Source organism: Brevibacillus sp. SAFN-007a, from assembly GCF_051967035.1.
GTDB lineage: Bacteria > Bacillota > Bacilli > Brevibacillales > Brevibacillaceae > Brevibacillus.
Map to the genome: position 1 here is coordinate 115344 of NZ_JBQCKK010000006.1, position 55704 is coordinate 171047.

62 protein-coding genes and 1 riboswitch (1 of these 63 cut by a window edge) are annotated in these 55704 nt (G+C 54.7%); of the genes, 13 read left to right on the plus strand and 49 right to left on the minus strand.

Annotated elements, in window-relative coordinates; translation table 11 throughout:
* The 34 genes from ACTHO6_RS09725 to ACTHO6_RS09890 all read right to left on the minus strand — a co-directional run.
* Window positions 1-648 carry the start of a dipeptidase gene (locus ACTHO6_RS09725; RefSeq protein ID WP_440241335.1) on the minus strand. Its footprint begins 726 nt before the window's first position, so the window shows 648 of its 1374 coding nt (coding positions 1-648); the start codon lies at window positions 646-648; the stop codon falls past the left edge of the window.
* A 465-nt stretch (window positions 649-1113) separates the two neighbouring features.
* On the minus strand, window positions 1114-1305 hold the full coding sequence (locus ACTHO6_RS09730; protein ID WP_440241336.1) for a hypothetical protein: 192 nt from the start codon (window positions 1303-1305) through the stop codon (window positions 1114-1116).
* 163 nt (window positions 1306-1468) lie between these two features.
* Window positions 1469-2821, minus strand: a complete 1353-nt coding sequence (locus ACTHO6_RS09735) for an Ig-like domain-containing protein (protein ID WP_440241337.1) — start codon at window positions 2819-2821, stop codon at window positions 1469-1471.
* 283 nt (window positions 2822-3104) lie between these two features.
* The gene (locus ACTHO6_RS09740) at window positions 3105-3482 is read right to left on the minus strand and encodes a YraN family protein (protein ID WP_440241338.1); all 378 of its coding nucleotides are present in this window, start codon (window positions 3480-3482) and stop codon (window positions 3105-3107) included.
* Window positions 3479-3769, minus strand: coding sequence for an EscU/YscU/HrcU family type III secretion system export apparatus switch protein (locus ACTHO6_RS09745; protein ID WP_440241339.1), 291 nt, complete (start codon window positions 3767-3769; stop codon window positions 3479-3481). Before ACTHO6_RS09745 ends, ACTHO6_RS09740 begins: the two co-directional genes overlap by 4 nt.
* Window positions 3766-5685 carry a hypothetical protein gene (locus tag ACTHO6_RS09750; protein ID WP_440241340.1) on the minus strand — a complete coding sequence of 640 codons (1920 nt, stop codon included), beginning with the start codon at window positions 5683-5685 and terminating at the stop codon, window positions 3766-3768. The genes ACTHO6_RS09745 and ACTHO6_RS09750 overlap by 4 nt, the downstream gene beginning before the upstream one ends.
* 34 nt (window positions 5686-5719) lie before the next feature.
* Window positions 5720-6496 (minus strand): ribonuclease HII, encoded by a 777-nt coding sequence (locus ACTHO6_RS09755; RefSeq protein ID WP_440241341.1) that lies wholly within the window; start codon window positions 6494-6496, stop codon window positions 5720-5722.
* A gap of 87 nt (window positions 6497-6583) precedes the next feature.
* Complete coding sequence (gene ylqF, locus ACTHO6_RS09760) at window positions 6584-7477, minus strand: ribosome biogenesis GTPase YlqF (RefSeq protein ID WP_440241342.1); 894 nt, start codon at window positions 7475-7477, stop codon at window positions 6584-6586.
* 30 nt (window positions 7478-7507) lie between these two features.
* A complete protein-coding gene (gene lepB, locus ACTHO6_RS09765) occupies window positions 7508-8071 on the minus strand; it encodes a signal peptidase I (RefSeq protein WP_440241343.1) in 564 nt (187 codons plus the stop codon).
* Window positions 8072-8162: 91 nt separating this feature from the next.
* On the minus strand, window positions 8163-8510 hold the full coding sequence (gene rplS, locus ACTHO6_RS09770) for a 50S ribosomal protein L19 (protein ID WP_429778485.1): 348 nt from the start codon (window positions 8508-8510) through the stop codon (window positions 8163-8165).
* 162 nt (window positions 8511-8672) lie between these two features.
* On the minus strand, window positions 8673-9416 hold the full coding sequence (gene trmD, locus ACTHO6_RS09775; RefSeq protein WP_440241344.1) for a tRNA (guanosine(37)-N1)-methyltransferase TrmD: 744 nt from the start codon (window positions 9414-9416) through the stop codon (window positions 8673-8675).
* Between the two features lie 12 nt (window positions 9417-9428).
* A complete protein-coding gene (rimM, locus tag ACTHO6_RS09780; RefSeq protein ID WP_440241345.1) occupies window positions 9429-9947 on the minus strand; it encodes a ribosome maturation factor RimM in 519 nt (172 codons plus the stop codon).
* Window positions 9948-9962: 15 nt separating this feature from the next.
* Entirely contained in the window at window positions 9963-10391 is a 429-nt protein-coding gene (locus ACTHO6_RS09785) for a YlqD family protein (protein WP_440241346.1), read from the minus strand.
* Window positions 10392-10463: 72 nt separating this feature from the next.
* Window positions 10464-10691: a KH domain-containing protein gene (locus ACTHO6_RS09790; RefSeq protein WP_440241416.1), complete on the minus strand. Its 228-nt coding sequence runs from the start codon at window positions 10689-10691 to the stop codon at window positions 10464-10466.
* A gap of 23 nt (window positions 10692-10714) precedes the next feature.
* Window positions 10715-10987 carry a 30S ribosomal protein S16 gene (gene rpsP, locus ACTHO6_RS09795; protein WP_005834322.1) on the minus strand — a complete coding sequence of 91 codons (273 nt, stop codon included), beginning with the start codon at window positions 10985-10987 and terminating at the stop codon, window positions 10715-10717.
* Window positions 10988-11099: 112 nt separating this feature from the next.
* The gene (gene ffh / locus ACTHO6_RS09800; RefSeq protein WP_440241347.1) at window positions 11100-12515 is read right to left on the minus strand and encodes a signal recognition particle protein; all 1416 of its coding nucleotides are present in this window, start codon (window positions 12513-12515) and stop codon (window positions 11100-11102) included.
* A 10-nt stretch (window positions 12516-12525) separates the two neighbouring features.
* The gene (locus tag ACTHO6_RS09805) at window positions 12526-12864 is read right to left on the minus strand and encodes a putative DNA-binding protein (protein ID WP_005834326.1); all 339 of its coding nucleotides are present in this window, start codon (window positions 12862-12864) and stop codon (window positions 12526-12528) included.
* A 143-nt stretch (window positions 12865-13007) separates the two neighbouring features.
* Window positions 13008-14015: a signal recognition particle-docking protein FtsY gene (gene ftsY, locus ACTHO6_RS09810; protein WP_440241348.1), complete on the minus strand. Its 1008-nt coding sequence runs from the start codon at window positions 14013-14015 to the stop codon at window positions 13008-13010.
* A gap of 135 nt (window positions 14016-14150) precedes the next feature.
* A complete protein-coding gene (gene smc / locus ACTHO6_RS09815) occupies window positions 14151-17723 on the minus strand; it encodes a chromosome segregation protein SMC (protein WP_440241349.1) in 3573 nt (1190 codons plus the stop codon).
* A gap of 245 nt (window positions 17724-17968) precedes the next feature.
* Window positions 17969-18670 (minus strand): ribonuclease III, encoded by a 702-nt coding sequence (gene rnc / locus ACTHO6_RS09820; protein WP_440241350.1) that lies wholly within the window; start codon window positions 18668-18670, stop codon window positions 17969-17971.
* Between the two features lie 39 nt (window positions 18671-18709).
* Window positions 18710-19951 (minus strand): beta-ketoacyl-ACP synthase II, encoded by a 1242-nt coding sequence (gene fabF, locus ACTHO6_RS09825; RefSeq protein WP_440241351.1) that lies wholly within the window; start codon window positions 19949-19951, stop codon window positions 18710-18712.
* 133 nt (window positions 19952-20084) lie between these two features.
* A complete protein-coding gene (gene acpP / locus ACTHO6_RS09830) occupies window positions 20085-20318 on the minus strand; it encodes an acyl carrier protein (RefSeq protein WP_005834336.1) in 234 nt (77 codons plus the stop codon).
* 53 nt (window positions 20319-20371) lie between these two features.
* Window positions 20372-21112: a 3-oxoacyl-[acyl-carrier-protein] reductase gene (fabG, locus tag ACTHO6_RS09835; RefSeq protein WP_440241352.1), complete on the minus strand. Its 741-nt coding sequence runs from the start codon at window positions 21110-21112 to the stop codon at window positions 20372-20374.
* Window positions 21106-22056, minus strand: a complete 951-nt coding sequence (fabD, locus tag ACTHO6_RS09840; protein WP_440241353.1) for an ACP S-malonyltransferase — start codon at window positions 22054-22056, stop codon at window positions 21106-21108. The genes fabG and fabD overlap by 7 nt, the downstream gene beginning before the upstream one ends.
* Window positions 22056-23075, minus strand: a complete 1020-nt coding sequence (locus ACTHO6_RS09845) for a beta-ketoacyl-ACP synthase III (RefSeq protein WP_440241354.1) — start codon at window positions 23073-23075, stop codon at window positions 22056-22058. The genes fabD and ACTHO6_RS09845 overlap by 1 nt, the downstream gene beginning before the upstream one ends.
* Before the next feature lie 5 nt (window positions 23076-23080).
* Complete coding sequence (plsX, locus tag ACTHO6_RS09850) at window positions 23081-24088, minus strand: phosphate acyltransferase PlsX (RefSeq protein ID WP_440241355.1); 1008 nt, start codon at window positions 24086-24088, stop codon at window positions 23081-23083.
* Window positions 24089-24108: 20 nt separating this feature from the next.
* Complete coding sequence (gene fapR, locus ACTHO6_RS09855; RefSeq protein WP_440241356.1) at window positions 24109-24693, minus strand: transcription factor FapR; 585 nt, start codon at window positions 24691-24693, stop codon at window positions 24109-24111.
* 126 nt (window positions 24694-24819) lie between these two features.
* The gene (locus ACTHO6_RS09860) at window positions 24820-25788 is read right to left on the minus strand and encodes an ABC transporter ATP-binding protein (protein WP_440241357.1); all 969 of its coding nucleotides are present in this window, start codon (window positions 25786-25788) and stop codon (window positions 24820-24822) included.
* 13 nt (window positions 25789-25801) lie between these two features.
* Window positions 25802-26590: an ABC transporter permease gene (locus ACTHO6_RS09865; protein WP_440241358.1), complete on the minus strand. Its 789-nt coding sequence runs from the start codon at window positions 26588-26590 to the stop codon at window positions 25802-25804.
* Between the two features lie 4 nt (window positions 26591-26594).
* Window positions 26595-27374, minus strand: a complete 780-nt coding sequence (locus tag ACTHO6_RS09870) for an ABC transporter permease (RefSeq protein ID WP_440241359.1) — start codon at window positions 27372-27374, stop codon at window positions 26595-26597.
* 198 nt (window positions 27375-27572) lie between these two features.
* The gene (gene rpmF, locus ACTHO6_RS09875; RefSeq protein WP_005834357.1) at window positions 27573-27743 is read right to left on the minus strand and encodes a 50S ribosomal protein L32; all 171 of its coding nucleotides are present in this window, start codon (window positions 27741-27743) and stop codon (window positions 27573-27575) included.
* Window positions 27744-27881: 138 nt separating this feature from the next.
* Complete coding sequence (locus tag ACTHO6_RS09880; RefSeq protein WP_440241360.1) at window positions 27882-28400, minus strand: YceD family protein; 519 nt, start codon at window positions 28398-28400, stop codon at window positions 27882-27884.
* A gap of 84 nt (window positions 28401-28484) precedes the next feature.
* Complete coding sequence (locus ACTHO6_RS09885) at window positions 28485-29552, minus strand: SepM family pheromone-processing serine protease (RefSeq protein ID WP_440241361.1); 1068 nt, start codon at window positions 29550-29552, stop codon at window positions 28485-28487.
* A complete protein-coding gene (locus ACTHO6_RS09890) occupies window positions 29549-30343 on the minus strand; it encodes a patatin-like phospholipase family protein (RefSeq protein WP_440241362.1) in 795 nt (264 codons plus the stop codon). Before ACTHO6_RS09890 ends, ACTHO6_RS09885 begins: the two co-directional genes overlap by 4 nt.
* A 136-nt stretch (window positions 30344-30479) precedes the next feature.
* Here ACTHO6_RS09890 and ylbJ point away from each other — a divergent pair, with 136 nt between their 5' ends.
* On the plus strand, window positions 30480-31712 hold the full coding sequence (ylbJ, locus tag ACTHO6_RS09895) for a sporulation integral membrane protein YlbJ (protein WP_440241363.1): 1233 nt from the start codon (window positions 30480-30482) through the stop codon (window positions 31710-31712).
* A 16-nt stretch (window positions 31713-31728) separates the two neighbouring features.
* Here ylbJ and coaD read toward each other — a convergent pair whose 3' ends face one another.
* Together coaD and rsmD are read right to left on the minus strand one after the other, a co-directional pair.
* On the minus strand, window positions 31729-32211 hold the full coding sequence (gene coaD, locus ACTHO6_RS09900; RefSeq protein WP_440241364.1) for a pantetheine-phosphate adenylyltransferase: 483 nt from the start codon (window positions 32209-32211) through the stop codon (window positions 31729-31731).
* 43 nt (window positions 32212-32254) lie between these two features.
* Complete coding sequence (gene rsmD, locus ACTHO6_RS09905) at window positions 32255-32821, minus strand: 16S rRNA (guanine(966)-N(2))-methyltransferase RsmD (protein ID WP_440241365.1); 567 nt, start codon at window positions 32819-32821, stop codon at window positions 32255-32257.
* Between the two features lie 400 nt (window positions 32822-33221).
* On the opposite strand from rsmD, the gene ACTHO6_RS09910 reads away from it, so the two are divergent.
* Window positions 33222-33365 carry a hypothetical protein gene (locus ACTHO6_RS09910; RefSeq protein WP_440241366.1) on the plus strand — a complete coding sequence of 48 codons (144 nt, stop codon included), beginning with the start codon at window positions 33222-33224 and terminating at the stop codon, window positions 33363-33365.
* Between the two features lie 184 nt (window positions 33366-33549).
* A complete protein-coding gene (gene ku, locus ACTHO6_RS09915) occupies window positions 33550-34521 on the plus strand; it encodes a non-homologous end joining protein Ku (RefSeq protein ID WP_440241367.1) in 972 nt (323 codons plus the stop codon).
* An 84-nt stretch (window positions 34522-34605) separates the two neighbouring features.
* Here the strand turns inward: ku and ACTHO6_RS09920 are convergent, their stop codons facing one another.
* Window positions 34606-35487, minus strand: coding sequence for a cation diffusion facilitator family transporter (locus tag ACTHO6_RS09920; RefSeq protein WP_440241368.1), 882 nt, complete (start codon window positions 35485-35487; stop codon window positions 34606-34608).
* 249 nt (window positions 35488-35736) lie between these two features.
* Window positions 35737-35847, plus strand: a riboswitch (TPP riboswitch).
* A 152-nt stretch (window positions 35848-35999) separates the two neighbouring features.
* Between ACTHO6_RS09920 and thiC the strand changes: the two genes are divergently transcribed.
* Window positions 36000-37751 (plus strand): phosphomethylpyrimidine synthase ThiC, encoded by a 1752-nt coding sequence (gene thiC, locus ACTHO6_RS09925; protein WP_440241369.1) that lies wholly within the window; start codon window positions 36000-36002, stop codon window positions 37749-37751.
* Window positions 37752-37772: 21 nt separating this feature from the next.
* On the plus strand, window positions 37773-37943 hold the full coding sequence (locus tag ACTHO6_RS09930) for a hypothetical protein (protein WP_440241370.1): 171 nt from the start codon (window positions 37773-37775) through the stop codon (window positions 37941-37943).
* 82 nt (window positions 37944-38025) lie between these two features.
* On the opposite strand, the gene ACTHO6_RS09935 is transcribed toward ACTHO6_RS09930, so the two are convergent.
* Window positions 38026-38355 (minus strand): DUF1904 family protein, encoded by a 330-nt coding sequence (locus ACTHO6_RS09935; protein ID WP_440241371.1) that lies wholly within the window; start codon window positions 38353-38355, stop codon window positions 38026-38028.
* 402 nt (window positions 38356-38757) lie between these two features.
* Between ACTHO6_RS09935 and ACTHO6_RS09940 the strand changes: the two genes are divergently transcribed.
* Entirely contained in the window at window positions 38758-39702 is a 945-nt protein-coding gene (locus tag ACTHO6_RS09940; protein ID WP_440241372.1) for an ATP-dependent DNA ligase, read from the plus strand.
* Between the two features lie 48 nt (window positions 39703-39750).
* On the opposite strand, the gene ACTHO6_RS09945 is transcribed toward ACTHO6_RS09940, so the two are convergent.
* From ACTHO6_RS09945 to ACTHO6_RS09960, 4 genes are read right to left on the minus strand one after another with little or no spacing between them, the layout of a single operon-like run.
* Window positions 39751-41109 (minus strand): GerAB/ArcD/ProY family transporter, encoded by a 1359-nt coding sequence (locus ACTHO6_RS09945; protein WP_440241373.1) that lies wholly within the window; start codon window positions 41107-41109, stop codon window positions 39751-39753.
* A gap of 12 nt (window positions 41110-41121) precedes the next feature.
* Window positions 41122-41358 carry a hypothetical protein gene (locus tag ACTHO6_RS09950; protein ID WP_440241374.1) on the minus strand — a complete coding sequence of 79 codons (237 nt, stop codon included), beginning with the start codon at window positions 41356-41358 and terminating at the stop codon, window positions 41122-41124.
* Window positions 41351-42517 carry a Ger(x)C family spore germination protein gene (locus ACTHO6_RS09955; RefSeq protein ID WP_440241375.1) on the minus strand — a complete coding sequence of 389 codons (1167 nt, stop codon included), beginning with the start codon at window positions 42515-42517 and terminating at the stop codon, window positions 41351-41353. The genes ACTHO6_RS09950 and ACTHO6_RS09955 overlap by 8 nt, the downstream gene beginning before the upstream one ends.
* Window positions 42514-44118: a spore germination protein gene (locus tag ACTHO6_RS09960; RefSeq protein WP_440241417.1), complete on the minus strand. Its 1605-nt coding sequence runs from the start codon at window positions 44116-44118 to the stop codon at window positions 42514-42516. The genes ACTHO6_RS09955 and ACTHO6_RS09960 overlap by 4 nt, the downstream gene beginning before the upstream one ends.
* A gap of 139 nt (window positions 44119-44257) precedes the next feature.
* Here ACTHO6_RS09960 and ligD point away from each other — a divergent pair, with 139 nt between their 5' ends.
* The 3 genes from ligD to ACTHO6_RS09975 all read left to right on the plus strand — a co-directional run bounded on the left by ligD (window position 44258) and on the right by ACTHO6_RS09975 (window position 46399).
* A complete protein-coding gene (gene ligD, locus ACTHO6_RS09965; protein WP_440241376.1) occupies window positions 44258-45160 on the plus strand; it encodes a non-homologous end-joining DNA ligase in 903 nt (300 codons plus the stop codon).
* 76 nt (window positions 45161-45236) lie between these two features.
* Entirely contained in the window at window positions 45237-46034 is a 798-nt protein-coding gene (gene lgt, locus ACTHO6_RS09970; protein ID WP_440241377.1) for a prolipoprotein diacylglyceryl transferase, read from the plus strand.
* Window positions 46035-46159: 125 nt separating this feature from the next.
* Window positions 46160-46399, plus strand: a complete 240-nt coding sequence (locus ACTHO6_RS09975; RefSeq protein WP_440241378.1) for a hypothetical protein — start codon at window positions 46160-46162, stop codon at window positions 46397-46399.
* A gap of 60 nt (window positions 46400-46459) precedes the next feature.
* Here the strand turns inward: ACTHO6_RS09975 and ACTHO6_RS09980 are convergent, their stop codons facing one another.
* The 3 genes from ACTHO6_RS09980 to ACTHO6_RS09990 all read right to left on the minus strand — a co-directional run bounded on the left by ACTHO6_RS09980 (window position 46460) and on the right by ACTHO6_RS09990 (window position 48932).
* Window positions 46460-47479, minus strand: coding sequence for an anion permease (locus ACTHO6_RS09980; RefSeq protein ID WP_440241379.1), 1020 nt, complete (start codon window positions 47477-47479; stop codon window positions 46460-46462).
* A complete protein-coding gene (locus ACTHO6_RS09985; RefSeq protein ID WP_440241380.1) occupies window positions 47472-48089 on the minus strand; it encodes a DUF47 domain-containing protein in 618 nt (205 codons plus the stop codon). The genes ACTHO6_RS09980 and ACTHO6_RS09985 overlap by 8 nt, the downstream gene beginning before the upstream one ends.
* A 186-nt stretch (window positions 48090-48275) precedes the next feature.
* The gene (locus ACTHO6_RS09990) at window positions 48276-48932 is read right to left on the minus strand and encodes a GGDEF domain-containing protein (protein ID WP_440241381.1); all 657 of its coding nucleotides are present in this window, start codon (window positions 48930-48932) and stop codon (window positions 48276-48278) included.
* A gap of 297 nt (window positions 48933-49229) precedes the next feature.
* Here ACTHO6_RS09990 and ACTHO6_RS09995 point away from each other — a divergent pair, with 297 nt between their 5' ends.
* From ACTHO6_RS09995 to ACTHO6_RS10010, 4 genes are all read left to right on the plus strand, one after another.
* Window positions 49230-50465, plus strand: coding sequence for an MDR family MFS transporter (locus ACTHO6_RS09995; protein ID WP_440241382.1), 1236 nt, complete (start codon window positions 49230-49232; stop codon window positions 50463-50465).
* Window positions 50466-50619: 154 nt separating this feature from the next.
* Window positions 50620-51690, plus strand: a complete 1071-nt coding sequence (locus ACTHO6_RS10000; protein WP_440241383.1) for a type III polyketide synthase — start codon at window positions 50620-50622, stop codon at window positions 51688-51690.
* A 6-nt stretch (window positions 51691-51696) separates the two neighbouring features.
* Window positions 51697-52221: an isoprenylcysteine carboxyl methyltransferase family protein gene (locus tag ACTHO6_RS10005; protein WP_440241384.1), complete on the plus strand. Its 525-nt coding sequence runs from the start codon at window positions 51697-51699 to the stop codon at window positions 52219-52221.
* A 114-nt stretch (window positions 52222-52335) separates the two neighbouring features.
* A complete protein-coding gene (locus ACTHO6_RS10010) occupies window positions 52336-52656 on the plus strand; it encodes a hypothetical protein (RefSeq protein WP_440241385.1) in 321 nt (106 codons plus the stop codon).
* 15 nt (window positions 52657-52671) lie between these two features.
* Here ACTHO6_RS10010 and ACTHO6_RS10015 read toward each other — a convergent pair whose 3' ends face one another.
* From ACTHO6_RS10015 to ACTHO6_RS10030, 4 genes are all read right to left on the minus strand, one after another.
* Window positions 52672-53784 carry an aminopeptidase gene (locus ACTHO6_RS10015; RefSeq protein WP_440241386.1) on the minus strand — a complete coding sequence of 371 codons (1113 nt, stop codon included), beginning with the start codon at window positions 53782-53784 and terminating at the stop codon, window positions 52672-52674.
* Window positions 53785-53945: 161 nt separating this feature from the next.
* Window positions 53946-54113, minus strand: a complete 168-nt coding sequence (locus ACTHO6_RS10020) for a DUF4025 domain-containing protein (RefSeq protein ID WP_440241387.1) — start codon at window positions 54111-54113, stop codon at window positions 53946-53948.
* A 194-nt stretch (window positions 54114-54307) separates the two neighbouring features.
* Window positions 54308-54943, minus strand: coding sequence for a hypothetical protein (locus ACTHO6_RS10025; protein ID WP_440241388.1), 636 nt, complete (start codon window positions 54941-54943; stop codon window positions 54308-54310).
* 63 nt (window positions 54944-55006) lie between these two features.
* Entirely contained in the window at window positions 55007-55435 is a 429-nt protein-coding gene (locus ACTHO6_RS10030; RefSeq protein WP_440241389.1) for a MarR family winged helix-turn-helix transcriptional regulator, read from the minus strand.
* Window positions 55436-55704 lie beyond the last annotated feature (269 nt).

Here is a 55704-nt window from a genome sequence, read left to right on the forward strand (position 1 = left end):
ACCGGAGGGAAGATCTTTAGTGGCACCAGTTACCTTTAATTCAAACGTAATGAGACCTCGTAGACCATAACAAATGGATGGCTTATTTTCTCCCAACATCGCTGTATCCGAGATGACAATAAGATCCGAAGTAAATTTTTCCCGCTTCTTCTCTAAAAGAAGAGGAAGATGCGGACTTCCAATCTCCTCCTCACCTTCGATGCAAAATTTAATGTTAACTGGCAAACTTCCCTTCGTTTTCAAATAGGCTTCCACTGCTTTGATGTGCAAGAACATTTGTCCTTTATTATCGCTTGCTCCTCTCGCATAAAGTTTTCCTTCGCGGATATCGGGTTCAAAGGGAGGGGTAACCCACAATTCCAATGGGTCAACGGGCTGAACATCATAATGTCCATAAATCAATACGGTTGGTTTGCCTTGTGCATGTAGCCAATCTCCATAAACAACAGGATTTCCTTTGGTTTCAATAAGTGCTACGTTCTCCACACCACTGTTTTTTAATAATGCCATGACATGCTTTGCACAAGCCACTATTTCTTTTTTATGATCGGGTGACGCACTTATACTTGGCTGTTTGAGGAATTCCTGCAGCTCATGCAAATGCTCTTCTCTTTTCGCTTTTACATACGCCTCCATTTGTTCGATCATGTCGTAGTTCCTTTCTTTGAAAATGGTACAGACGAAACCTCAACCGCATAGGGATTGCAGCCATACTGAGCCAGTTGCCATTTTGCTTCATTTATTCGATATTCAATGTAAAACCTTACCAACCATTTCCCTAACAGTCAACTATTTTCGGAAAACTCCCCCAAATGTTCCCGCTTCTTGATATCTTCCCCATCCCCTCGACAAAGAGCAATCCAAACGACGGCGTGCACCGGATACCATTTTGGCACGATGCAGGAGGGACAAGAAACCAGCAGCATCTTGCCACAGCCGGGCGGGCCAACAAAAATGACGCTGTGAAAACAGTCTCCCGCATAACGGCAAAAAAAGACTCGCATCACAGTGCGCGAGTCTTTCTTGCTGCTAGGCCATGGGCTGTTCTCTTGCTTTTGTCCCTGCCGCTGCTGCGGCGTGACGGCAATAGTCAGGTGCCTCTTCTAGCTCTCTTCAGGAAAGCTCCTTTTTCACGTTGGCAATGAGCTTGTCCGCATTGTTTTCATCGTTATCAAACATGACAAGATCGTGCAAAACGATGCCCTCTACGGTTTGAATGGCGTCCGACATCGCGTCTGCCAGCTTTTGCATGTCGATTTTGTCCGCCTTTTCCACATCTAATACGAGTACCAGCTTTTTCTTCATGATGAAAATCCTCACTTTGCGCGAAAAAATAATGGTGGGAACAACAGCGTATCTGCCAACGGCATTATACCAGATAATTAGCGAGCATGCTCCTCCCCTGTCCCACCCAAAAAGATCCGCTCCACGAGCTTGTCCGCTTTCAGCGAGCGTTTTCGCGGCGGCGTTAGTTTACCGTGACTTTGATCGTTACTTCTTCCCCTTTGTATTTGGCTGTAATCGTCGCCGTTCCTTTTGCTTTCGCTTTTACTTTTCCGCTCATGGAAACGGTGGCGACCGAAGACTTGGAAGTGCTCCAGCTCGCTTGGGAACCGCTGAGCTTCGTCCCTGCATAGGTCAAGGCAATGGTTTTCTCCTCGCCTTTTGCGAGACGCAGGCTGCGATTGCCCGCTTCCAGCTGGTTCTTGCCCTTGTCGTCTACTGTCACCTCGATTTCGACTTTTTGGCCTTTGTACGTAGCCGTAATCGTTGCGGTTCCTTTCTTTTTCGCAGTGACAACGCCAGTGTCGTCGACGGTAGCAACAGATGATTGGGAGGTTTTCCACTCTGCTTTGGAGCCTTTGAGCTTTTCGCCGTTATACTTGAGGGAAATCGTCTCCTCCTGGCCTTTTTTCAGCTTCCATTTGGTCTCGTTTGCTTCCAGCAGCGCCGAGCTGCCGTTGTCGACGCTGACTTCGATCTCTACCTTGTACCCTTTGTATTCTGCCGTGATGGTTGCCGTCCCTTTCGCTTTCGCCGTAACGACCCCATCCGATATGGTGGCTACGGAAGATTTGGATGTTTTCCAGGTCGCTTTCGAGCCAGCGAGCTTTTCAGCGTCGTAGGTGAGCTTGATGGTTTTCGTCTCGCCTTTTTTCAACGAAAGGTTGCTTTCATTCGCTTCGAGCCTGCCGGATGGATTGCCGGATACTTTCACGTCGATTTTGACGGCTTTTCCTTTGTACGTAACCGTAATAACTGCGGTCCCGTTTGCTTTCGCCGTAATTTCGCCTCTTTTCACGGTCGCCACTGCTTCATTGGAAGAGGACCAGTTCGCGTCGAGGCTGGATAGCGTTTTGTTGCCGTATGTCAAGGAAATCGGTGTCGTCTCGCCCTTTTTCAGGCTCACCGACGTACTGGAGGCTTCCAATACCGGGTCCTGGATGACGGAAGCGCGGATGCGGATCGAATCGCCTTTGTATGTCCCTGTCAGGATGACCATTCCCGTCTTATATCCGGTTACAACCCCATTCCGAACGGTTGCGATTGCACTGTTGGACGTCGTCCAGCTTACAAGCGAACCATCCAGCGCGCGACCATTGTATGTCACCTTCAAGGTCAGCGGTTGCCCGATGGTTGCCTCCGCATAGTACGAGCTAGCCTCCAAACCGCTTGCAGCTGCTTTTGCTACATGGCTGCTTGCCGCTTGAGGTGTGGCCCCCTGCGCCGGCGCGACGCCCGTTACGGAAAACCCCATCGCGCAGATGGCTGCCAGAGCAAGTGAGACTTTTTTCATTCCGTTTCTTTTTGTCAGCTTCATGCTTTCCCTCCACATCGTGTCCTTCAATAAAGAGGACGAATGATCCAGAAAAATGTCACCTCGCTGAGACGAGGTCGCAACCGCTTCGTTCGTTGCGCCACACAGGCTTGTCCGCCTATCCTTCTGCCGTCTACAGAAAAAAGACCTTCCAGCCTATGCCTGGAAGGCGAATGATGATGCTTGGAGGAGTTTCATCGCGTCGAGTACAGTACAGTGTACGCAGGCGGAGCGACCGTTGCTGTAGACATATCCCCATTATCCCGATGGTCTGAAGCCCGTTTTTTTAAAAGGCCGCTACAAAATGTTCGATGGTCGGCTCTGCCGGTTCCCCTGGAAGTGTCAAGGCGGGCTGGAAAATCGCGACGACATCGAAGCGAAAAGACGGGATTTGCTGCGGCTGTGCCTGTAAATAGGCCACAGCCAGTTCGCGCAGCTTCTGCTTTTTCCGCCATGTCACGGATTCGGCTGCCGTGCCGCAGGCCAGACTGCTCCTGGTACGAACCTCTACAAAGACCAGCGTCCGCCCATCCTGGGCAATCAAGTCAATCTCGCCCTGCCTCGTACGAACATTTTGCCCGATGATCCTGTAACCTTTTTGCGCCAGATAATGCTTCGCCAACTGCTCGCCTTGTTGTCCGAGAAGCCTGCGGCGGTTCGTCATCTTTTCGCGCCCCCTTTGTCCAGCCGATACACGAACGCAAGAACTTCCGCCACTACCTGATACAGCTCAGGCGGGATTTGCTGGTCCAGATCCAGCTTCCCCAGCACTTCTACGAGCGAAGGGTCTTCCTGCACGGGGATATGGTGCTCCTTGGCCGTTTTCAGTATGTTCTCGGCCACGAAGCCTTTCCCCTTTGCCACCACTTTGGGCGCTTCCATGGCACCTGCCTGGTATTTGAGCGCTACTGCCTGCTTGCGCTTGTTTTCAGAAGAGGGGGACGGGTTCATACGCGCACATCCACCCCTTCGTAATCAGCCAGGATGGCGCCTTTGGACTGACTGGCCCCCGGTTTGCTCTGCATGTCCGGTACGGGCTGAATGCGCATGGCGGACAAATGATAGCCCACGTCGCGCAGTTGCTTCGCAAACTGCTCCTTCGTTCCTTGCACCAACGCCTCCAGCCAGGGAGAATCATTGAAGATTTGCAGGTTCACGATCCGATTCACAATCCCGACGTCGATCATCGTCGTCCCCATGCCGCTCAACTCCAGATGGAAAAACAAGCGACAGTTTTCCGGATCCAGCTTGCCGCTTCCCTGCTTTTTCGATTCAATCTGCACAAAAGCCGTATCCTCGCCATCTGCCTGGCGAATCGGGATTTGCAGCACGATTTGCGACAGCGTATGGCTGCCCGGCTGAACCATCATCAGCTGCTGTCCCGTGACTTGCTGCAGCAACTGATCGGCAGCCTCGCGAAGCGCGGTGGGCACCGATTGCGCGGGCGACTGACTGATTTGCAAAAGCAGCGATTTAACCGTTTCGATCTGCTGCTGCGTCCCGGAAGCCCCTTGCTGCTGTCCAAACGCCTGTCCCATCAATGCCCGTTCATGGTTGATGCCCAGGTGTCGGAACAGGTCAAGGATCGGATTGGCGGAGGACGAGCCTGATACGGATACCGTCCCCGTCACGTGTGATTGCATCGCCCCATTCGCCTGCTGCTCGCCGGGAGTCGCGATTGGCTTCGCTGTAGCGGGCAGCGCGATATTCGCTCCCTGATTTGGCTGAGAGGGAAGTCCAGACGGCTGCTGGCTGTTTTTCGTCCCTTGCAAAGCTGTTCCCGCTGTGAAAACGGAGCTTGTCTGCTCAGACACATTTCCTGCTTGGCGCATGGCATTTGCCGAAGCTGCGCTGGAAGGCGCTTCCCCCGCCCCTGTGAGCGGCGCAGCACTTGGCAGGCCGGTCGCTGCTTTTCCCGTACCGTCCAACGGCTGACTGGCTGGCACTTGCGCTCCCGTCGCCTGTAGTCCTGTTGATCCGGGAGCTACAGAAGCGTTGGGCGCCGTCCCTTGAACGTTTGAAGAAAGTGTTTGGCGCGTGGACTGGCTGGCGTTGCCTGCGGCCGCTTGCGCTGTGCCTTGACTGATGGCATTGGCTTGCGCGACTGGTTTGTTGGAGACAGCTACATCTTCCGCGCTTTCCGCTGTCGGCAAAAGCAGAGGCAGCGCCGCCAGCTTTTCCTTCAACTGGCCGACTACTTGGCGAACATCCGCGCCCATCGTGCCAGCCGATGCTTCTGTACCCGCAACGACCGGTTGCCCTGGCGGCTTGGCGGCACTCTCTTCCTGGTTCAAAAAGAGCGTCGCTTCCTGCAAAAACTGCTGAATCGCCTGGCCCAGCGGTTTGCCGGACACAAACGCCTTCAATCCGGCAACGGAATCGGGCGTCAGCGGCAAATTCCGCTTCATCGCCAAAAGAAACGCGTCGACTGTGCTGTCATCCAGCCCGATGCGCTGCGCCACCTGCGAAAAAGCCTGGACGATTTCCTTGGTGACAGGCAGATTGGCGTTCACGAGCGCCTGGACGATGGCCTTGCTTTCTTTTGTCTCCGCAATGCCGAGCGAACGCATCAAGCTGTCCAGCGATGCTTCCTTGCCTGTCGCTTCCGCAGGCGTGTCCAGCACTTTCAAGGTTACGACTCCGTTGGAAGGCTGAACCTGCAACCACGCCTTTTGCCCCGCTTCGAGATTCGCTTCCAGCTTGGCCTGGACCTGCCTGCCGCCGATCTGGACCAGCGCCATTTGATCCGGGTAGTGCTTGACCACGGTGCCTGTGAATACTTGTCCTGGCGTCAGCTCTAGCGGCTTGACGTTGGCAGAAGGCGTCTTTGGCACTATGGACGACATGATTGGCGAGTTGGAAAACATGGACTCCCCTCCTCTAAAACGTGCTCGGCCTCTGTCAGGCTTGCTCCCTCACCCCTGTAAAGGTCATACGGTGAAGCGGCGTCGGCCCGTATCTGGCAATTGCCGCGAGATGCTCGGCTGTGCCGTAGCCCGCATTTTTATCGAAGCCGTACTGCGGGTACTCTCTGGCGTATTCAGTCATCATCCGATCCCTGGTCACTTTGGCCACGATGGACGCTGCTGCGATGGACACGCTTTTCGCATCGCCGCCAATGATCGGGACTTGCTTGCAGGACACCCCTGTCAGCTGCACCGCGTCAATCAACAGCACATCGGCGGGGACTCCGGCGTCTTCGATCGCTGCCTTCATCGCTTCCTTGGTCGCAGCCAGTATGTTGATCGCATCGATCCGCCGAGCGTCAACAACACCGATTCCGACGGCAACGGCCTCGCGCCGAATCACTTCGTAAAACGCCTCGCGCGTAGCCGCCGGAATCTTCTTGGAATCGTTCAGGCCCGGCAAATAAAAATCCTTCGGCAAGCAAACGGCACAGGCCACCACAGGTCCCGCCAAAGGCCCGCGCCCTACCTCGTCCACGCCAAAGACGTGCTGATGTCCCTCGGCATACAGCGCGCGCTCATATGTACTCATCTCGGTCCACAGCTGTTCCAGCTTGGCCTGGCGAGCCATCGCGGCTTCTACCTGCTTCGCCAGCGCTTGCACCCCGGCCCGTTTATCCGCTTGCAAACATTGTAAAAAATCACTCGATACCTCGTCCAATTTTTCGATCATCGCCCGTATTTCTTTTATCGACAGATCCGCGAGATTCATTGACTCATTTCTCCTTCTCCATGAAAAAAACTGTCTACCGGCAAGCGATAGACAGGCTTTTCGAGTGCGTATGCGCCAAGTGTTCCGTTATTCCATAAGGGAGAGCGGCTTGCCGATCGGTTCGTCCATTTCCCAATCAATCGGGCGTTCCACGGAAATCGGCCCGAGCTTGCCTGAGCGCAGCTCGCGCAAAAAGATTTCCGCCGCTTTGTCGTAGTCGATGTTGCCGCCGGAAATGAGACAGCCGCGCTTTTTCCCGATTTCCTCCAGCATGACCACGCGATCCTCCGGCAGCTCCTTCAGCTTGAACCGCTCGATCAACCGTTCCGGATAGTAGTGCATCATATAGGCGATGACAAACAGCGCCACCTCTGTAAAGTCAATCAACTCGTCCTTGATCGCACCGCTCGCCGCCAAGCGCAGGCCAACCATCTGGTCTTCAAATTTGGGCCAGAGAATGCCCGGCGTATCGAGCAGCTCAAGCGTGTCGCCCATCTTCACCCATTGCTGCGCCTTCGTAACGGCCGGACGATCGCCTGTGGCCGCTACCGACCGCTTGGACAGACGGTTAATCAGGGACGACTTTCCAACGTTCGGGATTCCTAAAATCATGATGCGAATCGCACGTCCCTGCATGCCGCGCTCGCTGCGCTTCGCGAGCATGTCCGCCGCCAGCTCCTTGCACAGCTCTGGCAGCCTGTTTACGCCTTTTCCGCTCAAGGCATCAATCGGCAACGTGCGAATACCCTCTTTGCGGAAATAGGCCATCCATTCTTCGGTTACCTTCTCGTCCGCCAGATCGGCTTTATTCAGCAAAATCAATCGCGGCTTGTCACTGACAATCTCGTCAATCATCGGATTCCGGCTGGAAAGAGGAAGCCGGGCATCCAGCAGCTCGATCACCACATCAATCAATTTCAGCTTTTCCGTAACCTGGCGGCGCGCCTTTGCCATATGTCCGGGAAACCATTGGATCGTCACGATGTCTCACCTACCTCGAAGCTATTGCGATTATCTCGTCATGCGAATCGTTGCGATCGGCCAGAACGTAAACTCCGCTCTGCCAACCACCGTGTTGACAGCGACCGGACCGATTGCCCGGCTGTCATGGCTGTTGAGCCGATTGTCGCCCATCACAAAAAGATGGCCGTCCGGTATTTGGACGGGCGGGAAGTCATTCGTAAAATAGGGCTCTCCCTGTTGTTTCGCCTGTTCCTTCTGTTGGGCAAGATAAGGTTCTTCCACCCTTTTGCCGTTGACGTACAACTGATCGTCTTTCACTTCGACGGTATCTCCCGCCACCGCGATCACGCGCTTGATGTAGTCGCGCGTCTTCTCTGCGTGAAACACGATGATGTCGCCCGGCTTCGGCTCCTGCAAATAGTAAATGGCCTTGTTTACGACCAGTTTTTCGCGGTTATGTAACGTCGTTTCCATGGACTCGCCCTCGACAATAAACGGAGCGAACAAAAAGGCTCGAATGAGCAAAGCGAGAATCAAGGCGATGCCAAGCGCCTTCGTCCATTCCCATAGCTCATTTTTCTTTGTGCGACCGGAGGATACTTCTTCGCTCATTACTCACGCCCTCCCACGATAGCTCGTCCCATCCTGAAAATGGAAAAAAGAGGCCTGGCAAGCAGACCAGTCCCCTTTTCAAGCGCTTCGCTTATCGACGAATTTCTTTAATACGAGCTGCTTTCCCTACGCGATCGCGCAGATAGTACAGTTTCGCACGACGTACTTTACCATGACGCACGATTTCGATCTTGTCGATCTTAGGCGTGTGCACTGGGAACGTACGCTCAACACCTACGCCGTAAGAGATCTTACGAACAGTAAATGTTTCGCTGACACCTGTACCGCGACGGCGAATCACTACGCCTTCGAACAGCTGAATACGCTCACGCTGACCCTCGATAACCTTTACGTGTACACGAACAGTGTCACCAGGTCGGAACGCAGGAATATCCTGTTTCAATTGCTCTTTTTCCAATTCACGGATAACTTGGTTCATTTCAATTCCCTCCTTCCGATAGACGTTCTTACTCGCCTCACCAGATATGGCTCGGCCATCCAAACAGGAGCCGACATACGAGTAGCGGACCGCCTTAGTCAGCGGGCAAAATTGCCACAAGAGTTATACTACCACACCAGGCAGGAAACTACAAGGCCTGCTCTACAATTTTTCTCCCGTTTGCTCCTGCTCAAGCTCCGCCAGAAGCTGTTTCATTTCATCCGTCAGCGCAAGCTTCGCAAGCAAATCGGGACGGCGTGCCTTCGTTCTGCGCAGCGACTCTTTCAGGCGCCAGCGCTCGATGTTGGCATGGTGACCGGAGAGCAAAACATCCGGGACCCTCCAGCCGCGAAACTCCGCCGGCCGCGTATAGTGCGGATATTCGAGCAATCCGGTCGAAAACGAATCCTCAACGGCTGACGTCTGATTTCCCAAAGCGCCCGGCTGCAAGCGCACAACACTGTCGATCACGACCATCGCAGCCAGCTCGCCGCCTGTCAGCACGTAGTCGCCAATGGAAATTTCATCCGTGACCAGATGCTCGCGGATGCGCTCGTCGTAGCCTTCGTAGTGGCCGCAGATGAACACGAGATGCTCCTCCCGGGCCAGCTCCTCGGCGAGCTTCTGGTTGTACGGCACGCCTTGCGGGCACATGAGGATCACGCGCGGCTTCCCTTCTCCTGCGAGTGCCTCTACCGCGCGAAACAGCGGCTCGGGCTTGAGGACCATCCCCCCGCCGCCGCCGTACGGCGTATCGTCAACGGTGCCATGCTTGCTCTCGGAAAAATCGCGAAAGTTGGTGACACGAAAGTCGACCAGCTTCTTCTCGCGGGCTTTTCCCAAAATGCTGCTGGACAAAACGCCCGCGAACATTTCGGGAAACAGCGTAACAATGTCAATCCGCATCAGAAGCACCTCCTACAGCAAGCCTTCCATCAAATGGCAAACCACGCGTTTGTTCGCAATATCCACTTCTTTGATGCAGTCATCAATAAACGGCAGCAAAATCTCCCCGCGCCGTCCTTTTACCACCCACACGTCGTTTGCCCCCGGCTGCATCACATCGACGATTTTTCCCAGTTCTTCCCCCTCGTCTGTGACCACCTCGCAGCCGATCAGCTGATGGATGTAAAACTCGTCCGCTTCCAGCTCCATCAGCGCTTCTTCCGGGATTTTCAACTCGCCGCCCTTGTATTTTTCGATGTCGTTAATGTGTCCATAGCCCTCGAAGCTCAAAATCTCAAAGTCCTTGTGCGAGCGACGCGTCGCGATTTTCAGCTTCAATGGCTCCGAAAGAGACGGGTGAAACAAAAACAGCTCATTTCCTTTGCGAAACCGTTGCTCGGGGAAATCCGTCGTCGAAATGACGCGCACTTCTCCCTTGAGCCCGTGCGTATTGACCAGCTTGCCGACCCTGTAAAACTTTTGGTTGCCCACGCATATCCACTCCTTCTATTGATCCGCGACCTGCCCTGCCGTTTGTCGAATTTCATGCACACGTCCGTCTTTTATCATGATTTCCGTTCCTGCCATAATTTCATCCCACACATCGCCTACTTGGATCGTGACGGGACTTTGCACCGTCTGATAATCCATCTCGCTGCCCTCGGGAAGACTCTCTGCCTGCTGCAAGGCAAAGGAGAGCTGGGCGATTTTTTCCTTGCGCCGTCGCTCTTCCTGGGCAATTTTTTCTTGGGCGAGCGCATACGTATCCGCCGACTTTTTCTTCGCTTCGGCCAAAATTTTTTTCGATTGAAATTGCCATTGCTCCCATTCTTCGCGCTGCTGGCGAAGCTGTCTGCTGTACTGGTCAATCAGCACAGCGCGGGACGCTTCCGTCATGATGAGTTTGACCTGTACCGACCGAAAAATCGTGAGCATGAGCTGCCACTCCTTTCGCCGTATCCGTTCCTCTCAATCAAAAAAGACTGGGAAAGCTCCCAGCCTTTTTTCTCAAACAATCTCAACCGTGACGCGCTTGTCCGTTTCTACGGCTGCCGCCATCACGACAGTGCGCAGGGCTTTGGCAATTCGTCCTTGCTTGCCGATGATCTTCCCCATATCATCAGGGTGCACCGACAATTCAAAGACGAGCGTGCGCTCCTTGTCCACTGCATTCACACGAACCTCATTCGGATGATCGACGAGAGCTTTTGCGATCGTTTCGACCAGCGCTTTCATCATCAGACCTCCAGATGACCGACTTATTTGCCGTATTTGGTTTCGTGCACTTTTGCGAGGACGCCTTCTTTGGAGAGAAGGTTACGAACGGTATCAGTTGGAGCTGCACCATTCAGGATCCATTGTACCGCTTTTTCGGTATCAATTTTCACCACTGCCGGTTGAGCAACCGGATTGTAATAACCGATTTCTTCAATGAAACGGCCATCGCGTGGGGAACGGGAGTCAGCTACTACTACACGGTAGAAAGGAGCTTTCTTGGAACCCATGCGTTTCAGACGGATTTTCACTGCCATGTTGTGTCACCTCCTGTATAGATCAACGCGAGATAAACATCTGCGTTGGTGCTTCTATATCTGAACCATCGCGCTGTCTGACAAGTCAGCGGCGCGAAGAGATCATGCCTCTTTACTTGAACGGTGGTTTGAAATTGAAGGGGAAGTTCATGCCGCCTTGGTTGTTTCCTCCGCCTTTGCCCATGAACGGCAATCCGAAGCCGCCTTTTTTCTTCGACTTCTTGACCATCTTGTCGGCGACGCCCGTGAATTGCTTCATCATTTTTTTCATTTCCTCAAACTGCTTGATGAACCGATTCACTTCCTGAATGCTTGTGCCGCTTCCGTTCGCAATGCGCTTGCGTCGGCTGGCGTTCAAAAGGTCAGGGTTGGCACGCTCTGCCTTGGTCATGGATTTGGCGATTGCTTCCACGCGGGCAATCTGCTTCTCGTCCACGTTCATTTTGCCTTTCATCTTGTTCATTCCGGGCAGCATGCCGAGAATGTCCTCGAAAGGTCCCAAATTGCGCAGTTGCTGCATGGAATCCAGGAACATGTCGAAGGTAAATTCCCCTTGACGCATCTGGCGCTCCATGTCGCGCGCTTTTTCTTCATCCACGGACGCCTGCGCCTTTTCGATCAGGCTGAGTACGTCTCCCATTCCCAAAATGCGGGAAGCCATGCGATCCGGATGGAACGGTTCAAGCGCATCCAGCTTTTCCCCCATCGCCGCGAACTTGATCGGCTTGCCCGTGACCGCTTTGACGGATAGCGCCGCACCGCCTCGGGTATCCCCGTCGAGCTTGGTGAGAACCACGCCAGTCAGTTCGAGCTGGCTATTGAAGCTCTCCGCCACATTGACGGCGTCCTGCCCTGTCATCGCGTCCACGACGAGCAGAATCTCATCGGGCTTGGCAACCTCGCGAATCTGCTTCAACTCGTCCATCAGCGCTTCGTCAATATGCAGACGACCTGCCGTATCGAGAATCACAACGTCGAGGTGGTTGGTTTTCGCGTGCTCAATCGCTTGCCGAGCGATCTCCACAGGACTGACCTGATCTCCGAGAGTGAAGACGGGAACATCCAACTGCTCCCCCAAAACTTGCAGCTGCTTGATCGCAGCCGGACGGTAAATGTCGGCTGCCACCAGAAGCGGCTTCTTGTTTTGCTTTTGCAAATACTTGGCCAGCTTACCAGTCGTGGTCGTTTTCCCCGCCCCTTGCAAACCGGCCATCATGATGATGGTCGGCGGACGGTGCGCCATCGTCAACTGAGCGACGCTGCCGCCCATCAGGGAGATCAGCTCTTCGTTCACGATTTTGATGACCATTTGGCCTGGCGTCAGGCTTTTCATGACTTCCTGGCCGACTGCGCGCTCTTTGACGCGAGCGACGAAGTCTTTTACTACTTTGAAGTTAACATCTGCTTCCAGCAGGGCAAGGCGGACTTCCCGCATCGCTTCGTTGACGACGGTCTCGTCGATCTTTCCTCTGCCGCGCAGTTTGTCAAATGCGTTTTGCAGCCGATTGGCCAAGCTTTCAAACGCCATGCGAGCCCTCCTAATCCATCTCTGACAGTTGGTGGAGCAAAGTATTCAGCTCGTCTCTTGTCTCGCTCTCTGCAAGCCCATTTACAAGCTCATTCATTCGTGCCAGCACTTCCATCCGCTTCTCGTGGCGCTGTGCCAGATTCAGCTTCTGATCGTATTCGAACAACTGCTTTTCTGCCCGCTTGATGTGGTCGTAAACAGCTTGTCGGCTGACCTCGTGCATTTCCGCTATTTCTCCGAGCGACAAGTCATCCAGATAGTACAGCTCCAGATATTCTCGCTGCTTGCCCTTGAGTAGCGGCGCATAAAAGTCAAACAAGAGATTGACTTGATTGGTCTTTTCTAGCATGAAACCAATCCTTTGCTATGAGGTACTCGTTTCGAAACTGTAAAGGCTTTTTCTTTACAGCACGTAGATTATAGTACCTAATTCTACACCTAGTGTCAAGGTTTTTTATTGACATCTTTTTTTTGGTCCAGACATCTATACGATTACGCGTTTTCCTGCTCTTCGGCTTCCTCTTTTTGAATCAATCCGGCAAACAGCGCATGAACAAACTGTTCCGGATCGAACGGCTGTAGATCGTCCATCTTCTCGCCCAGGCCGACGTATTTGACTGGAATGTTCAGCTCGTTGCGGATCGCGATGACGATGCCGCCCTTTGCCGTACCGTCGAGCTTGGTCAGGACGAGGCCGGTCACTCCGGCAGACTGTCCGAACGTCTTCGCCTGGGACAGCGCGTTTTGCCCTGTCGTCGCGTCGAGGACGAGCAAGACTTCATGCGGCGCGCCGGGCAGTTCGCGCTGCAACACGCGACGCACCTTCGCCAGCTCTTCCATCAGATTGACCTTGTTTTGCAGACGTCCGGCCGTATCGCACAAGAGCACGTCGACCTTGCGCGATTTGGCGGCCTGAATCGCGTCGTAAATGACGGCTGCCGGATCGGAGCCTTGCTGCTGCTTGATGACATCCACGCCGACGCGCTCGCCCCATACCTCCAGCTGCTCGATCGCCGCTGCCCGGAACGTATCGCCTGCGGCCAGCAGCACGTTTTTTCCCTGCTGCTTGAACATGTGCGCCATTTTTCCGATCGTCGTCGTTTTACCCACTCCGTTTACCCCGACGAACAAAATGACATTCAGCCGTCCGTCCTCGACGTTGAGCATCCTGTCTGTCGACTCGTCGTTTTTCAAAAGGGCCACGAGCTTCTCCGACAGGATCGGCTGCAGGTCCATGGCGTTTTCGATTTTTTGCTTGCGCACTTCTGTCCGCAAATCGTCGATCAGCTCCATGACGGTGCTGACCCCGACATCGGACGTAATCAAAATTTCTTCCAGTTCATCGAAGAAATCGTCGTCGATTTTTTTGTAGCGGCGGACCAGATCCTCCACTTTTTCCACCAGCAAATCTCGCGTTTTCGCCAATCCATCCGTAAATTTCTGGGTGACCTCTTCGGATTTTTGGACGATCGCGTCACGAAGACGCTTGAAAAAGCTCATATTCATCTTCCTTTGCGGATAATCTTGTCAAACATTCTCATCGAGACGTGCGTCGACGCCCCTCTCCTCCCGCTTGCGTGCGGGCCCGCACAATGCGACGGCACCTTACGAAGCACTAGGAGGCATCAGGGGGCATCAGGAGGCAGACTCGACGAATTTGGCGCTGTCCTCCAGCTTCACCGAAACCAGCTTGGACACGCCGCCCTCCTGCATCGTGATGCCGTACAAGACGTCAGCGCTCTCCATCGTGCCTTTGCGGTGCGTCACGCAAATGAACTGCGTCTGGCTGCTGAACTGCTGCATGTATTCGGCAAAGCGGCTGACGTTTGCCTCATCCAGCGCCGCCTCCACCTCGTCCAGCACGCAGAACGGCACGGGCTTGACGCGCAAAATGGCAAAGAGCAGCGCCATCGCGGTCAGCGCGCGCTCGCCCCCGGAGAGCAGGGCCAGGTTTTGCAGCTTTTTGCCTGGCGGCTGTGCGACGATGTCGATTCCCGTTTCGAGCAGGTTGTCCGGATTGGACAAGAGCAAATCGGCCCGCCCTCCCCCGAACAGCTGCACGAACACGTCGCGGAACTGCTCGGAGATCGCCTCAAACGTCTCCTTGAAACGGCGGGACATCTCCGCGTCCATCTCCTGAATCACCCGGTAGAGCATGTCTTTTGCTTCATTCAGGTCGTCTTCCTGCGCCCGTAAAAACTGCTGGCGCTCGGAAAGCCGCTCGTACTCCTCAATCGCTCCGAGATTGACTGTCCCAAGCGCAGCCATTTGCTTTTTCAGCTGGGCGACCACTTGCATCTCCGCTTGCAGTTCTCCGCGCGGCGGGTATTTTTGCTTCGCCAGATCGTAGCTCATTTCGTATTCTTCCGAGAGTTTATTCAACAGATGGTCAAGCTCTACCTCCCCGCGGTTGACCTTGACTTCCTCCTGATGAAGCTTCTCCTCCAGCGCTTTGACCTCGCGGCGAATTTCTTTTACGTGCACTTCCACCTGCTCCTGCTTGTGGAACAGCGTCGCCCGCTCGTTGCGGCGCTCGGCAATCAGTCCGGCTACCCGTTCCTTATCCTGGCGCAGCTCTTGGATGCGCTGATCCAGCTCCAGCCCGGACGATTCGTTCGTGCGCTCCAGCTCGTCCAGTGCGGCGAGATTCGCGTTTTGCTCTTCCCATTCGCGCTGGAGCAAGCTTTTTTGTTCCAGCAGGCGCTCCGTCTGCTCCAGGCGGGACTGGTGTTCCTGCTTCACCTGCGCATTCAAGACTTTCAAGCTGGTAATTTTCTGGTTCATTTCTTCCTTGGATTCCAACTGTTCCTGGCGCTTGGCCTCCGCTTCGGCGATCCGCTCGCTCAGCTTTTGCTCCTCTTGCTCCAGAACGGCCAACTCCGCTTGCAGCTGCTCTTGCTTGCGCAGCGCTTCTTCCATTTCTTTCTGGTAGGCGGCAATATCCTGCTCCACGAGCTTGGCCCGCTCGCCAAGCGAGCGTCCCTCTGCCTCGGCTTGCTGCAAAAGCCCTTTGACTTCCTGCTCCTTCAACCGCAGGGCTTCGCCTTCCGAGCGGAGCGCTTCCTGCTCCTCTTCCATGCGGCCAAGCTCTCCCGCCAGCTGTTCCATTCGCGTAGTATGTCCAGAAATTGCCTCTTCGATTTCGCGCATGTGCGCTTCCAGTTCTTCTGCCTGACGATTGCGACCGAGCAGGTTGGTGCTGTTTTTCTTCAGGGCACCCCCTGTCATCGAACCGCCTGCGTTGACGATATCGCCTTCGAGCGTTACGACGCGGTACCGATAGCCGAGCGTACGAGCGACACGGTTTGCCTGCTCCAGCTTTTCCGTCACAATGACGTTGCCGAGCATGCTTTCCAAAATCGGGCGGTACGCTTCCTCAAACGAAACCAGCTCGCTGGCGATCCCGACTACACCGCTTTCTTTTGCCAACTGCTGCCGGTCACCAGCCTGCAAGGTGCGCGGCCGGATGACATCCAGCGGCAAAAAGGTAGCGCGACCGGCATTGTGCTGCTTCAAATAAGCAATCGCCGCTCGCCCTGCCGCCTCGTTCTCGACCACGACGTTTTGCAACGCGCCGCCCAAGGCGACCTCAATCGCCGTCTCGTACTGCTGCGGCACGACAACCAGCTCGGCTACCGCGCCGTGAATGCCTTTGAAGCCCCGCTCGCGTGCCTTGAGAATTTCTTTTACCCCTTGCTGGAATCCGGCAAATTCGGATTGCATTTCCTTGATGAGGTCCAAGCGGGACTTCGCCGCTTCCCGTTTTTGCTCGAACTGACGCAGTTCCCGGCGAACCTGTTCCATGCGCGCCTGTCCATCGCGTAAGCCGTCCACCAACTGCTTGTAGCGGGTAGCCGTCTCCTGAAGGGAGCGCTCGATTTGGGCCAACTGCTCCTGCAGCTCGGCCATTCGCACCTGACGCTGCCCCTCTTCCAGATCCAGCTGTTCCTTGCCGGACAACTGCCGCTCGACACGCGCCTGCGATGTCTGCACCAGCTGCTGCTGATGGCGAATTTCGTTGCGCAAGTTGGCCATTTCATTCAGCTTTTCAAAATAATCGCCCTTCAAGCGCTCCACGTCGTCTGTCAACGACTGCACCATGGAGAAAAATTGCCCCTCTGCCTCCTGCAAGGAAGCGTGGGCTTCCGTCATCCGCCGATAGGCTTCCTGCGCACGCTCCTGCTCTTCGGCAAGCTCCGCTTCCAGCGCGTGCTGCTTCTCCGTCAGCCTGTGCATCTGCTCCATCGTCTGCTGGCGATTGGCGCTCAAATTGCGCATCCGCTCCCGCAATACTTCGCGCTGGCCTTCTACCTTTTCCGTCTCCTCGCTCACCGTCAAGAGAACGTGTTGCAGTTCCTCGATCGATTGGTCGATTTGGGTGACAGAAAAACGGGCCTGCTCCAAATCGGCTTCGTGCTTGGATGCTTCCGTCGTCTGCGTCATCAACTGCTCGCGAAGCTCCTGCACGCGTTGCGTCGCGGCCTCCCATTTTTGGTGCGCGGCCTCGATCTGCTGCACGTACAATGCGACTTCATGCTCGACCAGTTGGCGATGCAGTTCCTGGTATCTCTTCGCCGTCTCTGCCTGTTCCTGCAAGGGTCCGATCTGTTCGGTAATCTCGCTGACGATATCGTGGATGCGAACCAGATTTTGCTCGGTGTCTTCGAGCTTTTTCTCCGCCTCGCGCTTGCGGGTCTTGTACTTGACGATTCCCGCTGCTTCTTCAAAAATGCCGCGACGATCTTCGGACTTGGTGCTGAGAATTTCTTCGATTTTTCCCTGACCGATAATCGAATACGCTTCTTTTCCCAGACCTGTATCCATAAACAGTTCCATAATGTCCTTCAAGCGGCAGGATCTGTTGTTGATGTAATACTCGCTTTCGCCGGAGCGATAGACTCTGCGCGTGATGGAAACCTCCGAATATTCTACGTCCAGGGATCGGTCCGTATTATCCAAGGTAAGCGTCACTTCCGCAAAGTTCACGGGCTTGCGCTTGTCGCTGCCCGCGAAAATAATATCCTCCATCTTCGCCCCGCGCAGCGACTTGGCACTCTGTTCCCCGAGCACCCAGCGGATCGAGTCGGAAACGTTGCTTTTGCCGCTTCCATTCGGACCGACTACCGCTGTCACTCCTGGGACGAACTCGAATTCCGTCCTGTCGGCAAAAGATTTGAATCCTGCCAGTTCCAGGCGCTTCAAATACATACTTACGGTCCTCCTTACCCAACCATCCTCTCTGCCAGTGGCGCACGGCATCAACCGGATGGTATCCGAAAAGAGCCCCTGTACCAGACAGGAGCTACTCCACCGCGAGACTTCGTGGTCATATCGAAATAAGTGTATCATAGAAAGCTGTGCCCACGCAGTATTTTCCCGGCTTTTTCGAGCCGGAACAAAGAAAGCTACACCATCCGCGCCCGCAGACGATGCAGCTCTCTTTTTTCGAGCTTTTATTTCTCTCCCAGCTTCACCAATGCCCGCGCGGCTGCCTGCTGTTCCGCTTCCTTTTTGGAGCGGCCCGAGCCGATGCCAAGCGAGCGATTGTTCAAAAGCACTTCCGATACGAACTCTCGGTTGTGAGCTGGTCCTTTTTCTTCTACAATGCGATACTGGATGTCTCCCAGATTGTCCTGTTGAACAAATTCCTGCAACTGGCTCTTGAAGTCTGTTACCTGGGCAAACTCACCCTTGTCGATTCTGGGGTAGACGTATTTTTCCATGAAGGAAAACACGGCATCCAGGCCCTGATCCAGATAGAGGGCACCAACAAAAGCTTCAAAAACGTCCGCAAGCAAGGCAGGTCGTTGGCGTCCACCAGTCAACTCTTCCCCTTTTCCCAGCAAAACGAGATCGCCAAAATTCAGCAGTTCAGCAAATTTAACCAGAGAAGGCTCACAGACAATCGCTGCCCGCAGCTTCGTCATTTCGCCTTCGCTCATCTTCGGAAAAGTTTTGTATAAAAACTGGGAAACAGTCAACTCAAGCACAGCATCTCCCAAAAACTCCAGCCGTTCGTTGTCTGATATACGTTTGCCGCGTTGCTCGTTCACGTAGGAAGAATGGGTGAATGCCTGCCGCAGAACGCTCTCATCGTGAAAGCGAAAGCCGATCTTCTCTTGCAGCTGTGCAAAACTCATCACCCTCACCACCATTCCAGGAGACTGCCTACCTTTTCTCTCAGTAGGGCTCATTTATGCTTCGTATCGCTTCAGGACCACCGTTGCATTATGACCGCCGAATCCAAACGTGTTGGAAACAGCCACATGGACGGTCGCCATGCGCGCATGGTTGGGAACGTAGTCGAGATCGCATTCCGGATCAGGGTTTTCCAGGTTGATCGTTGGAGGAAGCACCTGATCGCGCAGCGCAAAAGCCGTAGCAATGGCCTCGATACCGCCTGTCGCTCCGAGCAGATGGCCTGTCATGGACTTGGTGGAGCTGACAGCCAGCTTGTAGGCGTGTTCCCCAAATACTTCCTTAATCGCCTGCGTCTCTGCGATATCGCCCTGGTCCGTCGAGGTTCCGTGTGCGTTGATGTAGCCTACCTCGCTCGGATCAATGCCCGCGTCGCGCAATGCGTTTTTCATGCAGCGCGCAGCCCCTTCGCCACCGGGCGATGGAGCGGTAATGTGATAGGCATCCGCGCTCATGCCGTAGCCGATCACTTCCGCGATGATGTTCGCCCCGCGTTTTTTCGCATGCTCAAGCTCTTCCAGAATCAGGACGCCCGCTCCTTCGCCCATGACGAAGCCATCGCGGTCTTTGTCAAACGGACGGCTTGCTTTTTGCGGCTCGTCGTTGCGCGTGGACATCGCTTTGGCCGAGCAAAAGCCGGCAAACGCCATCGGACGAATCGTCGCTTCCGCTCCGCCCGCGATCATCACATCCGCGTGACCGAACTGGATCAAACGCAGGGCGTCGCCGATCGCGTTTGTTCCGGTCGCACATGCGGTAATGGCGCTGGAGGTCGGTCCTTTTGCCCCGTATTGAATGGAGACTGCACCGGAGGCCATGTTGGCAATCAGCATCGGAATGAAAAACGGACTCACGCGGCGCGGACCTTTTTCCAACAGCACGGAATGCTGCTCTTCCCATGTCGAAAGCCCGCCAATTCCGGACCCGATGTATACACCCACTCGTTCCGCATTTTCTGGCGTGATTTCCAGTTTCGCATCCTCTACCGCCATTTTGGCAGCAGCCAATCCAAACTGAACGAATCGGTCTGTACGTCGTATTTCTTTTTTGTCCATGTACAGCTCAGGGTTGAAGTCTTTCACTTCGCCCGCGATCTGCGTCGGATAATCCGAAGCGTCAAAAGCAGTCAGGCGGTCAATGCCCGATTTTCCTTCCAGCAGGCTGTTCCAGAAGGTCTGCGCGTCATTTCCCACCGGGGAGACGACACCGACGCCCGTAATCACCACTCTTCGTTTCATTGCGATCACCTCTATATGAAAGTCAGCAGTCAGTTTCTCACTTGCACTTCATGCCCAACGTTTGCTCCCTGTATGTATTCGGCGGCAATTGAAGGAGAAGTCCCGTATGGTACGGGACTTCCAACTGATGGATCTACTTGTGAGATTCTATGTACTTGACAACCTCACCAACAGAAGTGATCTTTTCAGCATCTTCGTCAGAAATCTCTAAATCAAACTCGTCTTCCAGTTCCATGACGAGTTCCACTACATCCAGGGAGTCAGCGCCCAGGTCTTCTTTGAAAGAAGCTTCCAAAGTAATCTTGGACTCATCTACACCCAGACGATCGACGATGATTTTCTTCACGCGCTCCAATGTATCTGCCATTTTACTTCACCCCCTCTCCCGTATTATAGTGGATGAGCTGTCAAAAAACCAGTTTACATGTACATGCCGCCGTCCACATGCAAGGTTTGGCCAGTCATGTAGTTGGCTGCATCGGAAGCAAGGAACAGAACGACGGACGCAATGTCCTCTGTCTGGCCCAGCCGTGCGAGCGGAATCTGGCTGATGAGGCCGGCTTTTACGTCCTCCGGCAGCACGGCCGTCATTTCGGTATCGATAAATCCAGGCGCTACCGCGTTCACCGTGATGCCCCGGCTCGCCAATTCGCGCGCGGCCGTTTTGGTCAGGCCGATAACACCCGCTTTTGCCGCCACGTAGTTAGCTTGCCCCGCATTGCCGATCACCCCTACCACGGACGTAATATTGATGATCTTGCCCGAGCGCTGCTTCATCATCGGCCGAGTCGCCGCTTTCAGGCAGTTGAATACGCCTTTCAAGTTGGTGGCAATGACGTCGTCCCACTCTTCTTCCTTCATGCGCATCAGCAAATTGTCGCGGGTAATCCCGGCGTTGTTGACCAAAATGTCGATCGTTCCAAAATGATCCAAAGCGGCCTTGAACATGTCGCCCACTTCTTCGGACGAAGAAACGTTGGCGCGAACCATGATCGCATCGCGGCCAAGCTCCTTGATCTTGGCCACGGTCTCCGCAGCTGCCGCTTCGCTTCCTGCGTAGTTTACCACGACATTCGCCCCTGCTTCGGCCAGCTTGAGGGCAATGGCACGGCCAATCCCGCGGGAGGCTCCTGTCACAAGCGCTGTTTTTCCTGTTAGCATAGTATCCCTCCGTTCAAAAGCTCAGTCAAGGACTCCATGTCCTGCACCGAAACGATCGTCGTATCGGCTGGCGCGATTTTCTTAATCAGTCCCGCAAGCACCTTGCCTGGTCCGATTTCCACGAATGTGGTCACGCCTGCTTCTACCATCCACTGCACCGAGTCCTCCCACAAAACCGGAGCGGATACTTGCTGCACCAGTTGCTCGACAATCGTCGCCGCTTCGGTAACCGGGCGTGCCGTCACGTTTGCCACGACTGGTACGCTTGCTTCGCGGACTGTGACGCCTGCAAGCACCGCCTGCAATTTGTCTGCAGCCGGCTGCATCAGGCTGGAGTGGAACGGCCCGCTCACGTTCAGCGGGAGCACACGCTTCGCGCCTGCTGCCTTGGCCTTTTCGCCCGCCAGCTTGACCCCTTCAGCCGAGCCGGAGATGACGATTTGCCCCGGGCCGTTCATATTCGCTGGCTGAACCGGATAACCGGAAGCCGTCACTTCCTCACATACGGCTTGCAAGGCTGCCCGCTCCATGTTCAAAACCGCCGCCATCGCGCCCTGGCCTGCCGGAACGGCTTCTTCCATGAATTGACCGCGTGCGCGAACGACTTTCACCGCATCCGAAAAAGACAGCGCGTCTGCTGCCACCAGCGCCGAGTATTCTCCCAGACTGTGGCCTGCCACGAAATCAGGCGTATAGTCCGGCAACTTTTCCTTCAAGGCGGCCAGCACGGCCATACTCGCGGTCAAAATCGCCGGCTGCGTGTTCGCCGTCAGCTTCAGCTCTTCTTCCGGGCCTGCAAAACACAGACCGGAAAGCGAAAAGCCAAGCGCGGCATCTGCCTGTTCAAAAATGCGACGGGCTGCTTCCGACTGCTCGGAAAGCGTCTGTCCCATTCCGACGAATTGCGAGCCTTGCCCCGGAAACACAAATGCTACTTTCCCCACTACTGTCCGCTCCCTTCCGCTGGCGTGGTCGACCATTTCAGAAGCGTTGCGCCCCAGGTCAAGCCGCCGCCGAAACCTACGAGAATCACATTGTCGCCTTCTTTAACCCGTCCCGCTGCGATCGCTTCATCCAACGCTACCGGAATCGACGCCGAAGACATGTTTCCGTAGCGGTCGAGGTTGATCGCCACTTTGTCCTCCGACAAGCCGAAGCGTTGGACGGCGGAATCGATAATCCGCTTGTTGGCCTGATGCGGCACCAAGAGGTCGATGTTTGCCCGCTCGACTCCCGCTTTGGCCAATACCGCTTCTGTCGCGGAGTTCATCACGCGCACCGCGAATTTGAAAACTTCGCCGCCCGCCATGGAGAGATAGTGCAAGTCATTGGCTACCGTTTCGCTCGAAGCCGGGATGCGGGAGCCGCCCGCCGGCAAGCATAACAGTTCGCCGCCGGCACCGTCTGCGCCAAGCTCGAACGACTGGAAGCCAAAGCCTTCGCGCACCTCGCCGATCACAGCGGCACCTGCGCCATCCCCGAACAGCACACATGTATTGCGGTCTTTGTAGTTCGTAATTTTGGACAGCGTCTCTACCCCGACGACCAGCACGTATTTGTACAGGCCGTTGGAAATGAATTGGGCTGCCGTCGTGATGCCGTACAAAAATCCGGTGCAGGCAGCCGATACGTCCAGCGCCGCTGCCCGCTTTGCCCCCAGCTTATTCTGTAGAATGCAGGCCGTCGACGGGAACATCATATCCGGCGTTACCGTTGCCACGATAATCATGTCCAGCTGCTCTGCGCTGATGTTGGCTCGCGCCAGCGCTTTTTTTGCAGCTTCATAAGCAAGATCGGAAGAAGCTTGCTCAGCCGAGCAAATGCGACGTTCCCGGATTCCGGTGCGGGAAACAATCCACTCATCGGTTGTTTCCACCATCTTCTCCAGATCGAAGTTGCTAAGCACTCTTTCAGGTGTGTAGGAACCTGTAGCCAATATGCCTACCGAACGCTTTTTGTCCATCTGCCTCACTCGCTTTCTCCCGTTATATTTTTCTGTAGCGCTTGTGCAATCACCTCGTTCACATCTTGCCGAACGAAGCGGGCCGCACTGGCAATTGCGTTTTTCAGCGCTCGCTCGTCAGAGGAGCCGTGCGCCTTGATGATCGGACTTTTCAGGCCCAACAGCGGCGCTCCCCCGTATTCCGCATAGTCCATTTTGTTTTTGAAACGCACGAGTCCCGGCTTTAAAATGGCCGCTCCTACTTTATTAATCAGACTGGAAGTAAACTCCTGCTTCAACAGCGAAAAGATTGTGGAGGCTGCGCCCTCTACCGCTTTCAGCAACACGTTGCCGACAAAGCCGTCGCAAACGAGCACGTCGCATGCCCCCTGCATGACGTCACGCGCTTCCACGTTGCCGACAAAATTCAGCTCGGTCTGGGACAGAAGCGGGAAAACGGCTTTGGTCAGTTCGTTTCCTTTTCCTTCTTCCGTCCCTACGTTGAGGAGTCCCACTTTTGGATTGTCAAAGCCCAGCACTTTCTCGGCGTACAGGCTGCCCATCACCGCATATTGCAGCAGGTGATGCGACTTCGCATCCATATTGGCGCCCACGTCCAGCGTAAGCGTCACGCGGCCCAGCACATTCGGGATAAAGGCGGCAAGAGCGGGACGTTCGATTCCCTCCATGCGGCCTGCATAGAGCAGACCCGCCGTCATCAGCGCACCTGTATTCCCTGCAGAGATCGCTGCATCCACGATTTTTTCGCGCGCCATTTCGACTGCTACGACCAGCGAAGCATTTTTTTTGCGACGTACAGCCCGAACCGGTTCATCATCCGGCAAAATCACTTCCGTCGTCGGAACGATCTCGATGTTTGCCGGCACGTCTTGCGGCAGGTGATTCCGAATGGCCTGTTCATCTCCCACCAGTACAACGGTAATGGCCGGGTTTTCCTTGACGGCGGCAAGCGCCCCTAACACTGTACTTCGCGGTGCGTGATCGCCGCCCATCGCATCAACTGCAATTCGCAACCGTGTCTCCTCCTTACCTCTCATCCATGCCAATTCTGTGTCCCTGACATCTCCACAACCCGAAACGTCGCCGTAAACACCAATTCTCCCTGGACCTTGGTCTCTACGCGCACTTTGCACTCGCCTTTGTCCCGGCTGCGCACCACTGCTTTTGCCACCAGCTTTTCGCCGATGCGCACAGGCCGCACGAAGCGGATTCGGGCCGTTGCGGTCAGCGCCACATCGGCATTAATGACTGCTACTGCCAACGAGTTGGCCTGGGCAAAAATATAATGCCCCCTGGCAATCTGCGTCTTCGAAAAAACATGCTCTTCTTTTATTTCCAGTACGGAAATGGCTTGGGAATCGAGCTGCAAGTCGATGATCTCCCCGATCACCTCGTCGATCCCAAGCGATTTCACGGGATCGAGGCTCTTTTCGGCAACCGATTTGATCCGCTCGCGAAGCTCGGGAATCCCAAGCTCCAATCGATCTAAACGTATCGTTTGAATGCTGACATGAAATAGCTCAGCCAAATCTTCGTCCGTCGCAAATGGATTGTCCGCCAGCGACTGCACCAAGCGCGTCTGGCGGTCTTTTTTTGGCAAGCGGGCGATGCGAAACACCCCCCTAGCAAGATTCTCATTACGGATATGTATGATTGCGAGCTGTTTTTAATACCAGGTACCAAAACAGTATAAGGGAGAACGCGGGCAATTACAAGTAAAGTTCTTGAAAATAGGCAGCTCTCCCTAGCGATACATCAATCGAATGATTTCCTCGATCCCGGGCTCCTTCATCTGAATGTCCACCGGCTCGCCCCAACCCGCGACTTCCGCGAGAATGCGCGGCGAGGAAATTTGCCCTTTGTCAAAATGAATGGATAGGACATGGCCGTCAAGCTCCATTCGCTCAACGCCCGGCAGCTCCGCCAAAAGTCTCGGGGGCTGTCGGTATTCGACCTGAATGAGGCTGGGCAAGCCAATCTGTCGGCGCATGTCGTCGAGGCTCGTATCCAGCACCTTTTGCCCGTGGTTGATGGCGATAATCCGCTTGCACAGCTGTTCGATATCGTCCATGTCATGCGTCGTGAGAAGAATCGTCTTTTTCTCTGTCTCATTCACTTGTTTTAAAAACGCGCGAATGCGCGCCTTTGCGACTACGTCCAGCCCGATCGTCGGCTCATCCAAAAACAGCACAGGCGGATCGTGCAAAAGGGCCGCAGCGAGGTCCGCTCGCATTCGCTGCCCGAGAGACAGCTTGCGCACAGGCGTATCGAAAAACTCGTGCAAATCCAGCAGTTCCCGGAAGAGCGCAAGCGAGCGCCGATAGGCACGGTCGTCGATCTTGTACATCGCCTGCAAAATTTCAAACGAGTTTTTGAAAGGCAAGTCCCACCACAGCTGCGTTCGCTGCCCGAATACGACGCCGATGCGCGAGGCTACTCGGATCCTGTCTGTTTGCGGGCTGTAGCCGTCTATGCGAATCTCTCCCCGAGTGGGGTGCAAAATCCCGGAGAGCATCTTGATCGTGGTCGATTTTCCCGCGCCGTTCGGGCCAATGTAGCCGACGAACTCTCCCTCCCCGATGGAAAAGGAGATGTCGTCCACCGCCTTGACTTCGCGCTGCTCCCGGGAAAACAGGGTACGCAGCGAAGCGAACGGGCCTGTTTTGGGCGGTGACAGAAAAAACGACTTGCCGAGATGAACAGCTTCTATCATGCTCACAACCTCCTTAACTTCCCGTACTGTGATAGTGCCGAATTCCTAGATTCCAGAAGGCTCTTGCCAACAATAGCGCCGCCACCGCCGCGAGTGGTGCTGCAAACGGGTAGGACCAGCCGCCCCCTTTTCCGAGCAAGGTCAGCATTGGCAAGTAATTCATGTAAGCGATCGGGAGCGCCGAGAAAAACAGCCACTTCAGCCAGCCCGGATAGAGCGAGATCGGATAGTTGGAGGCATTGGCCGGGGCATAGATGGTGAAGGTCAGCAGATCCTTCATTTGCTGCGTCCAAAAGGACAGGGCCGCTGAAGCCAGGGCCAAGGAAAAATAAATCACGCTTCCGGAAAGGATTGCCACAGGGGAAAACAGCACCAGCCCCCCAATCGGTTTGCCTGCTGCCGCAAGCCCGGAAAGCGAAACGACCAGCACCGCCACTCCCTGCACCACCCCGCCAATCCGCGAAAGGTCCAGATTGCGCGTGAGCAAAAGCAAGAGCGGAGAGACGGGACGAACCAGCATTTGGTCGAACTCGCCGTGCACCACGTACTTTTCAAAATCGTTCAATTCTGGCGCAAACAACCGGTACAGCGATACGGAGGCCGAAGAGATGCCGTACAGCATGCCGACCTCGTAGATGTTCCAGCCCGCCACGTTGTCAAAGCGGTGCAAAATGGCGGACAGGACGATGAAATCAAGCACCATAATTATCCCGGTCGTAGCCGCGCTGGTGATAAAATTCATTTTGTACTGCATTTGCGCGCGAATGCTGGCTGCGATGAGTTTTCGATACAGTCCAAGCACCTCTCTACCCTCCTTGAATCTCCAGCTTTCTTCTCGCTCGCCCGGTCACCCACAGCGCGATCACCGTCAGCACGGCCGCCCAAAACGCCTGAACCGCTATCCCGTATGCAGGCGCCAATTCCAGCCAGTTCATGACCGGGTAGAAAATCACCGCTGCAAACGGCAAGAGCGGAGCGACTTCCCCCAGGCTGCCAGGCAACAGATCGACCGGAATCATCTGTCCGCCTAAGCCGAAAAGAAGCGACAGCAAAACAAGGTGCAACCAGCGCACCTCTGTCGTCCAAAAGGCAGAGATTCCGACCAGATAAAACAGGAGCATGGCGATGTAAGCCGCGAGCAACAGCGAGAGCAGAAACTGGAGGTAAGCAAGCGGGTGAGAAGGAACGGAGAAGCCGACGGCAAGCCCGAGCAAAAGACCGATGGGCAGACTGCGGTAACAGGCGTTGTAGAGCAACCTGCCAAACTCCTGGCTCAAGGTGTACCACAAATAGTGGACGGGTTTCAGCATGTCCAGGCTGACCGCCCCGCTGCGCACGCCCAGTTGGACATGCAGACCCGGAGACAAAAACGTCGTGACCCAGAGCACGCTTTGGCACATCGCGATGTAATGGGCCATCGTGGCGGCATCGTACGGACCGGGTACCTCTTTGCCGCGCAAAACGCCCATCCAGATCGCAATAAAAACAAGCCCGAACACCGAGCTTGCCAGATTGTTGACCAGATGTGAGAGACGATACTGAAGATTCCGTCGATAGCTTTTGCGGATCAACCGCCAGTAGACCATGGCACCCTCCTCATGGAAAAGTCAGGAATACCAGAATAGCAGGCTGTTTTGTTCTTTGCAAGCAAAAAAAGAAGATTCTTCCTGCAAGAAGAACCTTCCCCGCTCTATTTGCCTGCTGGCCCGAACCTGCCGATCCGGGCCAGCCAAAAACAAAAAAGCAAGGTGATTGCTCACCTCACTCTTTTTACGCAGCAAAGCTTACTTTGCTACTTTCACACCTTTGTAGTGACCGCAGCTTGGGCAAACACGATGCGCAAGCTTGTATTCGCTGCAATTATCGCATTTGATCATGCCTGGAATCTCTAATTTGAAGTGCGTACGACGCATTCTTTTACGGGTTTTGGAAGTTCTCCGTTGAGGTACTGCCATCTTCCTTACACCTCCTTCAACTGACAAATGCTAAGATGCTCTATTGGGTGGATAGTATAGGCAAAATGCTTATGCCATCCTTCAAAAATGAGACGCTGCATCCGAAGATCGGCGCCTCACCTTGAAAACAGTAACCAACTACTTGCTGTCCTTGAAAAAGTCCGCCAACCCGGCCAAGCGCGGGTCGATCCGCTCATTCTTGCAGCTACATGCCACTTCGTTGCGGTTCACGCCGCAAGTCGGGCACAATCCTTTGCAGTCCTCCTCGCATAAGGGGAAGGTCGGCATCGCAAGCAAAAAGTCCTCCTGCAACAGGGAAGTCAGCTCGATTTCATCGCCTTCCAGGGGAAGAATTTCGCTGTCTTCCTCTTCGCCCACGATTGGATCATCCGCCGGGGCAAAGGTTTCGGAAAAATGGACGGCTGCGTGATGGGTAAAAGGCTTCAGGCAACGGGCGCAGACAAAATCGACATCCGCCTTCATGCTGCCTTTTACGTAGTAGAGGTTGCCCAGCTGTACAGCCTCGCCCTCAGCGTCCACAGGAGTAGTCCCGCGAATTTCCTGATGGCGATGTTTCAGCTCCGCTGCATCCAGCGTCAGCCGAAACGGCAACGCCTCTCCTTTTCGGTGTTCCAGTTCTGCTAGCTTAATATTCATCGCACTTCACCTCATGCACAACAAGGATGATTATAGCCCGTGCAAAAAGCTTTGTCAACCATTTTTCCTTGACAGCCTGTTTGCTCACGAAGACTTCGGTTTTTGTCCGTCCAGATACGCAATCGCATCCGCCACATTCTTGACGGGAACGATCCGCATGGGCGTTCCGATCCGCTTGGCGGTAGCCACGGCTTCCTGATAATTGGAGGTGGCATCAGGCGTATCCTGGGGCGCAAAGAAAATCTCGGCCCCCGCCTTGTCGGCTGCGATGACCTTGTGACTGATCCCGCCGATGCGGCCTACTGTCCCATCCAATGAAATGGTGCCTGTACCGGCGATTTTATAGCCTTTTGTCAAATCCTTCTTCGTATCGAGCTGATCCAGAATCTCCAGCGTCATCATCAGCCCGGCAGACGGTCCGCCGATGCCCTGCGACGCGATGGTCACTTTTTTCGGAATCACGATCTCCTGCTTGTTGTCAGGGCGCACCCCGATCCCGACAGACTTTGACTCCGGCAACGGTACCAAGGTTACCATCGTTTTAGCCTCTTGTCCATCTCTCGTGTATGTAATCTCCACCTGATCGCCCGCCTTTTTGCCGGAGAGAACGCGCAGCAGGTCTTTGGCTTCGGCGGTGCGAACCCCGTCGACAGCGGTAATGACGTCTCCGATTTTCAGCACTTTTTTGGCAGGCAGGCCATCCAGCGTTCCCATCACCCATACGCCTTCCTTTTCGATCTTCACGTCGTAGCCTGCCAGGCGAAAGGCAACGGCCTCGGCGATCTTTTGCGAATTGTCCATCACCGCTTGCTCGCGGCGGACGAAGTCTTCGTTGTCCTCGCCTTTGTCGACGACCAGCTCCTTCGGCATCAATTCCGCATCGGGAGACAGGTTGGCGTAGACGTACCAGGCCAGATTGGCCTCGCCCATCCGTACCGTGGTGAGCATAAACGCCCCTTTCTCGTCCTTTTTGCCGCCCTCCACCTCAATCATCGGCCCCAGTTCAATCGCCGAACCCGGCCGGGTCACATAATAGTCGGTCGGGATAAAAAAAGAAAGCCCGACCACGGCGAGGATCAAGGCAAGACCCCAGCTACGTCCTCTGCTCCCCCTTGATCCCCGTCTTTGTCCATAAAGCTGTTCTTCGCTCATCCGCTCTCCTCCCAGTTCGCAATCAGTTGCTGGATGCGCTCTGCCTGTGCTGCACCCTCGCGTTCGCCCAACTCGATGATTTCCTCGACGCCCGTGTAGGCGATACTGCTATAATGTCCAACATCCGGACGGATTACGATGTCAGCCGCGATGATCCGATGGCGAAGAATTTCTCGTTCCATGACATCAATCGTCTGCGCGATGACATCAAAGATGCTGCCCACTTTCATCGGCGTATCGACCTGCGAGACGTCGACGGCAATGACAATGTCTGCTCCCATGTCTTTGACCACTGTCACGGGTACGCGGTCAATGACTCCTCCGTCGACGAGCAGCCGTCCGTCGACCTTTTCCGGAACGAAAATGCCCGGAATGGAAATGCTCGCCCTCACGGCCTGATCGATGGGTCCCTCGCGAAAAACGACCCGCTCGCCCGATTCAATGTCGGTCGCCACAATCGCAAGGGGCTTTTTCAGTTCCTCGATCCGCTTGCCATGCGTGAGCAGTTTGATTAACTGTTTGATCTTTTCGCCTGACACAAAGCCCATGCTGGGTACAGTCAAGTCCAGCCAATGCTTGCGCTTGAGGTTTTGCGCCAGCTTTCCCATCATGTGCGGATCGATCCCGTTCGCATACACGGCCGCGATCAAACTCCCCATGCTGCTTCCTGCGAGCATGTCAATTTCGACTCCGTACGCCTCCAATGCTTTTAACACGCCAATGTGCGCAAAACCGCGGGCCCCGCCTGAGCCTAGCGCCACTCCCACGATTGGTTTTCGCTTCGCCGTCATGCAACCACCTCCTGTAACAGCTTATGTGACGACTTCCTGTTCCTTTCACACCTGGAAAGATACAAGCTCACGCATAGTTCATCCCGCGGCCACGTAGACATGTACTATGATCTTTTCGTCGACACAGGAGGATTCCATGTCACGCCACTCACCGATGTTCACTCTGTTGCTTGCCCTCTCGACAGTCGCACTCGTCTTGACGCTGGTGATTTATTCGCAAATTTCCTTTGAAGCGGCAGTCCGCGGACTTAAAATCTGGTGGGAAGTCGTCTTTCCCTCCACCCTCCCGTTTATCGTCCTCTCGGAAATCCTGATGGGACTGGGGGTGGTCCACTTTGTCGGCGTGCTGCTCGAACCGCTGATGCGCCCCTTGTTCAACGTGCCCGGCACAGGCGGCTTCGTGCTGGCTATGGGCTTTTCGTCGGGGTATCCGGTGGCGGCCAAGCTGACGACCCGCTTGCGCCAGCAGGGAAACGTATCGAAAGCGGAAGGAGAGCGGCTCGTATCGTTCACGACGACGGGCGACCCCCTGTTTGTGATGGGGGCTGTCGCCATCGGCTTTTTTCACAGCGAACAAATGGGGATTGTCCTGGCCTTGACCCATTATTTGTCGGCTGTCCTCATGGGGCTGGTGTATCGCTTCCACGCTCCGTTTGCCACGGTATCCAAACCGTTGGAAAAAACGAACCTGCCGTTGCCGCTGCGGGCGCTGCAAGCGATGCACCGCGCACGAATCCGCGACGGACGGCCATTCGGCAAGCTGATGGGCGATGCCGTGCAATCCGCGCTGAACACGCTCCTCATGATCGGCGGCTTCATCATCGTCTTTTCCGTCTTGATCCAACTGTTTGCCGCCATTCACTTGACGCAGATGATCAGCACGCTGCTTGCCATCCTGCTCGGCCCCTTCGGATTTCCGCCCGCTTTTTCCCAAGCCATCGTCGCCGGACTGTTCGAGGTCACGCTGGGCGCGCAGGCAGCCAGTGTGGTTCCCGACGGCGTTTCCATGGTCTGGAAAGCCGCAATCGCAAGCGCAGTCCTTTCCTGGGGCGGCCTGAGCGTCCATGCCCAGGTGGCGAGCATTCTGAGCGAAACCGATATTCGCGTCGCGCCCTATTTCATCGCCCGTGCCTTGCACGCCGTGTTGGCGGCGATTTTGACCTTTGTCTTCTGGAATCCGCTGGTCAAGGTCAGTACGTGGTTTCTGGTAAAAAGCGTCCCCGTCTTCATGCCGACCCCGTCCGGAATCCCGGCTACGAGTTGGTGGGAGACGATCGCGTTTTCCGGCACGCTCGCCATCGGCGTAGCTGTCCTGCTTTTCGCCATCAGTTTGCTGGCTCGCTATTGGCAAAGCGGCAAGACGAGATAATCGTTGCCTGTACCGCTTACAGCTGCCCACATTTTCGCTTGAGCGCCTCTTCGACGGCCGGCGGGACGAGATCTGCCACACTCGCCTTGTATCTCGCCACTTCCTTCACGATGCTGGAGCTTAAATACGAATATTGGTTGCTGGTCATCATGAAAAACGTTTCGATCCGGTCGTCGAGTTTTTTGTTGATCGAGGCCACCTGCATTTCGTATTCAAAATCGGAGACGGCCCGCAAACCGCGAATGATGACTTTGGCTCCGCGCTTGTTCATGTAGTCGATCAAAAGGCCGTCAAACGAGTCGATCTCGACGTTGTCCATGCCCGCTGTCACCTGCCGCAGCATCTCGACGCGCTCTTCAACGCTGAACAGGGATTTTTTCTGGGAATTGATCAGAACCGCTACGATTACCTTGTCAAATACCTTTGCACCCCGACTGATAATATCGAGGTGTCCGTACGTCACAGGATCAAAGCTTCCAGAGCAAACGGCAATCGCCATCTTGCCTTCCTCCTCTTCGTGTACTGGCTAAGCAATCCATCGCTTACGCTTCCTGCTGCGGATCGTAATAATACAGGGTGACAGCTGTATCGCCATAGGTCGCTTCCCGATCTTTGACGCAGTTTTGAATCGCATCGGGAAAGGAGAGTTTGCTGTCGTGCTCGGCCACGATCCAGGCGCCATCTGCCAGCAGGCCGAGCGCTTGCAGCTGCTCGATCTCCTCCACGATCCGCTGCTTCGCGTAAGGCGGGTCGAGAAAAACGAGCGCGAACGGCTGGGCGCGTTTGGCCAGCTGCCGGATCGCCCGCTCTGCATCCATGCGATACAGTTCTGCGTATTCGTCCAGTCGGCAGGCGCTGACATTTTGCTTGACGACGGCGAACGCTTTGGCATCCCGCTCGACAAACACGGCCTTGTCCGCTCCCCTGCTCAATGCTTCTATACCGAGGCTGCCTGTTCCGGCGTACAAATCCAAGGCCCAGCCCCCGTCAAAATACGGGCCAATCATGTTGAAAATCGATTCCTTTACCTTGTCGGTCGTCGGACGCGTCCCGCTTCCCGGGACGGCCGCCAGTTTTCTTCCTCTGTGTTCTCCCGCGATGACGCGCATATTCGTTCACCTGTTCCAAGAAGTAATAAGGGATAAAAGCTGATATCATACTATCACAACTGCCTATCCCGGTAAAATTGGCAACTGGAAAATTTATGACGTAGCGAAGTATACACCGCACAAAGATTGGAAATCATAATGGATAGCGACGCAACGGTGTCGCTGACAACCGCGGAGAAGACTTACGTTTCCCCATAAGCTCTTCCTCCGGTTTCTCCTCTCCCATAATTGAAAGGCAGTTCACTTTGGCGCACGGCGTGTCTGATAGGAGCATTCCGTGCCAGCGCTCCCCACGCGGGAGGAGTTGAACCGCTGCCCCATCGTCGTATGGCGAGGGGGTATTTTTTTGTGCATGGGGGGAGCATACTACTTGCACATGTTCAACGAAGGGGGAATCGACATGGCAGAAAAACTACCGTCCGCGCAAAAGCGAAAAGCATCCCAGGCTCAGTCCGATGCCGACCGAACGGGAACAGGCGTCGAGCAAGCGCGGGACATGCAGTCGCGCGCGGACCAGTCGGACATCATCAAGCATGGCCAATAACGAGAGCAGCCGAAAAGCCAGTCGCCATCCTGCGGCTGGCTTTTTTCTGCCCGATGCAACGGTGTCAATGTTTCCCCGCCTGCATTTCCCTCGCGCCCTTTTCCGTCTGGTTACGCACACTAAGCGAAAACAGGCGAAAGCCCCCTCATTTTCACATCCAAACCGTCCGTACTGGAGGAATCTTATGCACACCGTATGGAAAGGCTCAATCAGCTTCGGCCTGGTCAACATCCCCGTCCGCATGTTTACGGCAACAGAGGAGCGGGACATTCGCTTTCGCCAGTTGCACAAGGAATGCCACACCCCGATCAAATACGCCAAAATGTGCCCGCATTGCCAGCGAGAGGTGGAAGCAAGCGAAATCGTGCGCGGATACGAATACGAAAAAGGCCATTTTGTCATGATCGACGACGAGGATCTGGAGGCGATCACGCCCGAGACGCGGCGGGCCATTGAGATTCTCGACTTCGTGGACTTGTCGGAAATCGACCCGGTTTATTTTGACAAAAGCTACTTCCTGTCCCCGCAGGAGACGGGCGAAAAAGCGTATGCGCTGCTGCGCGCCGCCATGGAACAGAGCGGAAAAATCGCCATCGCCCAGGTGACGATGCGCAATCGGCAAAGTCTCGCCGTCATTCGGCTGTACGAGCACTGCATCATGCTGGAAACGATTTTTTACCCGGACGAGGTGCGTCCGGTCAACCAGGTGCCAGCCTTGCCGGAGGCTACTGTCCCGCTCGCGGAAAACGAACTGAAAATGGCGACAGAGTTGATCGGCAATATGACCGTTCCCTTCGATCCGGCAAAATACACCGACAAATACCGGGTAGAACTGCAAAGCATGATCGAGAAAAAGCTGGAGGGTCAAGAGATCGCCACCGCTCCCACAATTGCGCGGACGAATGTGATCGACTTGATGCAAGCCTTGAAGGAAAGCCTGGCCTCTACAGCAGCAGGCACCCAGACCACTCCCGCCAAGCTTGTGCCCGAGCCGACTCCGACGGCCCCTAAACCGAAAGCCGGGCGAAAACGGGCCGCTTCCACGGCGAAAACGGATTCCTCTGCTGCCAAAGAACCCGCAGGAAAACCGGGGTCGGGAACAACCTCCACCTCGACTACCAAAACGCTTCGCCGCAAAAAAGCCACTCCCGTGTAATCGTGCCAGAAGCTTTGGCTGCGCCCGGACAATCGGCGCAGCCTTCACAAAAAAACCTGCCCTTTGCTAAGGACAGGTTTTTGCTCATTTCTTGACGAGCGGCTGTTCTGGCTCGATGTGAATATGAACGGTATTGATTTTGTGCACATACTTCATACGCTCTTCAATCTTTTCGGTAATCGAGTGGCTTTCCACCACATTCAACTTCGGATCGACGTGAATCACCACGTCCACCAGCACGCTGCTGCCGTGATAACGCGCCTTGATATCGCTGATCGCCTTCACCCCGGAAATGGAGACGATCGTTTCCTTCAGTTCCTCGAGCTGCCCCACATCGAAGCCATCGGTCAAGCGATGGGTCGCCTCTCGGAAAATATCCCACGCCGTTTTCAGGATGATCCCCCCAACGATAAGCGCAGCCAGCGGGTCGAGCCAATGCAGTTGAAACTGTGCGCCCGCAACTCCCGCAAACGTACCGATGCTGACGAAGGCATCCGAACGATTGTCGGCAGCGGCGGCGAGCAACGCCTGGCTGTTCGTTTTCACGGCCAGCTGACGGTTGTATCGGTATACCCCGAGCATGATGCCGGCTGTTGCCAGAGCCGTCCAGCCCGCCAACAGGTCCGGAGCGCTATGGTTGGCGTCCATCAGCGACGGAATCGCTCCTGTAATGACCTCCAGCCCGACAAACAGCATGATAAATGACGCGACCAGCGCCGAGATCGTCTCTGCGCGAAAATGCCCGTACGGATGATCGCGATCAGGCGGCTTGCGCGCGATGCGCAGCCCGATCAGCACGGCTATGGATGCCACCACGTCCGTCGAGTTGTTCAGCCCATCCGCCATCAGCGCTTCCGAACCGGTCAGCACCGCAACCCCTATTTTTAACGCCGAGCAAAAAAGATAGGCGACAATACTAACCCAAGCCCCTCGCTCGCCTCGCTTCAAATCCGAATATACATCCACACTCCATCACCCCAAAAATCTCAATCGCCCTTTTCGCTCAACGTTGTCAGAACAGAACGGATAAAAGCGGTTTCTCGTTTTCGAATCTCATCGTAACAGACAAAATTCGTGTGGGTCTACAGAAACAGTTTTAGTCCGATTCATGAGTATAGAGGCGGGGAAAATGTGTTGCCCTGCGGCAATTTTTGTTGGAAACTTTTTCTTGCCAAATACAGTGTTCTCCGGTATCCTGATTTTGCAACGAAACCAAAAACAAGCACGGGAGCTTGGAAATCACCAGGCTGAGAGGATGGTACTGTGCCATCGACCGTTGAACCTGAACTGGGTAATGCCAGCGGAGGAATGTCCATATGACAGATGAGCGATGCGTATCTGTACGTTCGGGATACCGTCTCTTCTCTGCTCTCGCGTCTGGCGTCGCATGTTCCCATGCGGCGTTTTTTCGCGACGGGCCTCTTTCGCCTCCCTACAAGGTTCGCGCTTTCGTGCAACCACGCCAAGGAGGTTTTTTTATGTCATCCCTTTCATCTTTTCCCGGAAGCCGCAAAGTATACGAGGTAGGCAGCCGCCCCGACATTCGCGTGCCGATGCGCGAAATTGCGCTATCGCCTACGGAGGGGCTGTACGGCACCACGCCAAACCCGCCGCTGCGCGTGTACGACACAAGCGGCGAATACACGGCCGAAGGTTATGTCGCCGATATCCAAAAAGGGCTGCCGTTCGTGCGCCAGCGCTGGATCGAGGAGCGAGGCGATACGGAGAGCTACGCCGGCCGCGAGCCAAAGCCTGTGGACAACGGAATCCGAAACGCCGACAGCGCAGGGAAAATGCCCGCTTTCCCGCGCGAAGGCTATCAGCCGAGACGGGCGAAGGCAGGCAAGGCAGTCACCCAGCTTCACTATGCCCGCCGTAACATCATCACGCCGGAGATGGAGTACATCGCCATCCGCGAAGGCGTCACGCCGGAGTTTGTCCGCGCTGAGGTGGCGGCAGGCCGCGCGATCATTCCCGCCAATATCAATCATCCGGAGGCGGAGCCGATGATTATCGGCCGCCATTTTCACGTCAAGGTCAACGCCAACATCGGCACTTCCGCCGTCAGCTCCTCGATGGAAGAGGAGGTCGAGAAAATGATCTGGGCGGTACACTGGGGCGCGGACACGATCATGGACCTGTCGACCGGAAAGCACATCCACACGACCCGCGAGTGGATTATCCGCAACAGCCCTGTGCCTGTGGGAACCGTGCCGATCTACCAGGCGCTGGAAAAGGTGAACGGCAAAGCGGAGGATCTCACCTGGGAAATCTATCGGGACACGCTGATTGAACAGGCAGAGCAAGGCGTCGATTACTTTACCATCCACGCCGGTGTCCTGCTCCGCTACATTCCGCTGACCGCGAAGCGCGTGACCGGAATCGTTTCGCGCGGCGGTTCCATCCTGGCTGCGTGGTGTCTCGCCCATCACGAGGAAAACTTTTTGTACACGCATTTTGAAGAGATTTGCGAAATTCTCAAGGCGTACGACATCAGCGTGTCGCTCGGAGACGGCTTGCGCCCCGGCTCGATTGCGGATGCGAATGACGAGGCCCAGTTTGCCGAACTAGAGACACTCGGCGAGCTGACCAAAATCGCCTGGAAGCACGACGTGCAGGTGATGATAGAAGGACCGGGCCACGTCCCGATGCACCTGATTCGCGAAAACATGGACAAACAACTGGCGATTTGCCACGAGGCGCCTTTTTACACGCTCGGACCGCTGACGACAGACATCGCGCCCGGCTACGACCACATTACCTCCGCGATTGGCGCGGCGATGATCGGCTGGTTCGGCACCGCGATGCTCTGCTACGTCACGCCCAAGGAGCATCTCGGCCTGCCGAACAAGGAAGACGTGCGCAACGGCCTGATCGCCTATAAAATCGCGGCCCACGCAGCGGATTTGGCCAAGGGCCACCCGCGGGCAAAACAGCGCGACGACGCGTTGTCCAAAGCCCGCTTCGAGTTTCGCTGGAACGATCAGTTCAACCTCTCGCTCGACCCTGAGCGCGCCCGCGAGTATCACGACGAGACGTTGCCTGCGGAAGCAGCCAAGTCTGCGCACTTTTGCTCGATGTGCGGCCCGAAATTTTGCAGCATGAAAATCTCGCACGACATCCGTCATCTGGCCGAGGATCAAGAACAGAGCGAGTCGAGCGCCATCGCAGCGGGCCTTTTAGAGAAAGCTCGCGAATTTCGCGAGCAGGGAAGCCAACTGTACAAATAAGCGTCCGGAGGTGGCTGGCAAGTGAACGAAGCGTTGCAATTGCGAGCAGAGATCGCTCGCCTGGAGGCTGACCTCGAACAGCGGAAGCGCGAATTGCGTCTTTTGCAAAAAGAGTGCGAGCATGAGTTCGTCGAGACGCCTCTGGCCCGCACCTGCGCCAAATGTCTGCAAACGGAAAGTCTCTATTATTAGGAAACTTCCCTGACAACGAAAAAAAGACCGCTCTCCCTCAACCGTGTGGAAAGCGGTCTTCTCTTCTGTTCGCCTGTCCGTGTCAGCTTGAGACTTTCGCTCGCAAAGGAAGTCCTTCCTTATAATATAGCGCAGGCGACAGCAGGATAAAGAAAATATGGACGTTCTCGAAGCCTTGCTTGTGCAAAATCCGGTTCATGGCGCGGGCGATCTCATCGTGCTGCTTCTGATCCCGGGGGAACATCATGATTTCCAAAGACAGTGGACTGTTCGTCAGGCGCTCGACCAGAAGCAGCTCCAGCTTGACCTTTTCCCGGCTCACTTCGGCGATGCGGGCAAACTCTTCTATAATAAGGGGCGATACCGATTGCAGCTTTTCTTTTTCAAAGCCTTTAAATCGAAGAAATGGCAAGTCAATTCCTTCTTTCCGGAACAGACAGCTACCAACAGCCACGAGAGCCGAAGCTGTTCCCAAAATCATTACCTTCGTAATTATATACGACAGTCGATTTCCGGAGCAACGAAAAAAAGGACTATATCTGTCTCCTGACTCTCTCCTTGCGAATAGGTGGTGGACGTACCACGACAGGAGGTTTCGGTCAGTCAGATATAGCCCATCCATACTTTCTGCAACGCGTTTCAGATCCTGCCTGATTCTTCGTGAACTGCCTCCTAGTATAACGCAAAGACAATCCTTCATCAATGAAGAAGTTTCTTAACATTCGTTCAAAACTCTCTGCTTTTCCGGGTGCATAGACGATGGCGAATCGTGACACCGTACAAATGGACAGACGATGAGATACGGGAGGCTACGATGAAGCTAACGCCGGTTATTCCCTTTGAGCCGACGACGACGGATGAAATCGCCGATGATCCGGACTGGATTGCGCAAGTCAAATGGGATGGAATCAGACTGTTGACGTACTATGACGGCAGCTCTGTCAAGCTGTATAACCGAAAGACAAACGAGCGCACGCTACACTACCCCGAGATCGCCGCGATTTCCGATTACTGCCGGGCACGATCCGTTATTCTCGATGGCGAGGTCGTTGCGCTTGGAGCGGATGGCAAGCCGTCCTTTTACGAGGTCATGCGCCGAGACGGTCTGCGACGAATGGAAAAAGTCGCTGCCGTACAGCGCCAGGTTCCCATTTTCTACATGATCTTTGACATCTTGTACGCAAACGGCGAGTGGGTCACGGCCTGCCCCCTGGCAGAACGACAACGCCTCTTGCAAAAGCTCGTCGCCCCGACCCCCACTGTGCAGCTCGTCGACAATTTTGGCAGCGGCCAAGAGCTGTTTCGGCTCATCCGGCAACAAGGGATGGAGGGCGTCATTGTAAAAGATTTGACAAGCACGTATGCCATTGCCGGAAAGGATCGACGCTGGCAAAAGAAAAAAAACTACCGGGATTTGATCGCGGTGGTGGGCGGAGTAACCATGCGGGACCAGACCGTCAATTCCCTGCTTCTCGGACTCTACGACGATCAAGGAGCGCTCTGGTATATCGGCCATGCCGGAACCGGAAAACTGACACACCACGACTGGCAGAGCCTGACGGAAAAAATTCACCCGCTGATCCAGGCAGACATGCCTTTTTGCAACAAGCCGGAGCGCATCAGCGGCACCATCTGGCTACAACCTGTGCTTACAGCCAAAATCCAGTACGCAGAGTGGGCGGAGGGACACTCGTTGCGTCAGCCGAGCATTCAAGGCTTCGTCGATGTTCCCGCCCGGCAGTGTACGTTCGGGTCGTAGAGCGTCCCCTATCCGGCGCACAGACGGGCGAACAGCCTACAGGGACGGCTACTGGCGAAATTTCCCCTGTTGCTTGGGCCGCCCCAGCCTTTGCTTGCCATGGTTGAGCGCCTGCATTTCTCCGTAACTGGTCAACAGCCCGATCACCAGAAAACAGACATAGGCGATCGCCGTCGCCATCCCTGACGCCGGAGATTTGTCTCGCAGCAGGGCGCCGATCAGGATGGTCAGGATACAGCCTGCCAGACTGATGACTCCCCCCCACACCATCAAGCGGTAAAAGCGGTGCAGCTTCGTGCCTTTCGGGATCAGGCCCTGGCCTGCTTCCCGTTTTTTTCGTCGGGCGGCGATCAACAGAAACAGGAGCAGCGGCACCTGAAAAAGCAAGACGAGGAGCGGGAAGCTGTAGCTGATAAACTGGTCGATATCCGACACCTTGGAAAAGGCGAGCAGCGAAGTCACCACCAGGAAACAGCCGCTGGGCGCGTTAAACGTATTGTAGTGCAGCTGTCCGCCAAACGAACCTACCCCGACGAGAAAAGCCATGTACGCAAAGATCGCCTTCATGCTGAACGCAGGAAACCACAAGCTGAACAAAATCATTTCCACCCGGTCGAGAAAATCCGTCAAGTGAATTTGCTGAACGAGAATGTAAATCGGAAAATTGAGCCGCCCCGCAATGACGTAGCCCATCACCCCGAGCAGAATCAAGAGCGCAATCGTGGTCGTGAAGCATACAATCATGATTCCGTGCTTCATCGCCGCAAACAAGAGACGCGATTCGCTGCTGGCGTGCAAAAAGGCGCCGAACAAAAGCACGTCTCCGTATACGCCAAGCGGCAGCAGGTTGCTTACCGCTATCCGCTCCAGACTCGTGCTGAGAATCGGCTCCAGTCGCTCGATGCTGTACTCGTTCATCAGCAAAAAGTACAGCAACAGATACATGATGAAGTAGGCGGGAAAATAGATTTCGTTGACCCTCGCCGCCACCTCTAGGCTCGTTTTGCCGTAGTACATCAACACAAGAACGAACACAAGCAGGATGATTTCCACCGGCGTCTGCGGGAGCAGGGAGATGTGAAGAAAGTCGGCCGCTCCTTTTATATCGAGGGCGAGAATCACCCAGATGTAAAACAAAAGCAAACCATTGACGACTCCGCCGATCCATTTGCCGCAGATGATAAACATGATCTCAAACAGGTTTTTCCCCGGATAGGCGCGCACAAGCTCCGCCAATACATAGGCGACGAGCAAGGCATAGCAAGCCGGAACAATCTGCGAGAACCACGCATCCATCTTGGCTACCTGCACCACCGAACGCAAAAAGCTGATCATCATCCCCGTCATCAGCAAACTGCCGACCAACCAGGCGATTTGCCGATGATTGACGACTTGCTTGTGTATCATGCACTCCCTCCTCTACAGAATCTGATCGATCCACATTTTCACCCGCGGCGTGAGGATGTTCAAAAAAAAGCCGGTCGGCATCAAGTTGTCGTGCTGATATTGGATGGCGTACAATCCGATCGCCGACAGGACGTACATCGTATAGATGACGATTTGTTGCTTTCGCTCCATCTGGTTGCGCTTCCAGACAAAATGGAGAAAGGACGAAATCAGCATCAGTACAAACAAACATAGAAACAGTCTATTCATTCTCGCTGTCATCCTTTGTGATGTTTTTCGTCGTTTGCCCGATATCTTCGACGACCACCTTGGAATGGATCGTGAAGGACAGGCGCGGCAGCTCTTCATTCCAGCGATCCCGATACGTTTCCCGCCACTCCCGAGGGAATTGTCTGGCTAAAATAATTCCCATGCCAATCGTGTCCGTCCGATACTTTTGCATCAGCAAAAGCGTATTCTTCACGCTGGTCTCGATCTCTTTTTTTAGCATGTCCTCGATCATGGCAATGTTTTTTCGATGCTCCAGATCAAGGCTCGTCATGTTCTCCACGACTACACTTGTCGCGTACACCGTAATCTCGTAATGAACATGCCCCTTTTTCAGGACTGGCTTGAGATCGGCCTTCCCTTTGGAAAAGTACACGGTAAGTTTCCCTTTGTCTTTAAGCGAAAGCACGACCGAGAACGGCGTGAAATTCCGTTGAAACCAGCGAAGCCCTTTGATTGATTCGGCTTTGGATACGTGCACGAGCTTGTCACCGCGAAACAACGCGATCCCCGTGAATTCCACTTCCTTTGATTTGCCCTTGGGATGCGAGTCGACGGGCACAAGGACGGGAAGAAATGCATCAACCCCGGGTGTCGTGAGCATCTGGGCGACATCCTTGAGCGACACGGAGATCGCCTCCATTTTGATCAGCTCGCGCATGGCCTCCCCGGAAAAGCGTTCGAACTGCGGCTGGGCATTCAACAGCTCGATCCCTTTGCCTTTCGTCATGACGAGATACGCGGTCAGCCGATTTTCGGGAAAACGGGCCACGATGTCCAATACATCGCTCATCCCCTCCTTGGCCAGCTGCTCGCCGATGACAATCATGCGATGGTGGGAATAGTACAGCTCGCGCGACATGCGCGACTGGATGATATTATTCGCTTCCCTGATGGTCTTGCCGACAGCTGAGTCGACGTAGTAGGCCTTGTCGCCGCTCGTTCCCCCTCCTCCGCCAGACGTGGACCCGAGACTGCTGACCAGCGGAACCTGCACAGACAAGCGGTAATGACCATTCGGCTCCTTGTCCATCGCCAGCGCAATCACGATCGCCATATCGTTGACTTCGCGTCGATCCCAGCAGCCTGTCACAGCAAGCATCCCGAAAAGCAACACGACGACCGGAATGAGACGTTTCACGCTTTGCCCTCCTCGTCTGATTTCCCGCGGCTCGTTGTCCCTGCCTGCCCTCCTCGTTGCTGCACCTGATTGGCAAAGGTTGCGTCCATTTTTCTGGCATTGCGGACACCGAGAAAGCTAGGCCGCTTTTCCATAAAGGACCACGGCACTCTCACCAGGACATCCTTCAGATCGCCAACGGACATCGGCGCGAGCGGAGACAGGTACGGAACACCGAAAGAACGCAGGTTGGCCATATGTCCCAGGATGAGCAGCACCCCTACCAAAATCCCGTAAATGCCCAGGATCGAAGCGGCGATCATCAGCGGAAAGCGAAGCATCCGCAACGAAATCGCTGCATTGAAATGCGGAATCGTAAACGAGGCGATCCCGGTGAGCGACACGACAATGACCATCGGCGCGGAGACGATCCCGGCTTGCACGGCCGCTTGACCCACGACGAGCGCCCCCAAAATACTGACGGCCTGGCCGACCGTTTTGGGGAGGCGAATCCCCGCTTCACGCAGCGCCTCAAAGGAAATTTCCATAATGAGCGCCTCCACGATCGCGGGAAACGGAATAGACTCGCGAGCGGCGGCAATGCTCAGAAGCAACGTAGTCGGCAGCATTTGCTGGTGATACGTCGTAATCGCCACGTACAAAGCAGGGGTAAGCAGCGCAATAATCAAAAACAGATAGCGCAGCCATCGAAGCAACGTGGTCATTTGGAAGCGTTCGAAATAATCTTCGCTCGCCTGCATCATCATCCAAAAAGTGGCAGGTGCGATCAGGACCATCGGCGTTCCATCGACAAAAATAGCCACGCGCCCTTCCAAAATCGAAGCCGCCACCGTGTCCGGTCGCTCGGAATACATCAGTTGCGGAAACGGCGAATAGACGTTGTCCTGAATCAACTCTTCGATGTAGCCGCTCTCCAGAACGGCATCCATGTCGATATTGCTGATGCGCTGAGATACCTCTTCCACGACTTGCGCATCCGCAATGCCCTCCAAAAACGCGACCACGACATTGGTGTTGGTCTCTCGGCCCACAACCAGCGACTTCATTTTCAAGCGGGGCGTCCGCAATTTGCGCCTGAGCATCGACGTGTTCGTGCGGATATTTTCGATGAAGCCTTCCCGTGGCCCGCGCACCACGGCTTCTCCCTCCGGCTCGTTGACCGAACGCTTCTCCGCCCCGCGAATGCCGAGCGTGAGCGCCTCGACATTACCATCAACCAAAATGCCCGTATCGCCGGACAAAACGGCCTGCAGGAGCTGCTTGTAATCGTTGACTCTCGCCATTTGCGAAACCGGCAGCAGCGCTTCTTCGATCACCCGGACGTCCTCGTCGCCGTCTTCCAGCACCATCAGTGCTTTCAATGCCTGGTTCACTTCTTTTGTATCAATCAACCCGTCTACAAAAACCGCGGCTGCACGCACACTGTTTTTTTGTCTGAACTCGCGAATGACAAAATCCGAGCAATCCGAGAACAGCTTCTTCAGTACCTCTACGTTGTCATCCAAAGCCGGAAAAAGCGGAATTCCTTCCAGCTCAAGCAAGCTGCACGTCTCAATCGTCTCTAGCAATTCCTTTACCTTGCTTTTTTTCTTGAACTCCATCTCATCACCAGCCACTGGAAAGCTACCCGTATTATGGTTGATTTGCTGGAAAGATATGCAGGGCGCGCCTGGCCTGCATATCCTTTTCGCGAACGGGAGAAAGTAGGAGCACATCTACCGCCCAAAGGAAGGTGCCATCGTGGCGAACGCAATCAACGCATACGAGTTGACCGTCAATGGTCATGCGATCAGTATTACGAACCCGCACAAGCCGCTCTGGCCGGAAGCGAACGTGACCAAGCTGGACTATTTGCGCTATCTGTTGATAGTGGCGCCCCATCTGCTCTCCTATGCCAAAAACCGGCTGTTGACCGTCATTCGCTACCCGCACGGCATCCACGACAAGCATTTCTATCAAAAAAACATTCCGGAATACGCCCCGTCCTGGATTCAGACGCACACCTGGGAAAATGTCCGCTATGTGCTGTGCAACGACGAAGCCACCCTCCTGTGGATGGCCAATCAGGCGGCGCTGGAGTGGCATGTTTCTTTTCATCTGGCGACCGACGAGACACCGACAGAGCTGGTGTTTGATCTCGACCCGTCCACAGAGGACTTCGCTGTCGTCATCGAGGCCGCGCTGCTCGTAAAAGAGCTTTTGGACGAGTTGAAGCTCCCCGCCTTCGTCAAGACGTCAGGGGCAAGTGGTCTGCAGGTGTACGTTCCGATCGAGCTGCGCTATACGTTCGAGCAGACGAGGCAGGTCGGGCAGTTTATCGCTTCTTATCTGGTCAGCAAGCACCCGGCTTTTTTAACGATCGAACGCATGGTGAAAAATCGCGGTGACAAGCTGTACATCGACTACTTGCAGCACTGGCGCGGCAAAACGCTTCCTGCTCCGTATTCGACGCGGGCGAAAAAAGGAGCAACGGTTTCCGCTCCCTTGTTATGGGAGGAAGTGCCGCAGTCGCATCCCAGCGCCTTCACCGTCCACACGCTTCCCCAACGCCTAAACGAGAAGGGCGATCTGTTCGCTGCCGTTTCCCGACCGACAACTAGAGCCTCCCTGGACCCCATCCTCGACTTTTTGCGCCGTCCATAAGCAGGCTCTTATTGGAATCCCTCTGTCCAGGTATGCTATACTGTGCAGAGACGTTTGAGGCAAGGAGGCATTTTTCATGATTGATCCGATCGCACTTTCGCTCGGACCCCTGAACATACACTGGTACGGCATCATCATGGGGTTGGCCTTTTTTCTGGGGACTTACCTCGCGATGTACAATTCCAAACGTTCCGGCATTGATCCCGACCACGTTCTGAACATGGTTGTGTGGATTATTCCGGCAGCGATTGTGTGTGCCCGCTTGTATTATGTCGTGTTTGAATGGGCGCAGTACAAAGACAATCCAATCGACATCATCAAGGTCTGGGAAGGCGGTCTGGCCATCCACGGCGGGCTGATCGGGGGGGCGCTCGCCGGAACGTACTACATACGCAAGCACAACCTGCCCTTCCTTCGCCTGGGTGATGTGCTCATGCCCAGTGTCATCCTGGGCCAAGCCATTGGCCGCTGGGGAAATTTCATTAACCAGGAAGCGCACGGCGGTGTAGCCTCTGCGGAATTCATGGCGAACTTCCCCGCCTTTATCCGCAATCAGATGTTTATCGGGGGACAGTATTACCATCCGACCTTTTTGTATGAATCGCTGTGGAACCTGCTCGTCTTCGGTATTCTGATGCTCATGCTCTATCGGTTGAAAAAATTCGACGGGCAAATTTTGTTCAGCTACATGATTCTGTATTCCATCGGCCGCTTCTTCATCGAAGGCATGCGCACAGACAGCCTGCTGATCGCCGACACGCTGCGGGTAGCCCAGCTCGTCAGCCTGTGCCTGATTGCCGCCGGCGTCATTCTGATGGTGATTCACGCGCGCAAAAGCAAGCAGTCCGGCCATTCGCACAATTCCATGGAATAGCAACCGGAACCATCCCGGGCAACCGCTCTCGCCGCTATGGCAGGGCGGTTTTTTTGCTTCTTGCTCGTCTGAATGTCTTAATTGTCACAATGCGGGAAATAACTAGGAGACAGGAGGGATGTCACATGGATGACGGCATTTTGGAGGAATACCTGGATCGCCTGGTTCGCGTACATTTTGCACCCGATCGGATCGGAGCCGGCTTGCCAGCCTATGCAGAAGGCAAGCTGTTTGACTACAGCCCTCTTGGCATTCTGATCGAGGAAAAGGACGGCTCCCTCGACTACATTCCTTTTTCGGCTGTGCGGCTCGTGCAAATCAAGCCAAAAGCCAGCTTGTGGGAGCGCTTGACGGGGTCCGGCTAAATCCGGCCAAGCAAAAAGACACCTCGCTACGAAATTGGTCGTAGAAGGTGTCTTTTTGGATTACAGGAAAACATCGAAAACAACGTAACAGGCCGCAGCCAACAGCGCGGTTACCGGCAACGTAATGATCCAGGTAACGACGATGCGTCCAGCCACTCCCCATTTGACTGCGTTCAGCTTTTGCGACGCGCCTACCCCTAAAATCGAAGAGGTGATGACGTGCGTCGTACTGACAGGCAGCTTCAAGGCTGTAAAGATGGTAATAATCAAGGCAGACGACAGGTCGGCGGAAAAACCGCTGATGGGCTTGATTTTCATGATCTTGCCGCCCATGGTTTTGATGATGCGCCAGCCCCCGAAGGATGTCCCCAGTGCCATGGCGACCGCCGCGGACAGCTTGACCCACAGCGGAATGGTAAACTCGCCAGGCTCCTGCACCAGGAATCCGCCAGAGAGCAACGCCAGCGTAATAACCCCCATGGTTTTTTGGGCATCGTTGGCTCCGTGGCTGAAGGACTGCCAGGATGCGGACAAGACTTGCAGCATGCGGAAGTTGCGATTCGTTTTATGGTAATTCATGTTGGCGACAATCGCGGAAACGATTTTGATGACGATAAAACCGATGACAAACGCAACGATAGGCGAAATAATGAGCGCTTTGACGATTTCAATAAAGCCTTCCATGTTGATCGAGCCGAACCCGGCAGCTCCTACAGCGGCACCTGCAACGCCTCCGATAATCGCGTGGGAGGAGGAGCTGGGAATACCGAACCACCACGTAATCAAGTTCCACAAAATCGCCGCGGTCAAGGCGGCCAAAACGACAACCAGTCCATTTTCCAGCTTGAACGGGTCCGTGATTTTTCCCCCGATGGTCTTCGCTACGCCCGTATACGACAACGCGCCAATCAGGTTGAAGAGCGAGGCGATGACAATGGCTGTACGCGGGCTTAACGCCCGGGTCGATACAGAGGTCGCGATGGCATTGGCCGTGTCGTGAAAACCATTGATAAAGTCAAAGCTCAACGCCATGATGACGACAAGTACGAGAATAACCACCTCTGGCGACAGATCAGGCATTCTTTAACACGATCCCTTCCACCAGGTTCGAAACGTCCTCGGCAAAGTCAGCACAGTCTTCGAGCTTGTCGTAAATTTCCTTGAGTTTGATCGCTTCAATCGGATTGGCATCAGGCGAATTTAACAAATCGGACACCATTTTGCGGTAATTGGAATCGGATTCATGCTCCAGATCCTTGATTTCCACAGCGATTTTCGCTACCACCTGATGATCGAGCTTGCGCAGCGTGCGAATCAGCTCAATCAACTTCGCCGAACATTTGACCAAAATGTTTGCCTGGGCCAACACACGCGGGTCCGGCTGACGAACTTGATAGAGATACATGCGATCCGCCACACCGTCAATGTAATCGATCATCGAGTCCATGGTGTGGGCGAGCTGATGGATGTCTTCACGCTCAAGCGGAGTGATAAAGGTGGAGTTCAATTCGTTCATGATGCGGCGAACGATTTCATCCCCTTCTTTTTCGACAGCCTTGATTGCCTTCACTTTGGCTTCCACATCTTGATAGTTTCCAATCATTTCATAAAAAAGATGAGTCCCTTTGTGCACCGTGGCAATCTGCTGTTCAAACAGATCAAAGAAGATATACTTGTTCGATTTCAACATATGGTCCTTCTTCACTCCTTTGGATAAATCACACCTAACCGATTATATCGGAAGTTATTGTGGACGTAAATTTAAATTCAAGGGCAAGTGTGTAGATTTTTCTTTAAAAAAATATTAAGTTTTTGTAAATCTCCTTTACAAACAAATCCCCGTCTCCTTGCGAGCGACAGGTATTAGTCTTGCCATCTATATTCTCCTTTCATGCGTAGCGACGATCATGCAATCTTTCTTTTTCTTTGCCTCGTACATCAGCGTGTCTGCCTTGTGTGTCAATTCTTCTGCCGTAGCTGCATGTCTGGGGTAGGAAGCGACGCCGATACTGACCGTCACCCCGGACAGCGTGTGCCGCACCTGCTCTTGTATCCGCTCTGCGATCGCGAGTGCCGCATGGGTATCGGCCTGCTTCAGCAGCACGACAAATTCTTCTCCGCCCCAGCGGCCAACCGTATCCTGGCTGCGCACGTTAGCTTGCAGGAGAGAAGCGAATTGGCAGAGCAGCCGGTCCCCTTCCATATGTCCATGGCAATCATTGAATTGCTTGAAATTATCCAGGTCGATAAATAACAGCGTGATCGGATAGTGCTGATGCTTCGCCTGCTTGACCTCGCGAATCAATCGGTCCGAAAAACGGCGATTGACCAGGACGCCCGTCAGCGAGTCGTGATAGGCCATTTGACGCAGACGGTTCACATATGTTCCCAGCCTGTATCCCGCTGCTATCTGGATCAGGGCCGCCAACACGACGAACAGCCCTGTCAGCTGCTCGTCAGGCAGCCTGTATACCGTGAGCCAAATCAAGATAATCAGACAGGACACACCCATGCCAATCCAGCGTGAGTCCAAGGTACTCTCCACCTCCCGTCCATCCCATGTAGCAGAGATGCGCGCAAAACCAATACATAAGTCCTAATATTTACACCTATCGTATAGGTCTTATTTCGTGTATGTAGGGATATTTTACCTGTCTTTTTGCCGCGGTTCAAGCACGATTCTGCAGAATAGTTCGATGACTCCTCCCGCGCATCTGGTTTCCGCGGCCTTTTCGCCTGAATTTTCTCATTTCTCCTTGTCCGCTTTCTTTGTATAATGAGTGAGCTATACCAACAAAAAAGGATGGATCGATAGGGAGGAATTAACCGAATGGTTTGGTTTCAACAGCTGATCGCCCGCTACGACACGACGATCTGGATTCGTGTCATCGGAACGATCCTTACTACTTTTGCAGGTTTCATGCTTCGGCCGTTCCTCGCCTTCTATCTGTATGACAGGATGGACGGAGATCTGCTCGTAGCTGCGATGGTCACCAGCCTGCAGCCGTTGACGAGCATCGTCTCCGGCTTTTTTGCCGGGAGCCTCTCCGACCGTTACGGCCGGAAGCCGCTGATGATCGCCGCTTTGGCGATTGAAGCGTTCTCGATGGCCGGATATATCTGGGCGGAATCGCTGTTTGCCTTTGCAGCGCTCACCGTTTTGAACGGGATCGGCGCTTCCTTGTTCTGGCCAGCTGCTAGCGCGCAAATCACCGACGTCGTGCCGGAGGAAAAGCGCAGCGAAGTATTCGCGCTTCTGCACACCGCGCTGAATCTCGGTGCCGCCGCCGGCCCGCTGATCGGCGTCACCCTCTATAAAATCAACCCGGCGATTGCGTTTGCCATCTGCTCCTGCATGCTGTTCGTCTACGCTCTGCTCATCCTCTGGAAGATACCGGAGACGCTGCCCGCGCACATCCGGGCACAGGCTCGTCACGCTGCTGCCCAGAGGGACAACGCTCCCCAGATGAAGCTGACCGAGCATCCTGCGCTCATCTGGATGACGCTCGCAGCGCTCCCCGTATCGCTTTTGTACTCGCAGGTGGAGATCATTTTGCCGCAGCATTTGCGCACCCAATACGCCGACTTTCTCAGCGTCTTCGCCACTCTTTTGACCATCAACGGGATTTTGGTCGTCTGTTGCCAGATTGCGATTGCCAAGTTCGCCGATCGCTTCCCTGCCCACCGGGTCATTCTCACGGCCTATTTGTTTCTGGCCTGCGTCGGCTTTGGCTACGGCTGGGCGCCTGGCTTTCTCCTTCTCGTGCTCGCCGAAGTTCTGTTTACAATTGGCGAAATGCTGTACGGTCCGCAAATTCAAAAAGCCATCTCCGTCATGGCCCCGGAGCAATATCGCGGTCGCTATTTTGCGATCTTTGGCGCGAACTGGAGCATCACGGGCACGATCGGCCCCAGTGTGGGTGCCGTCGCATTCAAAGGGATCGGGGGCGCCTTCTGGTTCTCGATACTCGGCCTGCTGCTTCTGGTCGGCGGACTTTTTCAATACCGCTTTGTCAAAAAGGCAACCCGTGCGCCGGAAGAAGGAGTCCCGTTGCTGTCGAACTGAATGGAAACGAAATGGGCCGGGCGCTATCGCTTTTTCTGCTGCTGGCACGATCGGTTCCTGTCGTCGCGCTGAATGGCAATGAATTGGAATCAATTGGAAGGGGAACCCTACTTATACACCTTATCCACTATGAAAAATCGGGAGTGAAAAGGATATGCCCCGTATTGAATCCATTGCGACAGCCGTTCCGCCGCATGAAGTATCCACGGAAGAGTCCATGCAGCTTGCCCGCCATTTTTTTCAGGACGCTTTTCCCGACATCGACCGGCTCCTGCCGATCTTTGCCCACAGCCACATTGAAAAACGGCATTTTTGCATGCCGCTGGACTGGTTCTCCAGCGACTGGCCGTTTGCCGAAAAGAACAAGCTGTACATTCAGCACGCGGAAGCCTTATCGCTTGCCGCTGCGCGAAAATGCCTGGAAAAAGCCGGACTTGCGCCGACCGATATCGATTGTCTCGTATTCGTCTCCAGCACCGGGATTGCCACGCCAAGCATGGATTCGCGCCTGGTCAACAGTCTCGGGCTGCGCTCCGATAGTACGCGCATTCCGCTGTGGGGGTTAGGCTGTGCCGGAGGAGCAATGGGCTTGTCCCGCTCCTGCGAGTACGCCGGGGCCTATCCCGGACGCAGAGTGCTGCTCATCAGCGTCGAGCTGTGCGGGCTGACTTTTATTCGCCAGGATTTGTCCAAAAGCAATCTGGTGGCGACGTGTTTGTTCGGGGACGGGGCCGCAGCCGTCGTGGTCAGCGGCGACCGTGTCCAAACCTCCCCCCGGGAAACGTCGCCCCGCATCCAGTTTTGCGATGCCCGCACCACGACATGGCCGGATACGCTCGATGTCATGGGCTGGGAGCTGACGGAGCCGGGGTTGAAGGTGATTTTCTCCCGCGACATTCCTACCTTGATTCAGACGTACATGCGCGAAAACGTAGACAGCTTTCTGGCGTCGCATGAGACGACTATCGATCGCCTGCGCCACTTTATTTTCCATCCGGGAGGAGCCAAGGTCTTGAACGCGTACCAGGCTTCGCTCGGCATCAATGCCCAGGCCACGCGCCACTCCGAAGAGGTGCTGCGCCATTTTGGCAACATGTCTTCGCCAACCGTCCTGTTTGTCCTGGAAAAAAGCATGGAGCAAGCCTGGGAGCCGGGAGACCGCGGCTTGGTGGCGGCGCTTGGGCCCGGGTTCAGCTCGGAGCTGCTCCTCTTGGAAGCGAGGTAGGGGGCGATGCTCTTTTTCGTCGCGGTGATGGCCGCGGTTTGCCTGCAACGCTTCTGCGAATTGATGCTGGCTGCGCGAAACGCCCGCTACGTGCGCGCCAGAGGAGGCGTCGAGGTCGGCGCCAGCCATTACAAATACATCGTGCTTCTGCATCTTTGCTTTTTTGTCAGCCTGGTGACGGAAGTAGTCGCTACAGGCAGTGCTTTCGCGCTTCCTCCGTGGTGGGCGTATTGCTTTGGCCTGTTTTTGGCGGCACAGCTGCTCCGCTACTGGTGCATCCTGAGTCTTGGCAAACGGTGGAACACGCGAATTCTGGTCATTCCAGGCGAAGAACCACTCCGGCGGGGACCGTACCGCTTGCTTCGCCATCCGAATTACGTCGTCGTGGCGATCGAGCTGTTTACCCTCCCGCTGACGTTTTCCGCCGTGCATACGGCCATCGCCTTTACGCTCCTGAACGCCTGGCTGCTGCTGCGCGTGCGTATTCCGCTGGAAGAAAAAAGCGTGTATGAAGGCGAAGAATCGCCATAAAAAAAGTCTATGGCACCAGCCACAGACTTTTTTCCTGTTTACAGGTTTACGATGGGACGAATGGAGGAAAAGAAAAGGAATACGTTACTATAAGTCCCGTGAGGTGGAGCCAGCGTGAACCGAATCCATATCGTAGAGCCTCTGGAAGCAAAGCGCATCATCGTGCGTGACTTCCTCAGCCTGATGAAGACCTTGCCCAATCAGGACGATGCCGCCAGCGTTCAGACATTTCTCCGCTACCTGCAAAGCTTGCTCAGAATCAAGCAGGTCATCCCGCCGATGGTCGAAATCATGACGCTCATCAAAACGGACAAGCCGATCCTCTACCATTCCGCTCGTCGCTCCATTCTGTCCTCCAGCAATTTGCACATGCTTTTCCAGATTGAAATGGATGTGGAACTGGCACAGAAGAGACTCGCGCAGTACGATCAATAATCGTCCGGGCGGGGGTTACTTCAGGTTTTCCGGATTGAGTCCGTCCAGCTCGGGAATGACAAAGCGGCCGTCTTTGCGGATCAGGACGCCATCGAACCAGATTTCTCCCCCGCCCCACTCCGGACGCTGGATGGAAACCATATCCCAGTGAATCGACGACTTGTTTCCGTTGTACGCCTCATCGTAGCATTGGCCGGGCGTGAAGTGGAAGCTGCCGTCGATTTTTTCGTCGAACAGAATGTCTTTCATCGGATTGCGGATAAATGGGTTGACCCCGATCGCAAACTCGCCGATGTAGCGCGCGCCCTCGTCGGTATCGAGAATGTCGTTCAGTCTTTGGCTGTCGTTGGCGGTCGCCTCGACGATTTTGCCGTCGCGGAAGGTCAGGCGAACGTTTTCAAACGTAAAGCCATGGTACGGCGTAGGCGCATTGTGGGTAATCGTGCCGTTGACGGAGTTTTTCACCGGAGCCGTATACACTTCCCCATCCGGGATGTTGCGCAGACCCGCACATTTGACCGCGGGGATGTCTTTGATCGAAAACGTCAGATCTGTACCCGGTCCGACCAGACGGACTTCATCTGTGCGGTTCATCAGGTCAACCAGGCTGTCCATCGCCTTGTCCATTTTCCCATAATCCAGATTGCACACCTGAAAGTAAAAATCTTCAAACGCTGCCGTAGACATGTTCGCCAATTGAGCCATGGACGGGTTCGGGTAGCGGAGTACCACCCATTTCGTTTTGGGCACGCGGACATTCAAGACGGGCAGCTCGTACAAGCGGGAGTACATGCCCAGCTTGTCTCCCGGAACATCTGCCAGCTCATTAATATTGTCGGCTGCGCGGATGCCGATATAGCCTTGCATGTTTTCCATGAGGGCCACTTCGTTTTCCGCCATGATTTTCAGTTGCTCCTCGTTGCAATTCATCGCGATTTCACGGCTGACGGCCGGATCGATCTGCTGGACATACGGACTGCCGCCCGCCTTGTAAATCTCGCGGATCAGGGCAGATATCAGTTCAGGCGTCTTTCCTTTGGCGTTAATCAGGATATTTTCCCCTGGCTGTACACGGACGGAATAGTTCACCAGGTTATAGGCCAATTGCTCCAAACGAGAGTCTCTCATGCGTGACACACCCTTCTCATATTCTGATCGTTCCCTTGTATTTTTGTCGATAAATCTCTATAAGTCAATAAAATTACATTTATCAAATAAACAAAGCAACCAAGCCAGCTTAGTGCCCTCAGGCGAACAAGCTGGCTTGGCTGTCGGTGTCAATCGGTCGGCTATTCGTGCTTCTCTCCGTCCTCGACTGTCCCCGTCTTGTACATATCGCTCACCTGCTCCTGTGTAGCCGTCAATCCGCTTGCTTCCTCATCCCCCTGCTTCCAGGCAGCTTCTCTCTGCCCTGTCTCGCCTATTGGCTGAGTGGGGCGGCTGTCACGCTCTGTCATCCTCGCTTCCTCCTTCTCGCTCTTTTCGGTTAGTGTGCGCCAGGCGCTCCCGATCTAGCCATAGATTCGAAAGCGGCTGCGCCCAGCCATTGGCGTCGCCTGCATCGCCCTTCTCCCGGATGAGCGTCTTGCCGCATGCGCATCGGTACAAAAAAAGACGCCCTGCCCCTTGCGGCAAAGCGTCTGTCTTGTCATTATTTGTCTTTGTCAGCCGAAACATCAGGAACCATCAAGGACCAGCCGGTTCTGTTGGTCACATCTTGAGTGGCATTGCGCCCTATGACGATGCTTTCATCTTCTTTTGGCAAAGCGGCCCAGCCACTGTTCAACGCTTGAACGACCTGGAAGTTGTTCGTCGAAACGAATTCATCTTCCACTGGCATCGCCTTCCAGCCACCGTTGGACGTCTGCACGATTTGATAGCGGTTCGTCGAAACGAACTCATCTTCTGCCGGAAGCGCCATCCAACCGCCGTTTGTCGTTTGCACGACCTGATAACGATTCGTGGAGACAAACTGGTCTTCTGCTGGCAAGAGGGACCAGCCGGACGCAGAGGCTGCGTCAGCAACCACTTGCCCGTTTACGAAAACATACTCGTCTTCTCCGGGCAGTTTGACCCACGCTCCTTGTACAGTGCTTGCGGTTTGCGGCTGCCCAACGGCTGGCGCAGGAGCCGGTGCTGCTGTCGTGGTTTCAACGGCTGGTGCAGGCGTTGTCGCGGAAGCTTCCGTTGCGTTTGCGGAAGCGTCTTCCTGCGCACAGGCTGCCTGCGTAAACAGCGCTGCTCCGAGGATCAACGAACTCATCATCAGTGTGCCGCTTTTTTTCATATGTGTACACTCCCATTCCCGTGGTACACACCTTGCCCGCTGAAATGTCCCCTGAAGGCAACGCTACATGCATTGCTTCATTTTCCGCAAAAAGTACGTAAACTGCTCCAGTTCTTCGTCGCTCAGGTTTTCCAGCAGTTTTCCCACCAGTGCTCTTCTCTGGCACAAAAGCCCCTCCAGCATGGGGATAGCCTTTTGCGACAACGTAACCCATACGACTCTCCGATCCAGCTCGTCGCGAACCCGGTCGATGTAACCGGCTTTCACCAGCCGATTGAGCGCAATCGTAGTGGCACTGTTGGATTGCTTCAGAATAGTCGCCAGTTCGGAAACTGTGCTTCTTCCCTTTTGATGAAGCACTCGCAGCAAGATAAATTGTTTGGGACTTACCAGGTCCGCTTCCTCCAGCCAATGGCTGATAAAAAAGCGGGCCATCTCGACGAATGCTCGATCCAGTTCCTCAATTTTACTGGCGCGGGACATGTCGCTCACAACATCACCTATTTTCAGAAAGTAAATAATATAAGTACTTTTACTATAAAACTATATAGTGTACGTACCGGAAGATCAATAGACCTTCCAAAATTATTTCTTTCCTCGAAAGATATGTAGGAGCCCGGACAAAGTGTTTACCACTTAATATTTTTACTATAAAACTTATTGACAACATTATCTTACCGCAAACAGGAAAAACTGACAATAGGCGAAGGTGGCAAAATCGTGACAGCGCCTTTTCCTTGCATCCCCCCATTTATTTCCTT

Excerpts from the sequence above, each read along its gene's own strand:
- rpmF (WP_005834357.1), bottom strand. The coding sequence starts at position 27,743 with ATGGCAGTACCTCAACGGAGAACTTCCAAAACCCGTAAAAGAATGCGT.
- ACTHO6_RS09890 (WP_440241362.1), bottom strand. The coding sequence starts at position 30,343 with ATGACGGCGAAGCGAAAACCAATCGTGGGAGTGGCGCTAGGCTCAGGC.
- ACTHO6_RS10020 (WP_440241387.1), bottom strand. The coding sequence starts at position 54,113 with ATGACAGAGCGTGACAGCCGCCCCACTCAGCCAATAGGCGAGACAGGG.
- ACTHO6_RS09950 (WP_440241374.1), bottom strand. The coding sequence starts at position 41,358 with ATGAATAGACTGTTTCTATGTTTGTTTGTACTGATGCTGATTTCGTCC.
- ACTHO6_RS09730 (WP_440241336.1), bottom strand. The coding sequence starts at position 1,305 with ATGAAGAAAAAGCTGGTACTCGTATTAGATGTGGAAAAGGCGGACAAA.
- ACTHO6_RS09945 (WP_440241373.1), bottom strand. The coding sequence starts at position 41,109 with ATGATACACAAGCAAGTCGTCAATCATCGGCAAATCGCCTGGTTGGTC.
- ACTHO6_RS09870 (WP_440241359.1), bottom strand. The coding sequence starts at position 27,374 with ATGGTCTACTGGCGGTTGATCCGCAAAAGCTATCGACGGAATCTTCAG.
- acpP (WP_005834336.1), bottom strand. The coding sequence starts at position 20,318 with ATGGCAGATACATTGGAGCGCGTGAAGAAAATCATCGTCGATCGTCTG.
- ACTHO6_RS09980 (WP_440241379.1), bottom strand. The coding sequence starts at position 47,479 with ATGCCTGATCTGTCGCCAGAGGTGGTTATTCTCGTACTTGTCGTCATC.
- ACTHO6_RS09790 (WP_440241416.1), bottom strand. The coding sequence starts at position 10,691 with ATGAAAGCGCTGGTCGAAACGATCGCAAAAGCTCTCGTCGATCATCCG.
- ACTHO6_RS09910 (WP_440241366.1), top strand. The coding sequence starts at position 33,222 with ATGGCAGAAAAACTACCGTCCGCGCAAAAGCGAAAAGCATCCCAGGCT.
- trmD (WP_440241344.1), bottom strand. The coding sequence starts at position 9,416 with ATGCGGATTGACATTGTTACGCTGTTTCCCGAAATGTTCGCGGGCGTT.
- ACTHO6_RS09755 (WP_440241341.1), bottom strand. The coding sequence starts at position 6,496 with ATGAATCTCGCGGATCTGTCGATAAAAGAAATACGGGCGATGATCGAA.
- ACTHO6_RS09880 (WP_440241360.1), bottom strand. The coding sequence starts at position 28,400 with ATGAATATTAAGCTAGCAGAACTGGAACACCGAAAAGGAGAGGCGTTG.
- ACTHO6_RS09750 (WP_440241340.1), bottom strand. The coding sequence starts at position 5,685 with ATGTTTTCCAACTCGCCAATCATGTCGTCCATAGTGCCAAAGACGCCT.
- fabF (WP_440241351.1), bottom strand. The coding sequence starts at position 19,951 with ATGAAACGAAGAGTGGTGATTACGGGCGTCGGTGTCGTCTCCCCGGTG.
- fabG (WP_440241352.1), bottom strand. The coding sequence starts at position 21,112 with ATGCTAACAGGAAAAACAGCGCTTGTGACAGGAGCCTCCCGCGGGATT.
- ACTHO6_RS10015 (WP_440241386.1), bottom strand. The coding sequence starts at position 53,784 with ATGAGAGACTCTCGTTTGGAGCAATTGGCCTATAACCTGGTGAACTAT.
- ACTHO6_RS09745 (WP_440241339.1), bottom strand. The coding sequence starts at position 3,769 with ATGAACCCGTCCCCCTCTTCTGAAAACAAGCGCAAGCAGGCAGTAGCG.
- lgt (WP_440241377.1), top strand. The coding sequence starts at position 45,237 with ATGATTGATCCGATCGCACTTTCGCTCGGACCCCTGAACATACACTGG.
- ACTHO6_RS10005 (WP_440241384.1), top strand. The coding sequence starts at position 51,697 with ATGCTCTTTTTCGTCGCGGTGATGGCCGCGGTTTGCCTGCAACGCTTC.
- coaD (WP_440241364.1), bottom strand. The coding sequence starts at position 32,211 with ATGGCGATTGCCGTTTGCTCTGGAAGCTTTGATCCTGTGACGTACGGA.
- ACTHO6_RS10000 (WP_440241383.1), top strand. The coding sequence starts at position 50,620 with ATGCCCCGTATTGAATCCATTGCGACAGCCGTTCCGCCGCATGAAGTA.
- ACTHO6_RS09975 (WP_440241378.1), top strand. The coding sequence starts at position 46,160 with ATGGATGACGGCATTTTGGAGGAATACCTGGATCGCCTGGTTCGCGTA.
- ACTHO6_RS09940 (WP_440241372.1), top strand. The coding sequence starts at position 38,758 with ATGAAGCTAACGCCGGTTATTCCCTTTGAGCCGACGACGACGGATGAA.
- rsmD (WP_440241365.1), bottom strand. The coding sequence starts at position 32,821 with ATGCGCGTCATCGCGGGAGAACACAGAGGAAGAAAACTGGCGGCCGTC.
- ACTHO6_RS10025 (WP_440241388.1), bottom strand. The coding sequence starts at position 54,943 with ATGAAAAAAAGCGGCACACTGATGATGAGTTCGTTGATCCTCGGAGCA.
- ACTHO6_RS09860 (WP_440241357.1), bottom strand. The coding sequence starts at position 25,788 with ATGATAGAAGCTGTTCATCTCGGCAAGTCGTTTTTTCTGTCACCGCCC.
- ACTHO6_RS09785 (WP_440241346.1), bottom strand. The coding sequence starts at position 10,391 with ATGCTCACGATTTTTCGGTCGGTACAGGTCAAACTCATCATGACGGAA.
- ACTHO6_RS09885 (WP_440241361.1), bottom strand. The coding sequence starts at position 29,552 with ATGAGCGAAGAACAGCTTTATGGACAAAGACGGGGATCAAGGGGGAGC.
- lepB (WP_440241343.1), bottom strand. The coding sequence starts at position 8,071 with ATGAGCGAAGAAGTATCCTCCGGTCGCACAAAGAAAAATGAGCTATGG.
- ACTHO6_RS09985 (WP_440241380.1), bottom strand. The coding sequence starts at position 48,089 with ATGTTGAAATCGAACAAGTATATCTTCTTTGATCTGTTTGAACAGCAG.
- ACTHO6_RS09735 (WP_440241337.1), bottom strand. The coding sequence starts at position 2,821 with ATGAAGCTGACAAAAAGAAACGGAATGAAAAAAGTCTCACTTGCTCTG.
- ftsY (WP_440241348.1), bottom strand. The coding sequence starts at position 14,015 with ATGAGCTTTTTCAAGCGTCTTCGTGACGCGATCGTCCAAAAATCCGAA.
- ACTHO6_RS09805 (WP_005834326.1), bottom strand. The coding sequence starts at position 12,864 with ATGCTAGAAAAGACCAATCAAGTCAATCTCTTGTTTGACTTTTATGCG.
- rnc (WP_440241350.1), bottom strand. The coding sequence starts at position 18,670 with ATGGTGGTGAGGGTGATGAGTTTTGCACAGCTGCAAGAGAAGATCGGC.
- ku (WP_440241367.1), top strand. The coding sequence starts at position 33,550 with ATGCACACCGTATGGAAAGGCTCAATCAGCTTCGGCCTGGTCAACATC.
- rpsP (WP_005834322.1), bottom strand. The coding sequence starts at position 10,987 with ATGGCAGTGAAAATCCGTCTGAAACGCATGGGTTCCAAGAAAGCTCCT.
- ACTHO6_RS09960 (WP_440241417.1), bottom strand. The coding sequence starts at position 44,118 with ATGGAGTTCAAGAAAAAAAGCAAGGTAAAGGAATTGCTAGAGACGATT.
- smc (WP_440241349.1), bottom strand. The coding sequence starts at position 17,723 with ATGTATTTGAAGCGCCTGGAACTGGCAGGATTCAAATCTTTTGCCGAC.
- rplS (WP_429778485.1), bottom strand. The coding sequence starts at position 8,510 with ATGAACCAAGTTATCCGTGAATTGGAAAAAGAGCAATTGAAACAGGAT.
- ylbJ (WP_440241363.1), top strand. The coding sequence starts at position 30,480 with ATGTCACGCCACTCACCGATGTTCACTCTGTTGCTTGCCCTCTCGACA.
- ACTHO6_RS09845 (WP_440241354.1), bottom strand. The coding sequence starts at position 23,075 with ATGGACAAAAAGCGTTCGGTAGGCATATTGGCTACAGGTTCCTACACA.
- ACTHO6_RS09995 (WP_440241382.1), top strand. The coding sequence starts at position 49,230 with ATGGTTTGGTTTCAACAGCTGATCGCCCGCTACGACACGACGATCTGG.
- thiC (WP_440241369.1), top strand. The coding sequence starts at position 36,000 with ATGTCATCCCTTTCATCTTTTCCCGGAAGCCGCAAAGTATACGAGGTA.
- ACTHO6_RS09740 (WP_440241338.1), bottom strand. The coding sequence starts at position 3,482 with ATGACGAACCGCCGCAGGCTTCTCGGACAACAAGGCGAGCAGTTGGCG.
- ffh (WP_440241347.1), bottom strand. The coding sequence starts at position 12,515 with ATGGCGTTTGAAAGCTTGGCCAATCGGCTGCAAAACGCATTTGACAAA.